Source organism: Pantoea sp., from assembly GCF_028283705.1.
Classification (GTDB): Bacteria; Pseudomonadota; Gammaproteobacteria; order Enterobacterales; family Enterobacteriaceae; genus Pantoea.
The window spans coordinates 1-57,297 of sequence record NZ_JAPWKD010000012.1 but is presented as its reverse complement, the minus strand read 5'-3'; the positions used below and the strand labels follow the sequence as shown (position 1 = coordinate 57,297).

The window sequence follows — 57,297 nt, the reverse complement described above, 5'->3', positions numbered from 1 at the left end:
GTGGCATCCGGAAGCGCATTTTGACTGGGTTCGTCCGGGTATCGTGCTGTATGGTGCCTCACCAAGTGGCAACTGGCAGGATATCGCCAGTACCGGGCTGCAACCGGTGATGACACTGACCAGTGAAATCATCGGTGTTCAGCAGTTGCAGGCGGGGGATGGTGTGGGATACGGCTATCGCTACCATGCGTCAGCTGCACAGCGTATTGGGGTAGTAGCCTGTGGCTATGCTGATGGCTATCCGCGTCATGCGCCAACCGGCACGCCGGTGTCGGTCGATGGCGTGAGAACCCGCACCCTCGGTGCCATCTCCATGGATATGATGATGATTGATTTGGAGCCCTGCCCGCAGGCTGGCATTGGTTCGAAAGTGGAGCTGTGGGGCGAGCAGGTGAAAATCGACGACGTGGCCAAAGCAGCCGGAACGGTGGGCTACGAGTTGATGTGTGCCCTGGCACCACGCGTTCCGGTGGAAATCATTTAACCGCAGTCAGAGAACCGTGCATTCCTTTACTGCAGCGCCAGGCGATCAGCGCCAGCGCTGCACCAATCAGCATCATTAATGCCAGCGCAGATTTTTCTGCCAGCGGGAAGGCAACCACCAGCAGGCTGCCACCCGCACCGCATGCCATCTGAATAAATCCCTGTAACGCAGAGGCGACACCAGCCTGCTGTTGATATGGTTCCAGCGCATAGCTGGTGGCTGGTCCAACGGTGAACGCCAGGCCAGCGACCGAGATCGCCACCGGGATCATGTACAGCGACCAGTGGGTTTGCCAGCTAGCCGGCAACAACACCATGCCTGCTGTCAGCAGCAGCGCGCCGACCAGCATCGCCACAAAACCCATCGCCAGGCAGAAAGGGCGTCCGGCTTTGCGAATGGTTTTGTTGACAAAAGCACTGACCAGCATGATCCAGAAACCATTGGCACCAAAGGCAAAGGAGAACTGGAGCGGCGTAAGTCCTCCTTCCGTCATCAGTACATGGGGTGCCAGCGAGACATAGGTCAGTACCATGCCGAGTGCTCCGGCATTGGCAAAGGCAAAAGCAAGAAAACGCGGTTCACGCGCGATGGCGAGATATTGTGCCAGCGGCAATCCGGCAACGCGCAAAGTATTTGCCGGACGAGTCTCAGGCAGCCACAGCAGCACGACCAACGTAAGCACAACAGCGTAAATGCACAGGAACCAGAAAGGCGCGCGCCAGCCAAAGGCATCCGCCAGCAATCCCCCCAGCAATGGGGCCAGCGCCGGGACAATATTCAGTGCGCCATTCAGGAAACCGTAAGCGCGTGCGGCGGCTTCACCGCTGAGGCGATCGCGCACACCGCTGAAAGCCACCACTGCCGTGCAACACACTGCACAGCCCTGAATTAATCGCGCCAGCATGAACATCGGCCAGACGGTCGCGGTCGCAGCGACCGCACTGCCGATGATGTACAGCGCCAGGCCAATCAGGGCGATAGGTTTACGGCCAAAGTTATCCACCAGCGGGCCGGTGATCAACTGACCCAACCCCATCACCAGCAGAAACAGCGGGATGGTGGTTTGAATCAGGCTGACCGGGCTGTCCAGCCCTTCAGCAATTTGCGGTAACGTCGGAAGATAAAGATCAATGCCGAGCGGTGCCAGTAGCACCAGGCTTAAGAGCAGTAGGGTAAATTTTTGCATTAGGAACCAGAAACGTCCTGTTAATTGAGCGGGAAGGGTAATGATTAAGCGGAAAAAAAGAAAGGGGTAAAAAGAGAAAAGGCGATGTCTGCCAGACTGCAACAGACATCGCGTCGAGGGTATTAGTATGCGCCGTCGCGACGCAGCACGACGCCTGCGGTTTTGAACAAAATGGCGATGTCCGTCCACAGCGCCCAGTTCTTCACGTACCAGGAGTCGAAATAGACGCGGGTGTCGTAATCGATATCGTTACGGCCACTGACCTGCCACAGCCCGGTCATACCTGGTTTAGCCATCAGGTAGTAATCCACATCCCCCGCATAGCGTTCCAGCTCAGCCTCAATCACCGGGCGTGGCCCCACCAGACTCATTTCACCGCGAATCACGTTCCACAACTGCGGCAGCTCATCAAGACTGGTTTTACGCAGGAAGCCACCAATTTTGGTGATGCGTGGATCATTCTTCAGTTTGAAATCCCGATCCCATTCAGCCCGGGCTTCCTCGCTGGTGGCGAGTAGGTTTTGCAGCACTTCCTGTGAGTTGGTCACCATCGATCGGAATTTCAGGCATTTAAACTTTTTGCCTTCAAAACCGACGCGCTCATGACCGTAGATGGCATTCCCGCCATCACGTTTCACCATCCAGCACAGCAGGCCGAAAACCGGGGCCAGGAACAGCAGCAGCAGCGAAGCCACCACGATATCAAAGGTCCGTTTCAGGAAGCGCGAAGATCGTTTAGCCAGATTGTTGCTGACGCGCAGAATCATCACTTCATGGCTGAAAATAAATGACATGTCGGTGCCATACAGCGGCACGCCGCGCAGCGTCGGAATGACGGATACCGAACGACACTGCATTTTTGACAGGAACTTCAGCCATTTATCACGCACCACCTGCTGCTCAAACTCGGTGGCGACGATAAATTGGGTGTTATCGCGGTCCATGGTTTGCCAGTTAATATCTTCCCAGGTGATGACCGGAACGCCATTGACACTTTCCGGGCGTTTATCATCCTCAAGTGCAATAAACGCCTGCACGTTGTAGCCAAGAATTTCTTCACTTTGCAGGGCCGCGTAGGCTTCCATGGCATTTTTACCGGAACCAATGATGATGGTCTCTTTTTGCCATTGCCCGGCGCGGTTGATGGCGCGTTTGACCCCGGCACGCATCAGTGGCAGCAGCAGCAGGGCATAGCTCCAGCTGAACACCCACACCATGCGGGAGAAGTCCCATTTCGAGAAGGCGATCAGCGCCAGGTCGAGCAATGAGAACACAAACAGCGTTTTGACGATCTCTTTCAACTCAAACCAGAAAGGCTTGCGATAAGTGTAATGACGTAAGCGCACCCAAAACCACAGCGTGCAAAGAAGTGACAGACCCAACTGGGCAATAAAACGATATTCAATCTGTTGTGGAGGAATAAAGCTGTCCAGTTCTCCCCAAATACCCTGGACGGTGGCGGCAGACAAAAAAAGTGCCAGATTTAATGCAATTAAATCAGAAATACTTAGGGCAACCTTCGCAATAAGATTTTTTCGCAAGCCGCTCCATGAGCGGGCTGCATTGTTCAATACCAATGTACTTGCCATAAAACCTGCTCTCTTTTCTTCAGTAAAAGATGGCCTGACCAGAATCAAGTACGCGTTCAGGTGTGAATCGCTGAATAGGGAAAGATATGATTTCTCAGCGAAATGTGAGTCGGTGCTGCCATTAGCGTTGCGCTTTAAAAGACCGCTAAAAACGTGATTATTGTCACAATATTCTGTAGCGGTGTTAAAGATTATGCAGGAGTTATCTGACGGAGTTAATATGGAAATAGTCTGAAAAGGAAAGAAATGCCTGGTGCGGAAGTGATATAACCTGATGAATGTATGTAATAAAATATAAAAATTATCCTATATAACGCCTTATTTTGAGACTGTTTTTAGGAATAACCGCCATTCGCAGCGGATGGCGGTAAATAAAATGACTCAGGCGGGTTTCTTTAGTACCCAGCGGTCTTGTTGCTTATCGTAGTGGCCAATTTCCAGATCGACGGGTTCGCCATCGATCCAGGCCGGCACACTGGTTTCATGATCCCAGCCGTCAAGCTGATAGCTCAGGCCGGGGTTAGTCAGGCAGGGGATACTGACGGTGTCGGGTTTCTCGGCGTTCAGTTCCGCATCAATGATTTCGTAACGACCAATCTTAACCACATGTCCCATAGGAATCTCCCGTTTGCACTGGGTGGAACTGTGATCATAGTCGTTCTGGCTCGGTTTACGAGTGGTCTGGACTCGGATTATTCCTTCTCTTCCGCCGGACGTACCCCAATCTTCAGAATGTGATTGTCTTCTTTCTCCGCCACCGTCCAGGTCAGCTGGTTCCATTCAACCTGGTCACCAACCACTGGCGTGCTGCCCAGCAGGGACATCACCAGCTGGCCGAGGGATTGCTGATCGTTAGTCTCTTCATCAAGATCCAGCCCGTAAATCTGCGCGACATCGCGCAGCCGTGCATCGGCATCCAGAATAAAGTCACCAAAGAAGCGCTGGTCGAGCGCCACCGGTGGCGACTGACTGAACATTTTGCCGAGGGCGGGCAGATCACGCTCGCGACCAATCACGCACAGCACATCTCCCTCTTTGAGCCGCGTACTGCCATTGGGATGCATCAGCACATTGTCACGAAACAGCGCGGCGATACGGGTTTCACGCGGCATCTGCAAATCACGTAGCGCGGCACCGATACACCATTTGTCGGCGCTGAGTTGATAGACAAATTGTTCCCACGGGTTTTCCGGATGAATATCCAGACCGACACGGCTAATCGGGGAGGCGGTCGGCGGGACCACCACTTTGGCTTTCCGCGCGGCAAAGCCCAGAGAGGTGCCCTGCAGCATCAGTGACACCAGCACCACAAAGAAGGCGATGTTGAAGTAAAGCGAGGAATTCTCCAGCCCGGCCATCATCGGAAATACCGCGAGGATGATGGGAACCGCGCCACGCAGCCCGACCCAACTGATAAAGATGCGTTCGCGGCCGGTAAAACCTTTAAACGGCAATAATCCCACCAGAATCGACAGCGGGCGTGCCACCAGAATCAGCCACAATGACAGCAGCATCGCCGGAATGGCGATATGCCAGAGATCCGAAGGGGTGACCAGCAGGCCCAACACGATAAACATGCCAATCTGGCTCAGCCACGCCATACCATCGAAAGTTTGCAGAATGCCATGCCGGTTGCGAATCGGGCTATTGCCCAGCAGGAAGCCACACAGGTAAACCGCCAGAATCCCACTGCCTTCCATCACCGTGGTCAGTGCGAACACAATGATCCCGCCACTCAGCGCCAGTAGCGGATACAGCCCCTGTGCCAGGTTGATGCGGTTGATCAGCTGTTGCAGCGCCCAGCCACCACCCAGTCCGAGCACAATTCCCAGACCAAACTGCTGCACCAGATGCACCACAAACATCCAACTCAGACCGCTTTGACCCTGCTGAATCATGTCGATCAGGGTGATGGTCAGAAACACCGCCATCGGGTCATTGCTGCCTGATTCAATCTCCAGTGTGGCGCTGACGCGTTCGTTCAGGCCCTTATCGCCCAGCAGGGAAAAGACCGCTGCGGCGTCGGTGGAGCCGATAATGGCACCTATCAGAAAGCCCTGCATCAAATCGAGATGGAATAGCCAGGCGGCGGCCAGTCCGGTCAGACCGGCGGTGATCATCACTCCTACCGTTGCCAGCGACAGCGCCGGACCCAGCGCGACCTTAAACGAGCTGGCTTTGGTACGCATTCCACCGTCGAGCAGGATGATCGCCAGCGCCAGGTTCGACACCAGATAAGCGACCGGATAGTTATCAAAAGCGATACCGCCGATACCATCAACCCCTGTCAGCATCCCCAGCGCGAGGAAGATCACCAGAATCGGGATACCAAGGCGTGATGAGAAGGAGCTAAGCAGAATACTTGCCGCTACCAGCACTGAACCAATAATGAACAAACTGTAAACCATGCTGGCATTCAACGGCATTCTCCTGCGGCGGGTGGCAAATCAGATGTAGTGTGTAAGTTTCACACGGATGAAGACAAAAGATAATGCCTTATCAATAGCTTGTCAGCGCAAAATTACACATTTTTTAATATCGGCAGGTGTTGGGGCATCTGTAGTTAAATTTGTCGGCAAAATCAGCATCGTCTGGCGGGAATGTAGCGGTTGCGGGAAAGAAAAAGCCGGTCAGCGACCGGCTATGCTTATCAGGCTTCTGCCACCTGCTTGTGGAAAAGTTCTCTAAATACCGGGTAAATATCTTCCGGCTCGCGGATGTGCTGAATCGCGAAGTTATCGAACATTGCCTGCAAATGCTCATACTCACGCCACAAGGTTTGATGGGCGCGGCGGGTGATCTCGATATAACTGTAATAACGCACCACCGGCAGAATGTTCTTCGCCAGAATCTCGTGGCACAACGGGGAGTCATCGGCCCAGTTATCGCCATCCGAGGCCTGCGCGGCATAGATATTCCATTGCGCCGGGTCGTAACGTTCTTTCACTACCTCGTCCATCAACTTCAGGGCGCTGGATACGATAGTACCGCCGGTCTCCTGCGAGTAGAAAAACTCCTGTTCATCCACTTCTTTTGCCTGGGTGTGATGGCGGATGTATACCACATCGACGTTTTTATAGGTTCGGCTCAGGAACAGATAGAGCAGAATGTAAAAACGCTTCGCCATGTCTTTGGTGGCCTGATCCATGGAGCCAGAAACGTCCATCAGACAAAACATGACCGCCTGGCTGGAAGGCTCAGGACGTTTCTCGAAATTTTTGTAACGCAGATCGAAGGTGTCAATAAACGGCACGCGTTCGATGCGCGCGCGTAACTCCGCGATCTCTTTGCGCAGTCGCTCCTCTTCCAGCAGCTGCGCAGGCTCGGTTTTTTCCACCTCGCTGAGTGTGGCTTCCAGTTCATGCAGCATTCGGCGTTTACCCGCCGTCATGGCAGTACGACGTGCCAGAGAATTCTGCAACGAACGCACCACGCTGATATTGGCCGGAACCCCATTGGAAGTGAAACCTGCCCGATGGGTTTTGTATTCGTTCAACTGGCGATGCTGATTTTTACGCAGGTTAGGTAGCGCAAGATCTTCAAACAGTAAGTCAAGATATTCATCTTTCGAAATCTGGAAGACGAACTCATCCTGGCCTTCACCATCCTGACTGGCATTGCCCTGACCGGCTCCGCCACCGCCACCGCCGCCCTGCGGGCGCTCGACGCGGTCATTCTGGACAAAATGATCGTTACCGGGATGGACGCGATGGCGGCTGCCGCCTCGGCCCTGATGGAAAATCGGTTCGTTGATGTCGTCAATTGGAATGGAGACGGACTCGCCGCTTTCCACGTCGGTAACCGAACGCTTGTTGATGGCCTCGGAGATCGACTGCTTGATTTGCGACTTGTAACGGCGCAGAAAGCGCTGCCGATTGACTGCGCTTTTATTCTTGCCGTTCAGACGCCGATCGATGAAATAGGCCATAAAGTTCCCCCAAACTACAGTGCAAGCCAGGTCGGGCGAACCCGACCTTCCTCTTCCGGCGCACCGGCGCCGTTTAGCTTACAGACCGAATTATGACGATTTACGCACACGCAAATACCATTCGCACAGCAGGCGCACCTGTTTGCGGGTATAGCCTTTCTCCATCATGCGATCGACAAAATCATCATGTTTTTTCTGTTCGTCCGTTGAGGTTTTCGTATTGAACGAAATCACCGGCAGCAACTCTTCGGTGTTCGAGAACATTTTCTTCTCGATAACCGTGCGCAGTTTTTCGTAGCTGGTCCAGTTTGGATTGCGTCCGCTGTTCTGCGCACGGGCGCGCAGCACAAAGTTGACAATCTCGTTACGGAAATCTTTCGGGTTGCTGATCCCGGCAGGTTTCTCGATTTTTTCCAGCTCGGCGTTCAGTGATTCACGATCAAACAATTGTCCGGTATCTGGATCGCGGTACTCCTGGTCCTGAATCCAGAAATCGGCGTAGGTGACATAGCGATCAAAAATGTTCTGACCATATTCCGAGTAAGATTCGAGGTAAGCTGTCTGAATCTCTTTGCCAATAAACTCGGCGTACTTCGGAATCAGGTAACCTTTCAGGTGCTCCAGATATTTCTCAGCCTGCTCTTGCGGGAACTGCTCGCGTTCAATTTGCTGTTCCAGCACATAGAACAGGTGCACCGGGTTAGCCGCCACTTCGGCATGGTCGAAGTTGAACACGCGAGACAGGATTTTAAAGGCGAAACGGGTAGAAAGACCGTTCATCCCTTCATCCACGCCAGCGTAGTCGTGGTACTCCTGCCATGACTTGGCTTTCGGGTCGGTATCTTTCAGTGTCTCACCATCGTAGACGCGCATTTTGGAGTAGATACTGGAATTTTCCGGATCTTTCAGGCGCGAAAGGATGGAGAAACGCGCTAAGGTTTCCAGTGTACCCGGCGCGCAAGGAGCGGTGGCCAGCTCACTGTGGTTCAGCAGTTTCTCGTAGATTTTAATCTCTTCGGAAACACGCAGGCAGTAAGGCACTTTGACAATGTACACACGGTCAAGGAACGCTTCATTGTTTTTGTTGTTACGGAAGGTGACCCATTCTGATTCGTTGGAGTGCGCCAGAATGATGCCGTTAAACGGCAGTGCGGAGATCCCTTCAGTACCGTTGTAGTTCCCTTCCTGCGTTGCAGTCAGCAGGGGGTGCAGCACTTTAATCGGTGCTTTGAACATCTCAACGAATTCCATGATGCCCTGGTTGGCACGGCACAGTGCACCGGAATAGCCGTAAGCATCGGGATCGTTCTGGGCGTGGTTCTCCAGTTTACGGATATCCACTTTACCCACCAGCGCGGAGATGTCCTGGTTGTTTTCATCGCCCGGTTCAGTTTTGGCAATCGCCAGCTGTTCCAGAATAGACGGCCAGACTTTGACCACCTTAAAGCGGGTGATATCGCCGCCGAAATCGTGCAGGCGTTTCGCTGCCCACGGAGACATGATGGTGCCGAGGTAACGCCGCGGTACGCCATACTCTTTTTCGAGGATGTTGGCGTCTTCCTGCGGGTTGAACAGGCACAGCGGATGATCATTCACCGGACTGCGTTCGCCATCGGCACTGAGCACGTAAATCGGTACGCGCTGCATCAGCGATTTAAGGCGTTCGGCCAGGGAAGATTTACCGCCACCCACAGGACCCAACAGGTAAAGGATCTGTTTCTTCTCCTCCAGCCCCTGCGCAGCATGTTTCAGGTAAGAGACGATCTGTTCAATCGCTTCTTCCATGCCGTAGAACTCTTCAAACGCAGGGTAGCGTCCCATGACGCGATTCGAGAATATTCTGGAAAGGCGTGGCTCCTGAGCAGTGTCAACCATCACTGGCTCACCAATGGCCATCAACAGTCGCTCTGCAGCGTTGGCGTATGCACTGCGATCCTGCTTACAGATTGCGAGGAATTCCTGCAGTGTGAACTCTTCGTCCTTGGCAGCTTCATAACGCTGACGATAGTGATCGAATATATTCATAGCGATGCCCGTCCTTTCGTTTTTAGCACAGGTAAAGGAGCGTAATAAGATGCTCTTGCAGCTCCCGGAAGATATTCTCTATTGAGTACAGCAACCCTTATGCCAACCTGACGTTTTTTTATCGGGATACACAATTCTTATGGTTACTCTGCTCGTACAAAAAGTCTCGTCTTACTTTTAACTGTAGAAGGCATTTAAGAAATTTCCTCCGTCTTTTCTCCTTATTTAGCGATATATCAATAACAAAGTCTCATAAGCTTTGGAAAGTCAGGCCCTCATTTCGGGCCGGTATCGTCGATTTGAGACAATTCTGCTGCGATTGAGAAGCACCCTCATTAAAAGTTAAACCATTGGCAGAATTTGGTTAGACTCTGTGTGTGATTGTTATATTAATAGACCGAATAAATTGTGAACCATTTCAAACTTAAAGTGCTTACTGTGCCGGGATCCTGATATTTTGCGGCTTGCAGCACCTGTGCAGTTCCCTTATCTCATGGTGCCTTTGTTATTTATGACGAATCATCTTATCGTGATGGGCAGGACCGTTTTTAGCCGGTGCTGCTGGGTGATGATGACAGGGTAAACGTTGCTCCTGGTTCATATCAGCAATGTGTGTTTCGTACGCGGGAACACCTTCTGTAACCTGACAGCCGCAGTGTCAGACCACGCTGCATGGCGCTATTTTTTGTTGGTTTTGAATCCGCGCACCGCAATGGTGCTCTTTTTCTGCATTGCACTATCTGTGGGCTCATTTATGGTGCATTTGGAGGTTTTGTGACCAGAACAATTCAGTTTCAGGGGGAATCACTGTTGCCGGCGATCGGCCAGGGGACCTGGTATATGGGGGAAAACCCGGCGACACACCAGCAGGAAGTAGCAGCGATCCAGGCCGGGCTGGACTGCGGACTTCGATTGATTGACACCGCTGAGATGTATGCTGAGGGTGGGGCGGAAATTGTCGTGGGTGAGGCATTAAAAGGACGACGCGATCAGGCCTGGCTGGTGTCAAAGGTCTATCCGTGGAACGCCGGTGCAGTCGATGCTATTGATGCCTGTGAGCGCAGTCTGCGCCGTTTGCAGACTGATTATCTCGACCTTTATTTGTTGCACTGGCGTGGCAACATCCCTCTGGAAGAGACCATCCTCGCGATGGAAACCCTGCAGCAGCAGGGGAAAATCCGGCACTGGGGAGTATCGAATTTCGATACTGACGATATGCAGGAGCTGTGGGGAGAAGACGGCGGTAGCGCCTGTCTGACCAATCAGGTGCTCTACCATCTTGCCTCGCGGGGTATTGAATATGATTTGCTGCCGGAATGTCAGCAGCGTGATGTCCCGATTATGGCTTACTGCCCGTTAGCCCAGGCGGGGCGGCTGCGGCAGTCACTGTTCAGTGATGCGCGCGTGCAACAGGTTGCACAACAGCAGGGCATTAGCGTAGCGCAATTACTGCTGGCATGGGTGATTCGTAAAGACGGGGTGATCGCCATTCCGAAAGCCAGCAGTGTGGCTCATGTGCGGGAAAATGTGGCAGCGCTTGACGTGGTGTTAAGCGGGGAAGAACTGGCGTTGCTGAACCAGGCTTTTCCACCGCCGCAGGATAAGCTGCCGCTGGATGTGGTTTAGCGGCGCATCAGCGCCGCTTGTATCAGGCTTTACTGCGCAACCGGAAGGTGGTGGCGAGGCGGGCAGGGGATTCACCAGCGCTCACTAACGGCTGATTAATGCGCGCGGTTTCCACGCATACCATGGTTTTATAACCGTCATTAGCCATATCAGCCATGCTGCATGACAATTCGGGTCCTGGGTTCCAGGTGACAACGTCACTTTGATAATGATGGTAAACCTCGATAAGCCGGTTGCCACCTTTATCATGGATCACGCTGCAATCATCCGGCGCGGTAAATACGCGATCAATTCGGCCAGGGTAAGTCTGGCGGCCATTTGATTCGCCGGACGCGCTGCTGTCCACTTTGTCGATAAACGCGTTGCCCAGGCCGCTCACCTCGGTTTGGGCGATATCGGCTATCTGGAAATAGCTGTGGAGCGCTGCGGTGGCTGAAAAATCACCATGTGCTTCCAGTTCGATCTCGCAATGGGATTCGATACGAAAGCGGGCAAACAGGGTGAAATCGTGTGGCCAGAGCTTTTTGGTTTGTGCGTTGCTTTCCAGCGCGAAGGTCAGAATGACGCCTTCTTCATTCTCATCATGGGCTGACAACGTCCAGGGCAGGTTACGGGCAAAGCCGTGTGCTGGTTCACCCGCCGGACCAAACCATGGCCAGCAAATCGGTACGCCGCCGCGAATAGCTTTACCGGCAGCAAACGGTGTTTTGTCACTCAGCCATAACACCGGCTGCTGGCCGCTCGGTTGCCAGGCAAGCAAATGAGCACCCTGCAAAGTAATGGCTGCGCGGACGCGGGGATGGTTGACGACGATGACGGGCAAATCACCAATCTGACGTTGTGACAGATATGGCGTGATCTGTGCCACCACGGGTAGCGAAAAAAGCGACTCTTGCATACAAAGACCTTCTCTTTAGCTAGCCAAAAAAAAGGGCGACCTAAGTCGCCCCTTGTCCATTTCACTGGTTATCTTACTTAGCAGCAACCAGAGCAATCAGGTCGAGAACCTTGTTGGAGTAACCAGTTTCGTTATCGTACCAGGAAACCAGTTTCACAAAGTTGTCATTCAGCGCGATACCGGCTTTAGCATCGAATACTGAAGTCAGCACTTCGCCGTTGAAGTCAGTTGAAACCACGTCGTCTTCAACATAACCCAGCACGTCTTTCATTTCGCCTTCAGCAGCGGCTTTGATGGCTGCACAAATTTCTTTGTACGAGGCTGATTTTTCCAGACGAACGGTCAGGTCAACAACAGAGACGTTCGGGGTCGGAACGCGGAACGCCATACCGGTCAGTTTGCCGTTCAGTTCTGGCAGAACTTTACCTACGGCTTTAGCCGCACCGGTAGAAGACGGGATGATGTTCTGAGAAGCACCACGGCCGCCGCGCCAGTCTTTGTGAGACGGGCCGTCAACGGTTTTCTGGGTCGCGGTGGTCGCGTGAACAGTGGTCATCAGGCCTTCAACGATACCGAATTTGTCGTTGATGACTTTTGCCAGCGGAGCCAGGCAGTTGGTGGTGCAGGATGCGTTAGAAACGATGTCCTGGCCAGCATATTTGTCGAAGTTAGCACCACGAACAAACATCGGGGTGTCATCTTTAGACGGGCCAGTCAGAACCACTTTCTTCGCGCCAGCTGCGATGTGTTTACGTGCAGTTTCGTCGGTCAGGAAGATACCGGTTGCTTCTGCAACCACGTCAACACCCACTTCGTCCCATTTCAGGTTAGCCGGGTCTTTCTCAGCGGTAACACGGATTTTTTTACCGTTAACAATCAGCGCGCCGTCTTTAACTTCTACGGTGCCGTCGAAACGACCATGCGTAGAGTCATACTTCAGCATATAAGCCATGTAATCGGCGTCCAGCAGGTCGTTGATCGCGACGATTTCGATGTCAGAACGCTGCTGCGCAGCACGGAAAACGATGCGACCGATACGGCCAAAACCGTTGATACCTACTTTGATAGTCATATATTCCACCAGCTATTTGTTAGTGAATAAAAGGTTGGCTGTAAAATTACAAAAACCTTACCAGGCGTCAAGCGGAATCGTGTCAATTGTTGCGACAGGTCAATTCCACAGACAGGAATTATTCGTTGCGCAATCGCTTGCGCAACGGCGATTATTCCAGAGCCAGATGTGCCGATCGCCGACTATAAAGGGATGTGTATTGTAAAGGGTGATCGGCATCACAAATTCGTGCTGTGCTCTGCGAGACGGATGCGTTCGCACGAAAAAAGACCCGGATGATGTTATTCGTTTGTTAGAATACTAGTCGATTTTTTCAGAATGACATCCCGGAATCCTAAAATGGCTAAAGACACCGCACCTGCGGAAAAAATCGCGCAGCTGTCCGAAATGCAGCGCTATGTAACCCAGCATCGCGGAACGGAACCTCCTTTTACCGGCGCCCTTTTGCATAATAAGCAGGAGGGCATCTACCACTGCCTGGTGTGTAACGCGCCGCTGTTCCTTTCCGAGAGCAAATATGATTCTGGCTGTGGCTGGCCAAGCTTCTACCAGCCCGTCAGCGATGACGCGATTCGTTACCTCGAAGATGATAGCCACGGCATGCACCGCGTCGAAATCCGCTGCGGAAACTGTGATGCGCATCTGGGGCATGTGTTCCCGGATGGACCACAGCCGACCGGTGAACGCTATTGCGTCAACTCCGCTTCGCTCAGCTTCACTGATGAGCAGGGCAAGCAACAGCAGGGGTAAGCATGAAACAGGAACTGGAAGCGATGCTGGCGGCGATGACGCCAGAAGTTTACCAGCGTCTTGCCACCGCGGTGGAGACGGGGAAGTGGCCAGATGGGGTAGCGCTGACCCCGGAGCAGCGTGAAAACTGCCTGCAACTGGTGATGTTGTGGCAGGCGCGTCACAACGATGCACCGCAGCATATGACCATTGGCAAAGATGGTGAGATGGTGATGAAGTCGAAGAAAGAGCTGAAAGAAGAGTTCGGCATCGAAACCGATGTGACCCGTATCAACCTGCACTGATTGCTGAAGGGCTGGCGACCACCAGCCCTGATTTTCAGATAATTACCGCACCCTGATTACGCATCTGCTCGATGGCAATGGCGCTATCGTCGGGGTTGAGGTTGACACCGCGGCAGCCTTCTTCCACCACTTCAACCTGATAACCCAGCTCCAGCGCATCCAGTACGCTGTATTTGACGCAGTAATCGGTTGCCAGCCCCAATACCACTAAATGGCTGATATCACGTTCGCGCAGCCAGCTGTCCAGCTCGGTTTTACGGCGATGGCCGTTGTCGAAAAAGGCGCTGTAGCTGTCGACATCCACATCTTGTCCTTTATGGAACACCGCATCAATCAGCGAACGATCCAGCTCCGGATGGAAATCGGCCCCTGCAGAACCCTGAATGCCGTGGTCTGGCCACCAGATCTGCGCGAGTCCGTTCAGTTCCCCTAAGGTATACACCGGCTCGCCGGATACAGAGGCAAAGCTGCCATGGTTTTTCGGGTGCCAGTCCTGCAATGCCACCACGCACTCGCCCCTGGCCCGAAATTCACGTGCGTAGCGATTGGCAACAGCGACCGTCAGGTCACCTTCACGCACTGCCATTGGGCCACCGGGGCAAAAATCGTTTTGTATATCGATGATTATCAATGCCCGCTTCATTACATCTCGCTCCGTATCAATCTTCTGTCAGTTCGCCACGTAAATTCTGCTGCATTCTGGCACGAATTTCTCCGCTGGTGAGGTTTTGACTCAGTAAAAAGTGAAGTTTTGTTAATGTTGCTTCAACAGTGAGATCAAAACCGCTGATCACGCCAGCATGCTCCAGCGCGTTACCGGTGGCGTATCCCCCCATATTCACTTTGCCAGACATGCACTGCGTCAGGTTGACCACCACAATGCCACGCTCACTCGCCTGTTGCAGCTCGGCCAGGAACTCCGCGTTTTGCGGCGCATTGCCTACGCCATAGGAGCGCAGAATCAGGGCTTTCACCGGCTGGCGTAGGAAATTACGGACCACTTCCGCAGATATTCCCGGGTAAATGGTCACCACACCAATCGGTTGTGGGGTGATCGGATGGACAATCAGTGCACCCTTGCCTGGCGGTGCCGGTGGGGTATTCAGGCGGCGAATATGAATACCCGCTTCCAGTAACGGTGGCAGGTTTGGCGAGGCAAACGCGTTGAAGCCATCAGCGTGCGCTTTGGTGGTGCGGTTACCCCGGAACAGGGTGTTATTAAAGAATAGCGTCACTTCGTTGATCGGATAGTTAGCCGCCACATACAACGAGTTAAGCAGGTTCTGTTGGCCGTCTGAGCGCAATTCTGCCAGTGGGATCTGTGATCCGGTGACGATCACCGGCTTGGCAAGGTTCTCCAGCATAAAGGAGAGTGCCGACGCGGTGAATGCCATGGTATCGGTACCATGCAGAATCACAAAGCCGTCGTACTGGTCGTAATTCTGTTTGATATCATTGGCGATAGCCTGCCAGTCCTCAGGCGTCATGTCGGAGGAATCCATCAGCGGGTGATATTCGTGAATGGTGAAATCTGGCATTTCCGGACGGTGGAACTCAGGCATATTGGCCAGCTGCTGTTGCAGGTGACCTGACACCGGAATGTAGCCCTGGGCGGAACGCTGCATACCAATGGTCCCGCCAGTGTAGGCGACGTAGATATTTTTCTTTTGCATGAATGAACTCAGACTTGCCGTAAAACGCGCAGTATAAGGGGATTACCGGGGAAAAGCAGCCCGGCCAGAGGCCGGACTGTAAAGATTATCTCACACCCGTCATACTTCACGCTGCAGGTGCGTTGGCTGCGCTCATTCACCCCAGTCACTTACCTGAGTAAGCTCCTGAGGATTCACTCGCTTGCCGCCCTCCTGCACCAAAAGTAGGCCCCTCCAGGGGACGCGAATTATTTAGGGTTTACGTTGCCGCAGTTGAGGCAGAAAGCGTAACGATTTTGCGGATCGTTGAGGTTATCGAACAGGCCAGGCTGTTGCTTCATGGCGCTCATTACATCCAGCATCGGTGCCGGCAGCCACACTTTCAGTGCCTGTGGCATGATGGCGCTAGCCGAAGCACTCATCTGATTCAGCAGCAGATCCAGCATGCCCGGAACATCCTGATACCAGCTCAACTGTGGTGTGGTGATTTTTGCCAGCTCGGCGGCTTTTTTGACGGCATCATCAAAGTCACCCAAGGCATCCACCAGCCCATTGGCTTTGGCATCGCTACCGGTCCAGACATGGCCCTGAGCAATATCATTGATCTGCTCTGGCGTTTTATGGCGCGACGCGGCAACCAAACCAACAAAGTTACGATAGCCGTTTTCAATGGTCAGCTGCATCAACTGCTGCACTTCAGGTGGCAGTGCTTTGGTGGTTGCGACATCTGCCAGCGGTGAAGTGGCAACGCCATCGGTGTGCACGCCAATGGTACTCAGGCTGTTTTCGACGGTATTAATCACACCAAAGATTCCGATGGAACCGGTCAGGGTGCTGGGGTTCGCCACAATATAATCAGCTGGCGTGGAGATCCAGTAACCGCCTGATGCCGCCATGCCACCCATCGATACTACTACCGGCTTGCCCGCTGCATGGGCAGCCGCCAGTTCTTCGCGGATCGCTTCTGAGGCGGTGACGCTGCCACCAGGGCTGTTCACGCGCAGGATGATCGCCTTAATTTTCGGATCGAGACGCGCATCGCGGATCTGCGCGGCTGTGGTGTCACCACCGACATTCCCGGCGGTCTCTTCACCGTCCATGATCGCACCACTTGCCATTACCACAGCGATATTGCCATCCTGCTGCGTCGGCGGTTGTTTAACGGTGTAATCGTAAATGCTGACGTTGCGATAATCGTTGTTTTGCTTATCCCAGCCAAAAGTCTTGATCATCTCCTGATCGGCAACAGCACGGCTCTCCAGTGCATCCACCAGCTTACTGTTCAACGCATATTTAGCGGTATCGCCCTGCACAGCCTGTAATCCGCTGATGATGCCTGCGGCGCCAGGGAACAGCTGTTCCGGCGTGATCTGACGGTTTGCCGAGACGGTGTTCAGGTAGTTCTGCCAAAGCTGACCAATCCAGCGGCTATCAGCATCGCGTGCTTCCGGCGACATATCGTCACGCAGGAAAGGTTCCACTGCCGATTTGTAAGTGCCAACGCGGAACACATGTGAATTAACTTTCAGCTTATCCAGCAGCGTTTTGTAGTACAGCCCGTTGGTGGCGAAACCATGTAAATCCACGGTGCCTTGCGGTGACAGGTAAATCTTGTTGGCATAGCTGGCGAGATAATATTGCGCCTGGCTGTAGTTATCGCCAATGGCATACACCGGTTTGCCGCTGTCACGGAACTCGCGCAACGCTTTCCCGACATATTGCAGCGAAGGCTGATCGCCACCGCCAAAATCACGCAGGTCGAGCACAATCCCGGTGATGTTTTTGTCACCTTTTGCCTGACGGATGGCATCGACGACATCAAACAGGGAATTTTCCTGCAAGCGGTCGCTGTTGCTGCCGAGCAATTGACGGCCAATACGGCTCAGACGATTGCTGACCGAAGGTTTGTCCACCAGTACACCGGTGAGGTCTACTTTCAGCGCACCTTGTTGCACCGGTTCGCTACTGCCGGAACCGCTCACCTGCAACCAGATCCCAACACCTGCAAGGATCAAAACAATAAGAAATAAATTAAGGATAAATTCCCGGATAAAATTCAGCACCCGCCAGCCCCAGCGGAACAGGCCTGCAATAATTCGCCACAGTGTGCGCATAGACTCTCCATATTCACGTAGCCGAAGACAGCCAGCACGCTGGCAGCCCCGATGTCGCCCTCATCCTAAAGAGCAGCGTGCTAAATGTCAGCAGGAAATCGCGCCAGACTGTTACAAAAGATCGTCGTATGCCAGGATTAGGCAACGCTTTTACACAAGGGAGAAGATAATGGATGCACTTGATTTGTTAGTTAATCGTCGCTCGGCTTCACGTCTGGCCGATCCTGCACCGGCGGGTGAGGTGCTGGAGAACATTCTGCGCGCGGGTATGCGCGCACCGGATCACGGCACATTACAGCCGTGGCGTTTCATTATTGTTGAGAAAGAAGGGCGCGACCGTCTGAGCCAGCTGCTGGAGCAGGCAGCCCGTGCCAGCGCGATGGATGATAAGGCGATAGAGAAAGCCAGTTCGTCACCGTTCCGCGCACCGATGATTATCACCGTGGTGGCACGATGCGAAGATCACCCGAAGGTGCCGCGCTGGGAACAACTGATTTCCGCTGGTTGTGCGGTGATGGCGATGCAAATGGCCGCCGCCGCGCAGGGCTTCAATGGCATCTGGCGCAGTGGACCCTGGACGGACCATCCTCAGGTACGCGAAGCCTTTGGTTGCCGTGAGCAGGATGCGATCGTCGGCTTCCTTTATCTGGGGACGCCACAGCTGAAATCCAGCACCACCGTACTCCCGCCCGACACGGCGGAATTTGTCAGTTATTTCTGACAGACAAATGGCGGGCTGGTGCGGCAGGCTGAGTGACGTTGCAGGGATTGCACATCGCGTGTGCGATTGATCGAACTGTAACCGCGTAACACTTACCACATGCTGGCAGCCAGGCTAACATAGCGCTATCTGCCAGTGCATAAGGAACCCGCCATGAGTGAACCTCTTCGCCTGACCCAGTACAGCCATGGTGCTGGCTGTGGCTGTAAAATATCACCCCAGGTGCTGGAAACCATCCTGCATAGCGAACTGACCGCCTTCCATGACCCCCATCTGCTGGTGGGGAATGAAACGCGTGATGATGCTGCGGTTTACGATTTAGGTAACGGCAGCGCGGTGGTCAGTACCACCGACTTTTTTATGCCGATCGTTGACGATCCCCACACCTTTGGCCGTATTGCCGCGACCAACGCCATCAGTGACATCTACGCCATGGGCGGTAAACCCATTATGGCTATCGCGATTCTGGGCTGGCCGGTCAATGTGCTCAGCCCGGAAGTGGCGCAGCAGGTGGTGGAGGGCGGTCGCGCGGCGTGTCAGGCGGCGGGTATTGCGCTGGCGGGCGGCCATTCCATTGACGCCCCCGAACCGATTTTCGGCCTTGCTGTGACCGGTATCGTCGATGTGGCGCGCGTGAAGAAAAACAGCGCGGCGCAGGCCGGGTGTCAACTGTTCCTGACCAAGCCGCTCGGCATTGGCATTCTGACTACGGCAGAAAAGAAAGGATTGCTGCGTCCTGAGCATCAGACGCTGGCGGCGGAAGTGATGTGCCAGCTGAATAAAGCCGGTGCAGAGTTTGCGCAACTGGCGGGGGTCACCGCCATGACCGATGTCACCGGATTTGGCTTGCTGGGCCATCTGAGTGAAATCTGTCAGGGATCGGGCTTGCGTGCTGAGGTGATTGTCGCGCAGGTGCCGCGTCTGTCCGGGGTCGATGCCTATATCGCTGCCGGTGCTGTCCCCGGTGGGACGGGCCGCAACTTTGCCAGCTATGGCCGACATGTGTCGCCGATGGATGATGCGACGCGCGCGTTGTTATGTGATCCGCAAACGTCTGGCGGCCTGCTGGTGGCGGTACAACCCTCGGCCATCGAGGAGTTTCAGCGTTGTGCCATGCTGGCGGGTGTCACTGCAACCGCCATTGGCGAGCTTTTTGCGGCAGAACCCCATCTGCCGCTGATTACCGTAGTTAACTGACGTTTAAGGAACGACGCCATTCATGCGTTTGTTTATTGCAGAAAAACCCAGTCTGGGACGCGCCATCGCTGACGTGTTGCCAAAACCGCACCGACGCGGCGATGGGTATATTGCCTGCGGCAATGACCAGGTGGTGACCTGGTGTGTCGGGCATTTGCTGGAGCAGGCTCAGCCAGACAGCTATGACAGTCGATACGCCCGCTGGAACCTTGCCGATCTGCCGATCATCCCCGAAAAGTGGCGGCTCCAGCCACGGCCATCGGTGGCAAAACAGCTGAAGGTTATTGAAGGATTGCTGGCGCAGGCCACCGAGGTGGTGCACGCGGGTGACCCGGACCGTGAAGGTCAGTTGCTGGTGGATGAGGTGATCGATTATCTCCAGCTGCCGCCGGAAAAACGTCAAAAGGTACAGCGTTGTTTAATTAACGATCTCAATCCGCAGGCGGTGGAGCGTGCGGTAGGTCGTTTACGTGAAAACCGTGAGTTTATTCCGCTGTGCGTCTCGGCGCTGGCGCGTGCGCGTGCGGATTGGTTGTATGGCATCAATATGACCCGTGCCTGGACGCTGCTGGGACGCAACGCTGGCTATGACGGCGTACTCTCGGTTGGTCGGGTGCAAACCCCGGTGCTTGGCCTGGTGGTCCGCCGCGATGAAGAAATCAAAAACTTTATTCCAAAGGACTATTTCGAAGTCAAAGCGCACATTGTGACGCCAAAAGACGAGCGCTTTGTCGCCAGCTGGGTGCCAAGTGACGCCTGTGAACCCTGGCAGGATGAAGAAGGTCGCTTACTAAACCGTTCGCTGGCAGATCATGTGCTGGAACGCATCAACGGCAAGCCCGCGTTGGTCACCGGGTATAATGATAAACGGGAATCAGAAATCGCTCCGTTGCCGTTCTCACTGTCGAGTCTGCAAATCGAAGCCGCAAGGCGCTTTGGCCTGAGTGCGCAAAATGTACTGGATTGCTGCCAGCGTCTGTATGAAACCCACAAACTGATTACCTATCCGCGCTCGGATTGTCGTTATCTACCCGAAGAGCATTTTGCGGGTCGGCATGCGGTACTGAACGCCATCCAGGCACACCAGCCGGATATGACGCCCCCGGCGGATTTCAATGCCGATCAGCGCAATCGTTGCTGGGACGATAAAAAAGTGGATGCGCACCACGCCATCATTCCAACCGCGCGCTCCAGCAAGGTTAACCTGAGCGAAAACGAAGCCAATATTTATGGGCTGATCGCACGCCAGTATCTGATGCAGTTCTGCCCTGATGCGGTGTTCCGCAAGTGCGTGATCGATCTCGACATTGCCGGTGGCAAATTTGTCGCGAAAGCCCGGTTTCTGGCTGAAGCGGGCTGGCGGGCATTACTGGGCAGTAAAGAGCGAGATGAAGAGAACGATGGCACCCCGTTGCCGGTGGTCAGCAAAGGGGATGAGCTGTTGTGCGAACGCGGGGAGGTACTGGCGAAACAGACTCAGCCTCCGCGTCCCTTCACCGATGCGACTTTACTCTCCGCGATGACCGGTATCGCGCGTTTTGTTCAGGATAAAGATCTAAAGAAAGTGCTGCGAGCGACCGATGGTTTAGGAACGGAAGCGACGCGCGCCGGAATTATTGAATTATTGTTCCGGCGAACATTCCTGGTGAAGAAGGGCCGTTATATTCACTCCACAGAAGCGGGCAGAGCATTGATTCACGCGCTACCCGAAATGGCGGCACGGCCTGATATGACGGCGCACTGGGAATCGACGCTTACCCGCATCAGTGAAAAAGCCTGTCGTTACGATGAGTTTATGCAGCCGCTGGTCAGCACCTTAATCGGTTTGATTGGTCAGGCGCGTCAGCAGCCGTCGTTGCAGGCATTTCGTGGCATTGCCGCGAGCGGCACAGCGAGTGAGAAAAAACGATCACGCAAACCCGCCCGGCGCAAAATGAAGGAGACCGAGTGATGCGTTATTTGATGGTGCTGCTGAGTGGCGTACTGCTGTTTAGCAGCGCTGCGCAGGCCAATCGCACCCCTGAGGTGGGACGCACCGGCAATACCGATGTGGTGGTTGATATGCCACCTGAAGTCTGGACGCAGGGACAAAATAACCAGCAAAGCAATTGCCTGCAGTGCTGCACCTATGAGAATCGCAGTTATTCTGAAGGGGCGGTGGTCAAAGCGGAAGGCGTGCTGCTGCAATGCTCACGCGATGAGAAAGTGATGGGTACCAATCCGTTAATCTGGAAGATCATCAAATAATCCGGGTGGCCTGTTGCAGGCCACCCGGCATCATCAAAAACCGAACGTTGACCACACTGGGGCGTGATCGGACGGTTTTTCCATACTGCGGATGTCATAGTCGATACCGCTTGCGATGCAGCGTGAGGCCAGTGGCTGGCTGGCAAGCAGCAGATCAATACGCAGGCCACGGTTATCATCAAAACCTTTGGAGCGGTAATCAAACCACGAGAAACGGTCTGCTGTTTCCGGGTATTTAGCACGCCAGGTATCCACCAGTCCCCAGTTCATCAGGCGATCCATCCACTCACGCTCCTCCGGCAGGAACGAGCATTTGCCGGTACGCAGCCAGCGCTTGCGGTTCTCTTCCCCGATGCCGATATCGAGATCGGTGCTGCTGATATTCATATCACCCATAATCAGCACCGGCTTATCGGCGGCCAGCTGATTTTGCAGGTAGTTTTGCAGATCCTGATAAAACTTCTCTTTCGCCGGAAACTTGATCGGATGGTCACGGCTTTCTCCCTGCGGGAAATAGCCATTGATAACTGTGATATCACCAATCGGGCTGGGAATTTCTGCCATGATCAGACGACGCTGGGCATCTTCACCATCATCCGGGAAACCACGATGGACCACCACCGGTTGTGCTTTTGTCAACAGAGCGACGCCGTAGTGGCCTTTTTGCCCATGATAAAATACGTTGTAACCGAGCTTGCTCACTTCCTCGAGTGGGAACATATCGTCATGGACCTTGGTTTCCTGCAGGCCAATCACGTCTGGCTGATGTTGCTCAACCAGCGCTTCGAGTTGATGAGGACGCGCCCGTAAGCCATTGATGTTAAATGAGACAAATTTCATGAGGCAGCCATTTTATCCGTGATAAGTATGGCGGGATGGTAGCGAGTTTTGTCATAAATGTCATGGGCAGAATCGACAGAAAAGGTAAGGCGTGAGGTTTACTTGCCGCCCGCGTGCTGCCGGGCGGCAGGTGGTAAATCAGTCCTTTCTGGCCTGGGCCAGTGCCGTTGCTAACTCCTGTCTGGTCATCCGCACGCAGTAGGAGGGCATTCCGCGCTCGAAACGCCAACCTTCAGCCAGTGGACCGGCATCAACGGTATCAAAGCCAAAAGCTTCGTAAAGCGCGGCAGCGACAGCTTTGCCCTCTTTATCGTCGCCTGCCAGCGGCAGTGCGCGGCGTCCGGCTGTTGCCGCCGGTAATCCATCACTCTCCAGCTGGGTCATGGGGATAGCGTTAAAGGCTTTAGTAATCTGGCTGTTGAGTAAGTAGCTTGCCAGCAGTTCACTGGTGGTGGTCTGTCGCGTTGTCAGCACATCGATGTTACCGTCGCGATCAGGATAGTAGTTAACGGCATCGAGAAGATGCTTTCCTCTCAGTTCATCTACCGGCAGTGCATCGATGGCGGTCAGTGGCACTGCAATAAGCACGATATCGCCAAATCTGGCGGCTTCGCTTGCCGTACCTATTTCACAACCGATCATCGGACGCAGACTGAACAACGTCTGAGGACTACGTGAATTGCTGAGCATGACCTGATGCCCGGCCTGAATTGCCAGTTTAGCGACCGCACGGCCCACGAATCCGGCACCAATAATTCCAATTTTCATTATTCCTCCACAGGGACTTGACCTGTGGTCTACTATGATTCTCTCATAAAAGAAGATAAATCGGTCTATTGTTGTTTTAAAAACAACTAAAAGGGGTTAATCATGGACAGGCTGGCGGGAATGAAAGTATTCGTTAAAGCCGCAGAACTGGGCTCTTTTGCAGCGGTGGCTGATGCACTGGAAATGTCACCACAGATGGTGGCGAAACACATCGCCGCGCTTGAATTACGCTTAGGTACGGCGCTTATCAACCGCACTACACGCCGTCAGCATCTGACCGATATCGGGCGCAGCTATTACGAACGCTGTCGGGTGGTGTTGTCGGAAGTGGAGGAGGCGGATGCCGTAGTGCTGAATATGCAGGCGACGCCTTCCGGCATCATTCGGGTGAATGCCCCAGTGACGTTTGGCTCTTACGCACTTGCTCCTTTTATCACCCGCTATCTGGCGACCTGGCCAGAGGTGCAGGTTGAACTGACGTTGAGTGACCGAGTCATCAATCCTGGCGAAGAAGAGGCCGAGGTGATTATCCGCATTGGCGAACTGGCCGACAGCTCGATGGTGGCATGGCCGCTGTCACCTTACCGGCTGATTGCCTGTGCTGCTCCCTCCTATATTCAACAGTATGGCTTACCGCTGACACCGTCAGATTTGCAGCACCATGCTTGTCTGGTGTATGGACTGTGGTCGGCCGCTATGCCCTGTCGCTGGGTGTTCCGCAAAGAGGGGAAAACGGAAGAAGTGAGACCTGAAGGGCGGTTAAGATCCAATGACTGGAAGGCGCTGATGCATGCGGCGCTGGAAGGCTATGGCGTTACGCTGGGACCAGAAGATGTGCTGAAAGAGGAAATCAACAAAGGACATCTGGTCAGGGTGCTGCCGGATTACGAAGGTCCGTCACGCCCAATGCATGTTCTGGTTCCCTCGGCACGTAAACAAACGGCAAAAATACGCTGCTTTGTCGAGGCACTCAGAAATGAGTTTGCAAATAACTGAGGGGGAATTTCTGGATGGTGGTGGGAGAAGGATTATTCGGCGCGTTGCGCCTCACCCTTCGGGCCGCGCTAAAGCGCGTTGTCTCGCATGGCTCGACCCGAAACTTCGGTCGAAGTTTCTCATCCTTCTCCATCAGCAATATGGATGTTCTGGAGTGGAATCAACACAGGAGATATCTGGATGGTGGTGGGAGAAGGATTCGAACCTTCGAAGTCTGTGACGGCAGATTTACAGTCTGCTCCCTTTGGCCGCTCGGGAATCCCACCAGGGATGATACATATTGTGGCTACAGGTTGCGGCGATTCAGATGGTGGTGGGAGAAGGATTCGAACCTTCGAAGTCTGTGACGGCAGATTTACAGTCTGCTCCCTTTGGCCGCTCGGGAATCCCACCACTGGCCTGAATCATTACGCCTGAAAGCGGGGCGCATAATACCAAATGCGCTCAGTCTGTAAAGCGCCTACGCTAAATTTATGAATCGATTGCCCACTTTTTGCCCGTGACGCTGAAGCCTTGCACAGTTCAGCGTCTGGGTGATTAAAGAATGATCGTACGATTGCCGTAAACAAACACACGCTGGCCCAGCACTTTGTACAGTGCACGGCTCAGTACATTCTTCTCAACGTCACGACCCGCGCGCATCATTTCTTCTGCGGTGTAGCTGTGATCCACGTTGATGACATCCTGCATAATGATCGGACCTTCATCGAGGTTGTCATTCACATAATGCGCGGTGGCACCAATGATTTTCACGCCACGCTCGTAGGCCTGATGATAAGGACGCGCGCCAATAAAGGCGGGCAGGAAGGAGTGATGAATATTGATGATCTGGTTCGGGTAGCGCTGCACAAACGCCGGAGTTAGTACGCGCATATATTTAGCCAGCACCACGTAATCCGGCTGATAACGATCAATCTCTTCGACCATGCGGTTATCGTGCTCTTCACGCGTCAATCCTTCATGGCTGACCAGCGCAAATGGAATATCGAAGCGTTCGACCAGCGAGCGCAACGTTTCGTGATTGCCGATAACCGCAGCAATTTCCATATCAAGACCACCAAACGCGCTTTTCATCAGCAGGTCGCCAAGGCAATGCGCTTCTTTGGTCACCAGAATCACCACACGACGGCGTCCGGCGCTGTTCAGCTCACGGACCGATCCAACCGGTAAGGCGCTGTCGAGATCCGCGAGCAGGGTGTTGTCGTTGAAAATGCCTTCCAGCTCTGTGCGCATAAAAAAGCGCCCGGTACGGTGATCGACAAATTCGTTGTTCTGCACGATGTTGAGTTCGTGCTTGTAACAAATATTGGTGATTTTGGCGATCAGACCTTTCGCATCGGGGCAAATGGTACGTAATACTTTTCGTTGCATGGTTTGCGCTTGCATCTCGATCAGAGTCCTGTCAAAGCGATGAATGGTAAAGCCGTTGGGTGAATGTCCAAATCAGCCACAACATTTTTTGTATTTTTTATCGGAGCCACAAGGACAGCGATCGTTACGCCCCAGTTCAGGCGTTGTTCCGTCAACATAGTACCAGCGTTGATCCTCACGAAGAAAGCGTGAACATTCATAGATGGCCGAAGTACGTCCTTTTTCGATGAATCGCGCAAAAAAAGTCACGAATGCTTCGTTCTCATGGCTTCCCTGATTACAACGGGTTACATTCAGGCCCAGCCATTCGGTGCCGGAAAAACTTTCAGATAATAACGTCTCAAGTTCGGCCACCCGCTGGCTGGGGTGCCAGGTGGCGACCAGCCAGGCAGCGTTTTTCTCCACGTAAGCGCAGTAGCGTGAGCGCATCAGTTGCTCAGCACTGGCGGGGGAACTCTGCCCAGTCAGAAAGGGTTGGCAACATAGGCTATACTGCTTTCCGCTGCAGCAGGGGCACTTTTCGTACACGTCATCTCCAGAGGGTGATTAAAGTTAAAGATTGCGCGCGCTATGGTAGCCGAGTGTCAGGCGCGATGCTACGTACCAGGCAAAACCCGAGGTAAGATGAGAAAGGTGAGGATCGGGCTGGCCCTGGGATCAGGTGCCGCCAAAGGCTGGTCACATATTGGCGTGATTAACGCGCTGGAGCGGGCCGGTATCGAGGTCGATGTAGTCGCCGGATGTTCCGTGGGCGCGCTGGTCGGTTCAGCTTACGTTAATGGCCGTCTGGGTATGATGGAACGCTGGGTGAGCGCCTTTCGTTACTGGGATGTGATTCGATTGATGGACCTGTCATGGCAGCGCGGTGGCCTGTTGCGGGGCGATCGGGTGTTCAGTCACGTCCGGCAACTTATCCCGAATGATTTTATTGAGCAATGCGACAAACCTTTTGGCGTGGTCGCCACCAATCTTAGTACCGGCCGTGAGTTGTGGTTAACCGAGGGTGACCTGCATCAGGCGGTACGTGCTTCCTGTAGTATGCCAGGCTTATTACCACCCGTTGGCTACAATGGTTACTGGCTGGTGGATGGTGCGGTGGTCAATCCGGTGCCGATTTCGCTCACCCGGGCGTTGGGCGCGGATATCGTTATTGCGGTTGATTTGCAGCATGATGCGCACCTGATGCAACAAGATTTGCTGTCGGTTACGCCGCAAAGTGGGGAAGAACAAGCGGCGGCAGAAGCACTTAGCTGGGGCAAGAAACTGCGCCAGCGGTTGCTGGGATTAGCCCAGCGCCGCGCTAATCAAACACCTGGTGCGATGGAAATTATGTCTACCTCCATCCAGGTACTGGAAAATCGCCTGAAGCGTAACCGTATGGCAGGCGATCCGCCGGATGTGCTGATTCAGCCATTCTGTCCACAAATTTCTACGCTGGACTTTCACCGTGCTGAAGAAGCCATTGCGGCAGGCAAGGCCGCCGTTGAGAAGAAAATGGATGAACTATTGCCACTGGTTCGTAGCAGATAGTCAGGTTGTTCATTCACAGATGTTGTTACTTCAGTTAATTCTGAAAGGCGCAACTGCGTTTTATGAACCACTATTGAAATATCTGGTACGCAGGGGGAGAGAATGGAAAAACCACTAATCGGCAAAAAGATACTCATTGTCGAAGATGAGGTCGTTTTCCGTTCGATGCTGGATAACTTATTAGTCAGTCTCGGCGCTCAGACGATGCAGGCGGGCGATGGCCTCGATGGCCTGACGTTACTCACCGCACAACCGGTTGATCTGGTGATTTGCGATTTGGAAATGCCGCGCATGGGAGGCATTCAGTTTGTCGAGCGAATTCGCAGTCGCGGCAACAGCGTGCCAATTCTGATCATCTCAGCAACACAAAATATGGCCGATATTGCCCATGTTTTACGCCTTGGTGTGCAGGATGTGCTGCTCAAGCCTTTGAAGAACCTCGAACGCTTTCGTGAAGCGGTGTATGAGTGCCTTTATCCTTCCATGTTTACCTCCAAGGTTGAGGAAGATGAACAGCTCTTCCAGGATTGGGATGCGTTGGTGCGTGATCCGCTGGCGGCTTCCAAGCTTCTGAAGCAACTGCAACCCCCGGTGCAGCAAACTATTGCTAACTGCCGGATTAATTATCGCCAGCTCACCATGGCAGAACAGCCGGGATTGGTACTGGATATTGCCGCATTATCCGATAAAGACCTGGCGTTTTATTGTCTTGATGTAACCCGTGCCGGGGATAATGGGGTGTTGGCCGCGTTGTTGTTGCGCGCGTTGTTTAACGGCTTGCTGCAGGAACAACTTTCCGGACAGAAACAGCGCCTGCCGGAGTTAAATGGCTTGCTGCGTCAGGTGAATATGTTGTTGCGTCAGGCAAACCTGAATGGGCAATTTCCATTGCTGGTCGGTTATTATCATCGGCAACTTAAAAATCTTATTTTGGTGTCGGCAGGTCTTAACGCCACACTGCACATTAACACCCATCAAATTCAACTCAGTAATGGGGTTCCGCTTGGCACTATGGGCAGTACCCACCTCAATCAAATTAGTCAGCGTGCAGAGTCCTGGCAGTGCCATGTCTGGGGCACTGGTGGCAGGTTGCGTCTGATGTTATCGGCTGAAGAATAAGCGATTAGATTTATATTTTCTGCGGGCTGGAGACAGGGCCAGGGGTAAGCTTTACACTTGGGTAATAGTCTTAAATTCCGCGGATTAACTCCATCCAGGATAAATCCGTCAGTGAGTAGCTGATATACTCATTTCGTTTTTTAAACCGACATATCAAGTATTAACTTGAGCGGCCTATAAGAGAGGTATCTTGATGTCTGCCTTTAAGTCTAAAGTAAAAAAAGCGGTAATCCCTGTTGCTGGTCTGGGTACGCGTATGCTCCCTGCCACGAAAGCGATTCCCAAAGAGATGCTACCGCTGGTCGATAAGCCGTTGATCCAGTATGTCGTGAATGAGTGTATTGCTGCTGGCATTAACGAAATTGTGCTGGTTACCCATTCGTCTAAAAACGCGATCGAAAACCATTTTGATACCAGTTTTGAGCTGGAATCAATGCTGGAAAAACGTGTTAAGCGTCAGCTGCTGGACGAAATCCAGTCAATTTGCCCGCCACACGTTACCATCATGCAGGTGCGTCAGGGCATCGCCAAAGGTCTGGGTCACGCTGTAATGTGTGCACACCCGCTGGTCGGTGATGAGCCGGTTGCTGTCATTCTGCCGGATGTGATCATCGATGAGTACGAATCTGACCCGACCAAAGACAACCTGGCAGAAATGCTGTCGCGTTACGAAGAAAGTGGCCGTAGCCAGATTATGGTTGAGCCGGTTGCCGATGTGACCGCATACGGTGTAGTGGACTGCAAAGGTGCGGATCTCAGCCCGGGCGAAAGTGCGCCGATGGTGGGTGTCGTTGAGAAACCGAAAGCGTCTGAGGCGCCATCAAACCTGGCAGTGGTTGGCCGTTATGTGCTGTCTGCGGATATTTGGCCGTTGCTGGCGAAAACCCCTCCGGGTGCTGGCGGTGAAGTACAGCTGACTGACTCCATTGCGATGCTGATGGAAAAAGAAACTGTTGAAGCTTATCACCTGAAGGGTGTGAGCCATGACTGCGGTAACAAGCTCGGTTATATGCAGGCTTTTGTTGAGTACGGTGTTCGCCACCCGGTCCTGGGCAAAGATTTTGCACAGTGGCTTGAAGGCGAAGTAGGAAATAAAAAGTAACTCATTAAGCACAGGATAATTCAATGAAAGTCACTGTATTTGGTATCGGCTATGTCGGTCTGGTTCAGGCTGCGGTGTTGGCCGAAGTCGGACATGACGTTCTCTGTATTGATGTCGACGCGAATAAAGTCGAAAACCTGAAAAAAGGCATCATCCCGATTTTTGAGCCGGGACTCACTCCTCTGGTGATGGCGAACTATGAGTCAGGGCGCCTGAAATTCAGTACCGATGCGGAAGAAGGCGTAAACCACGGTGTGATGCAGTTTATCGCAGTGGGTACACCGCCAGATGAAGACGGTTCAGCCGATCTGAAATATGTGACTGCAGTAGCTCGTACCATTGCGCAGCACATGAATGGTCACAAAGTGGTTATCGATAAATCAACAGTACCGGTTGGCACAGCAGATAAAGTGCGCTCGGTGATGACGGAAACCCTGAAAAACCGTGATGCCAATATCGCGTTCGATGTGGTTTCTAACCCGGAATTCCTCAAGGAAGGTGCAGCGGTAAGTGACTGCATGCGTCCTGAGCGTATCGTGGTCGGTACTGATAACGATGAAGTGGTTGAGCTGTTGCGCGAGCTTTATGAGCCGTTTAACCGCAACCATGATCGTATGATTTTAATGGATATCCGCAGCGCAGAGCTGACGAAGTACGCAGCAAACTGCATGCTGGCAACCAAAATCAGCTTTATGAATGAGATCTCCAACCTGGCTGAACGCCTTGGTGCGGACATTGAGAAAGTGCGTCAGGGTATCGGTTCTGATTCCCGTATTGGCTACCACTTTATCTATCCGGGTTGTGGTTATGGCGGTTCCTGCTTCCCGAAAGATGTTCAGGCGCTGATTCGTACTGCTGAGTCAATCGGTTATAAACCGCGTCTGCTGCAGGCGGTTGAAGATGTTAACGACTCACAGAAAAGCAAACTGCCCACCTTTATCAAACGTCACTTTGGCGATGATTTGCGTGGTAAGACCTTTGCGCTGTGGGGCCTGGCATTTAAACCGAACACCGACGATATGCGTGAAGCTTCCAGCCGCGTTTTGATGGAAACGCTGTGGCAAGCGGGTGCGACTATTCAGGCATTCGATCCGGAAGCGATGGATGAAGCGCAACGTATCTACGGACACCGTAGCGATCTGAAACTCATGGGCACCAAAGAAGCGGCGCTGCAGGGCGCAGATGGCCTGGTTATCTGTACCGAATGGCAGAATTTCCGCGCACCTGATTTTGATGTCATTAAAACGGCATTAAAACAACCCGTGATTTTTGATGGTCGTAACCTGTATGATCCGGAACGCATCAGCAAACGCGGCTTCGTTTATTATGCAATCGGCCGCGGAGCTTCTATTCAAATTGCGTAATAAATGAGGGATGTATGAAGTTTCTGGTTACCGGCGCGGCAGGTTTTATTGGATTTCATGTTTGTCAGCGTCTGCTGGCTGCCGGTCACCAGGTTGTCGGCATCGACAACCTGAATGATTATTATGATGTCAGCCTGAAGCAAGCCCGCCTTGATCAGATAGCCTCTCATCCCGCATTCAGTTTCAGTAAAATGGACCTGGCAGATCGCCAGGCCATTTCTTCTTTGTTTGAACATCATGGCTTTGATCGTGTCATTCATTTAGGGGCACAAGCCGGGGTGCGTTATTCTATCCAGAATCCGCATATCTACGCCGAATCCAATCTCATCGGCCATCTCAATATTCTTGAAGGTTGCCGACATCATAAGGTCGGCCATCTTCTTTATGCTTCCTCCAGTTCAGTCTATGGTCTGAACCGTAAAATGCCTTTTTCAACCGGCGACTCGGTTGATCATCCGGTTTCGCTGTACGCCGCGACCAAAAAAGCCAATGAGTTAATGGCCCATACGTATTCGCATCTCTATCAATTGCCCACCACCGGTTTACGTTTTTTCACCGTGTACGGTCCGTGGGGACGGCCCGATATGGCGCTGTTCAAGTTCACCCGCGCGATGCTGGCAGGGGAACCTATTGATGTGTACAACAATGGGCAGATGATGCGTGATTTCACCTACATTGATGATATTGCTGAGGCGATTGTGCGTTTACAGGATGTGATTCCGCAGCCAGACGATCAATGGACCGTAGAAACCGGATCGGCAGCCACCAGTTCTGCGCCGTATCACGTCTACAATATCGGCAACAGTCAGCCGGTGACATTGATGGCGTATATCGAAGCACTGGAAAGTGCATTGGGCATGGAAGCGAAGAAAAACATGATGCCGCTGCAGCCCGGTGATGTGCTGGAAACCAGCGCAGATACTGAAGCCCTGAAGAAAGCGATCAATTTCCGCCCGCAGACCAGCGTGCGAGAGGGCGTGCAGCAATTTGTTGACTGGTACCGTGAGTTTTACCAGCAATAATGATGCATAAAAAAGGAAGCCAGCGGCTTCCTTTTTCTTACCTGGTGAATTCACCAAACGGGTGTGTAGTCACAATCATTTCGAAGCACTGGGGGATTTACAGCAGAAAATCGTCCAGTTGTTTGCCTTGTTCTTCAATGGCTTTTTTAATCACGGCTGGTGTACGACCCTGACCTGTCCAGGTACGGTTTTCACCATTTTCATCAACGTATTGATATTTAGCTGGGCGAGCTGCGCGCTTGGTTTTAGCTGCAGTTTTGGTTTCAGATAACGCATTCAGTAACTCGTTGGGATCGATACCGTCAGCAATCAGCATTTCACGATATTGTGCCAGCTTGCGGTTACGCTCAGCATTTTCTGCCTCTGCATGCGACTCTTCTTCACGACGTTCATTCACCACAACCTCAAGTTTTTCCAGCATCTCTTCCAGTGTTTCAAGAGAGCATTCCCGAGCCTGTGCGCGCAATGTACGGATATTATTAAGAATTTTAAGTGCTTCGCTCATTGTCCTAATCTCAAAATATATTTAATGGGAGTTGTTCTGCACGCTCATAATAGTGGTGGGTAAAAATAACTGCAATAGTAAAATTATAAAGTAAAACGTAAATTAAAACTGATGAGACTTTTTTAGCAACCTCCAGACACTATTTAACTCTCTCTTTTGTATTCCTTAACCCTTAAATTTTGTGGTTTATAACCAGCGGTTGCAAGGTAACTACGCTGGCAGGAGAATAAGTGTGAATAAAAAACAAACATTGGAACTTTGTCATTTCGTGCTGTGTTGGTCCCTCCTGGCCAATAAACGAAGTGGTCTGGCGTAGGTAATTTGAGCAAATGATAAAAATTAAACCATCGCTACAGCCATGCTGTCTTTATGGTAGACTTGCGCGCAACTGATTCAGGCTCTGATGAGATTTTCCAATGGCGCAACTCTATTTTTATTACTCGGCGATGAATGCAGGCAAATCAACGGCCTTGCTACAATCCTCCTATAATTACCAGGAACGAGGCATGCGTACCCTGGTGTATACCGCCGAAATTGATGATCGCTTCGGTGCCGGTAAGGTTAGTTCGCGTATTGGTCTCTCTTCACCGGCGTTTTTATATAATGCGCAAACCCAACTGGATGCAGAAATAGCGGCTGAACATACCCGACAACCAGTACATTGCGTGCTGGTGGACGAAAGTCAGTTTCTGACCCGCGAACAGGTAAAAGCGTTGTCTGATGTGGTCGACAATATGGATATTCCGGTGCTGTGTTATGGACTACGCACCGACTTTCGCGGTGAGTTGTTTGTCGGCAGCCAATACTTACTGGCATGGGCGGATAAGTTAGTGGAACTGAAAACTATCTGCCATTGCGGGCGTAAAGCCAGCATGGTTTTACGTCTGGATGCTAACGGAAAACCCTTTAGTGAAGGTGAGCAGGTTGTGATCGGCGGTAATGAACGTTATATATCCGTTTGCCGTAAGCATTATAAACAGGCAATTGATGAAGGCTCATTAAAAGCCATTTATGGGTCGAATCAACCCCATCTGTAAAAACAGTTAATATAAAAAAACCCGCCGAAGCGGGTTTTTTTGTTATCAGGACTTACGCCTTTTTAGTTTTCTTCTCAGTCTTTACTGACTTTACCGGCTGCAGATCAACTGCGTCTGTCACTTCAGCGGTGGTTTCGACAAATTCGCGACCGTAGAAGGTATCCAGCATGATTTGTTTCAGTTCAGCAATCAGCGGATAGCGCGGGTTAGCACCGGTACACTGATCATCGAAGGCATCATCAGCCAGCTTATCCACTTTGGCGAGGAAGTCAGCTTCCTGTACCCCTGCTTCACGAATTGAAGTCGGGATGCCCAACTGGGTTTTCATCTCTTCCAGCCATGCCAGCAGTTTTTCAATTTTCTGCGCAGTACGGTCACCCTCAGCACTCAGGCCCAGATGGTCAGCCACTTCGGCATAACGGCGACGTGCCTGCGGACGGTCATACTGACTGAAAGCGGTCTGCTTAGTCGGGTTGTCATTGGCGTTGTAGCGAATGACGTTACAAATCAGCAGGGCGTTCGCCAGTCCATGGGGAATATGGAATTCTGAACCCAATTTATGTGCCATGGAGTGACATACCCCGAGGAAGGCGTTAGCAAACGCGATACCTGCGATGGTGGCGGCATTGTGCACACGCTCACGCGCTACCGGATTTTTCGCCCCTTCTTTATAACTGGCTGGCAGGTTTTCTTTCAGCAATTTCAATGCCTGCAAAGCCTGACCATCGGAGTATTCATTGGCGAGCACGGAAACGTAGGCTTCCAGTGAGTGGGTCACCGCATCCAGACCGCCAAATGCGCAGAGTGAACGCGGCATATCCATCACCAGGTTAGCATCGACAATCGCCATATCCGGGGTCAGTGCATAGTCAGCCAGCGGATATTTCTGACCCGTCGCGTCATCGGTGACGACGGCGAACGGTGTCACTTCAGAACCGGTACCGGAAGTGGTGGTGATAGCGATCATGCGCGCTTTCACACCCATTTTCGGGAATTTGTAGATACGTTTACGGATATCCATAAAGCGCAGCGCCAGTTCTTCAAAATGGGTTTCCGGATGTTCGTACATCACCCACATGATTTTGGCGGCATCCATCGGTGAACCACCACCGAGAGCGATAATGACGTCGGGTTTAAAGCTGTTCATCTGCTCTGCACCTTTACGTACGATGCTCAGCGTCGGGTCAGCTTCTACTTCGAAAAATACTTCAGTCTCGATACCGTGTGATTTCAGCACGCGGGTGACCTGGTCAGCATAGCCATTGTTGAACAGGAAACGGTCGGTGACGATGAAAGCACGTTTGGCCCCGTCAGTCGCCACTTCTTCAAGCGCAATTGGCAGAGAACCACGACGGAAGTAGATAGACTTCGGAAGTTTATGCCACAACATATTTTCAGCTCGCTTGGCCACGGTTTTCTTGTTGATGAGATGTTTCGGTCCCACGTTTTCAGAAATGGAGTTGCCGCCCCATGAACCACAACCCAGTGTCAGTGACGGAGCCAGTTTGAAGTTATACAGGTCACCGATACCACCCTGTGAAGCCGGGGTGTTAATCAGAATACGTGCGGTTTTCATCTTGTCGCCGAAGTAGTGCACGCGTTCATTCTGGTTATCCTGATCGGTGTAGAGGCAGGAGGTGTGACCGATACCGCCCATTGCCACCAGTTTTTCTGCTTTATCAACCGCGTCCTGGAAATCTTTGGCACGATACATCGCCAGTGTCGGCGATAATTTCTCATGAGCAAAAGGTTCTGACTCATCAACCAGCTTCACTTCGCCAATCAAAATCTTGGTGTTTGCCGGGACGGTAATACCGGCCATTTCTGCAATTTTCGGCGCGGGCTGACCGACAATCGCAGCGTTGAGTGCGCCATTTTTCAGGATGATATCCTGCACGGCTTTCAGCTCTTTGCCCTGCAGCATATAACCGCCGTGGGTGGCGAAACGTTCACGTACCGCGTCATAGGCGGAGTCGACGACAATAACGGACTGCTCAGAAGCACAAATCACGCCGTTATCGAAGGTTTTTGACATCAGAATTGAAGCCACAGCGCGTTTGATATCGGCCGTTTCATCCACCACTACTGGGGTATTACCGGCACCCACACCAATCGCTGGTTTACCGGAGCTGTAGGCGGCTTTCACCATGCCCGGGCCACCCGTCGCCAGGATCAGGTTGATATCCGGGTGATGCATTAACTGATTTGACAGTTCCACTGAAGGGGCATCAATCCAGCCGATAATATCTTTTGGTGCACCCGCGGCGATGGCAGCCTGCAGTACGATATCAGCGGCTTTGTTGGTCGCATCTTTGGCTCGCGGATGTGGCGAGAAGATAATGCCGTTACGGGTTTTCAGACTGATCAGAGCTTTAAAAATTGCAGTAGAAGTCGGGTTGGTGGTCGGTACGATACCGCAAATCAGGCCAATAGGTTCGGCAATAGTGATAGTGCCAAAGGTGTCATCTGTGTCGAGCACACCACAGGTTTTTTCATCTTTATAAGCGTTGTAGATATATTCGGAAGCAAAGTGGTTTTTGATCACTTTATCTTCGACGATGCCCATGCCGGATTCGGCAACGGCCATCTTAGCGAGCGGGATTCGTGCATCAGCGGCGGCGAGGGCAGCGGCGCGGAAGATGGCATCAACTTGTTCCTGACTAAAATTGGCGTATTCGCGCTGTGCCTTTTTAACACGTTCTACCAGTGCATTAAGTTCGGCGACATTAGTTACGGCCATGGTGCTCTCCTGAAGGAAGTTAAACTTTTTTAGTAAACAAGCCTGGATCCAGAAGTATAGTCGCGCTATAGAACGCTGTTTGGTCAGGAAGGCGAGTGAACTCGCGGTTGCTTACTAAAAAGGTTTACTGTTCTGGATGCTGGTGCCTCAGGATATTGTTTCGATGGGGTAAGGTTACCCCTGATGAGGTATAAGAATTATGACGCAGATCAATTTTGTCCTAAGCTGACACCATTCAGCACCCACTTTTGCAATTAAAGTAATCGCAGCCCGCCACACAATAAGGACCGAACAGTAGCAAAGCAGTAACCCAACGTTAACGGCAGATAAATGCACTGGTTTTTTGCCTCGGAAGCAGCATAGATTTCTGCTGAAAGCGCTGGTTTTTAGCCAGTGATTTGCACTACATTATGCGCGATTTTTACTGTGACCCATTGTGGAGCTGACTGTGACCCCCGTGCTACTTGATCTATCCGGCTATATTAAGTTTTTTGTCGGTTTGTTCGCCCTGGTGAACCCAGTCGGCATCATTCCGGTCTTTATCAGCATGACCAGCTATCAGGGGGCGGTAGAACGCAATAAAACCAACCTGACGGCAAATCTGGCTGTGGCCATTATATTGTGGACCTCGTTGTTCCTTGGCGACGCGATTCTGCACCTGTTCGGTATCTCCATTGATTCGTTCCGTATTGCCGGTGGCATCCTGGTGGTGACCATCGCCATGTCGATGATCAGCGGTAAGCTGGGGGAAGATAAGCAGAACAAACAGGAAAAATCAGAAACCGCGATCCGTGAAAGCATTGGCGTCGTGCCGCTGGCATTACCGCTGATGGCTGGCCCCGGTGCGATCAGTTCCACCATAGTCTGGAGTACGCGCTACCATAACTGGCAAAACCTGCTGGGATTCACCCTGGCGATTGCCATTTTTGCTTTCTGCTGCTGGTTGCTGTTCCGTGCAGCTCCGCTGATGGTCCGAGTGCTGGGGCAGACGGGAATTAACGTGATTACGCGTATTATGGGCTTACTGCTGATGGCGTTGGGTATTGAGTTTGTGGTCACCGGACTAAAAGCCATTTTCCCTGGTTTATTAAGTTAAAAATCGCCTTAATTTTCTGCATGTCATCTTTTCATGATCCAATATGGTGCGATAAAGGGTAATTACGCACCATATTGGTGCTGATATTCATCATGCTTAACATCACTGGTGGGTTATCAATTTTGCTACTGTATTAATCCGCGTTTAGCTATTCTCTGTATTTTACTGTGATAATTATCACAGCATCATATTCTGATTATCAGGGTAAGATATAAATAAATCTCGCTCATCCTGGTAATTTTCTATTCATATATCCCATTTTTATACTATTCAGTGACATAAAACACATTTTATCCATTCTGCATTTAACTCTGCACATAATGACAGAAAATTCATAGAAAAATAGATATAAATCAATAAGTTAATTGATAATTTTGGTTAAGAATTAACACTTTTCCTTAGCAATAAGACGTGATAAAAGAGAATTAGATAACATTTTTGTGGTTTAGCTTTGGCGCATGGGCATTTGTTCTGATAATTTTCGGAACATCGCAATTTTTTTATCTGATAGTCAAAAATGTGTACGGTTCTTGCTTACTCGCTATCAGGTTTATGTTGAAGGTTGATTTCTTTTGATGAAATGGATGGTAGCGAAGGCCCCGGCGTTTTCACCTCTTGCCCTCTGCCTGTGGGGTATTTTGAGCCAGAGTCAGGCGGCTGATATCCCGGCAGGGACACAATTATCTGCCACACAGCGTATTGTGATTAATAACGGCAGCGAAGTGGCGTCCCTTGATCCGCAGAAAATTGAGGGCGTACCGGAATCCAATGTGATTCAAAGCCTGCTCGATGGTCTGGTTAACACCGACAACAACGGGAAAATTGTCCCCGGTGTGGCTGAAAGCTGGCAAAACGATCAGGGGCGCGTCTGGACTTTTACCCTGCGAGAAAATGCCCGCTGGAGTAATGGTGAGCCTGTCACGGCAGCTGATTTTGTTTACAGCTGGCAACGCCTTGCCGATCCGAGAACGGCCTCTCCGTACGCCAGTTATTTGCAGGCGGCGCATGTTGCCAATGTTGATGCGATCATGGCGGGTAAAGCCAAACCTGCTGAGCTGGGTGTCAAAGCGCTGGACGCTCGTCATTTTCAGGTAACACTGACAGAACCCGTTCCTTATTTCCTCGCCATGGTGGCAAATACCGCAATGAAGCCGGTTTATCCTCCAGCGGTGGAGAAGTGGGGCGAGCAGTGGACGCAGCCTGAACATTACGTCAGCAATGGTCCCTACACGCTCAGCCAGTGGGTTGTGAATGAAAACATCGTGGTGAAGCGCAATCCGCTCTACTGGGACAATGCCCATACTGTGATTGAAGAGGGCGTCTATCTGCCGCTATCGTCGGAAAACAGCGATATTAACCGTTATCGCAGCGGTGGCACGGATATGACCAACAGCGTGGTACCGCCTGATATGTACCATAAATTGCGTCAGGATCTTGGCGACCAGGTCAAAGTCAGCCCGCTGCTGTGCACCTTCTATTATGAAATCAACAACAAAAAAGCGCCTTTTGATGATGTCCGGGTGCGTACTGCGCTGAAGCTGACACTGGACCGCGACATCATCGCGCAAAAAGTGATGGGGCAGGGACAAATTCCGGCCTACAGCCTGACCCCACCCTTTACTGACGGCGTGAAGCTTTCCCCACCCGCCTGGTTCAATCAAACCCAGGCAGAACGCAATGCCAGCGCGAAAAAACTGCTGGCTGAGGCCGGTTTTAACGACCAGCATCCGCTGCGCTTCTCGCTGCTGTACAACACCTCCGAGCAAAACAAAAAGCAGGCCATTGCCGCTGCCTCAATGTGGCAGAAAAACCTCGGCGCAGTGGTGACCCTGGAAAATCAGGAATGGAAAACGCTGCTGGAGACACGCCATCAGGCGCAATACGATGTGGTGCGCGCCACCTGGTGTGCAGACTACAACGAACCGTCCACCTTCCTGAATATTTTGCTGAGCGGCGCTTCCATCAATACCGCTTTCTACAGCAGCCCGGCATTCGATCGGCTGATGGCGCAAACGCTGACGGCACCGGACGAAGCGACACGCGCCGTGCTCTATCAACAGGCAGAAAATCAGCAGGATAAAGATTCAGCGATTATCCCGGTGTATTACCGCGTCAGCGTGCGCCTGGTGAAGCCCTGGGTGGGCGGTTTTACCGGGCAGGATCCGCAGGATCTGATTAATCTGAAATACTATTACATAAAGAAACATTGAGTAACGGGCTGATCCGGCGCTACAGTCGGGCGGCACGTTACCGTGGCAACCCTTGCAAGGGGGATTGCAATCTCTGACCAGACAGGGCGGAGATTCCCGGATACGGGGTACGCCGGGCGGCTCAGACCGACCCGGTGACGATAATAAAACTGGAGCGTAATAATGAACAACATCACGAAGAAAAGCCTGATCGCCTTAGGTGTAGTTGCGGCGATTGGCGCGCTGGCAGGGAATGCCGCGCTGGCAGCGACAGTGCCAGCAGGCGTTCAATTGGCAGCAAAGCAGGAGCTGGTGCGCGGCAATGGTGACGAAGTACAGTCACTGGATCCGCATAAAATCGAAGGCGTGCCTGAAGATAACGTGGCGCGTGACCTGTATGAAGGTCTGCTGGTGAGCGACAGCGATGGCAAACCGGTGCCGGGCGTGGCGGAAAGCTGGGAAAACAAAGACTACAAAGTCTGGACTTTCCATCTGCGTAAAAATGCCAAATGGTCGAATGGTGCGCCGGTAACGGCACAGGATTTCGTATATAGCTGGGAGCGTCTGGTTGACCCGAAAACGGCGTCCCCGTATGCCAGCTATCCGCAGTACGGTCATATTGCTAACGTCGATGACATCATCGCCGGTAAAAAACCCATCACCGATCTGGGCGTGAAAGCGCTGGACGATCACACGCTGGAAGTCACCCTGAGTGAGCCAGTGCCGTATTTCGACAAACTGCTGATTAACTCCGTGATGTCACCGGTTTACAAACCGGCGATTGAGAAATTTGGTGAGCAGTGGACTCAGCCGCAAAACTGGGTCGGTAACGGTGCCTTTAAACTGCAGGATCATGTGATCAACGAGCGTATTACGCTGGTGCGTAACCCGGAATATTGGGATAACGCCCACACGGTGCTGAACAAAGTCACCTTCCTGCCGATCAGCTCTGAAGTGAGCGATGTTAACCGTTACTTCTCTGAGAACGGCAGCGACATGACCTATAACAACATGCCGATTGAGCTGTTCAAGAAGCTACAGCGTGATAACGGCAAAGAGCTGCATGTTGACCCGTACCTGTGTACTTACTACTACGAAATCAACAACCAGAAAGCACCATTCACCGATCCGCGCGTACGTGCAGCGCTGAAACTGGGTCTGGATCGCGACATCATGGTGAACAAAGTGCTGGCACAGGGCCAGATGCCTGCCTACAGCTTCACCCCGCCGGCCACCGATGGCATGGAAATTCTGCCGCCGGACTGGTTCAAATGGTCACAGGAAAAACGTAACGCGGAAGCGAAGAAATTGCTGGCTGAAGCCGGTTATACCGCTGATAAACCGTTGACCTTCAACCTGCTTTACAACACTTCCGACCTGCATAAAAAGCTGGCCATCGCCGCTGCATCGATCTGGAAGAAAAACATTGGCGTGAACATCAAGCTGGAAAACCAGGAGTGGAAAACCTTCCTGGATACCCGTCATCAGGGCAACTTTGACGTTTCACGTGCGGCTTGGTGTGCGGACTACAACGAACCGACGTCGTTCCTGAACATCATGCTATCGGACAGCAGCAGTAACACCTCGCACTATAAGAGCGCTGAGTATGACCAGGTGATCAAAGATGCTATCAAAGCACCTGACGCCAAAGGTCGTGCCGCTGATTATCAAAAAGCAGAACAGATCCTCGATAAGGACAGCACCATCGTGCCGGTTTACTACTACGTGAATGCGCGTCTGGTGAAACCTTATGTCGGCGGTTACACCGGCAAAGATCCGCTGGATAAAACCCTCGATAAGAACTTTTATATAATTAAACACTAATAGCACACAGGCTATCGACAGTGGCGGTGCTGCGGCACCGCCAATTACTTTGTGAAGCAACAGCCTGGTAGGTACGGCAATGTTAAAATTCATCCTGCGACGGATTCTGGAAGCGATTCCGACGCTCTTCGTTTTGATTACCATCTCTTTCTTCATGATGCGACTGGCACCCGGTAGCCCGTTTACCGGCGAACGCACTTTATCACCCGAAGTGATGGCGAATATCGAAGCCAAATACCATCTCAACGATCCCATCGGCAAACAATATGTTGATTACCTGATTCAGCTGGCGCATGGCGATTTCGGCCCCTCCTTTAAGTACAAGGACTATAGCGTTAACTATCTGGTAGGGCATGCGTTCCCGGTGTCAGCCAAACTTGGTCTGGCGGCCTTTGTGCTGGCGATGGTGTTGGGGATTACCGCGGGCGTAATAGCCGCCCTGAAACAGAACAGTTTGTGGGATTATGCGGTGATGGGGGTTGCTATGACCGGCGTGGTGATACCGAGTTTTGTGGTCGCACCCTTGCTGGTCCTGGTGTTCGCCATCACTCTGCGCTGGCTGCCCGGTGGTGGCTGGAATGGCGGGCAAGTGCAATACATGCTGCTGCCGATGGTGGCGCTGTCTCTGGCGTATATCGCCAGCATCGCGCGTATTACGCGTGGTTCGATGATTGAAGTGATGCACTCCAACTTTATCCGTACCGCGCGGGCCAAAGGGCTGCCGCTGCGTCGTATCGTGCTGCGTCATGCGCTGAAACCGGCGCTGTTGCCGGTCATCTCCTACATGGGTCCGGCATTCGTCGGCATCATCACCGGTTCCATGGTTATCGAGTCAATCTATGGCCTGCCGGGCATTGGTCAGCTGTTCGTTAATGGCGCGCTTAACCGCGACTACTCGCTGGTAATGAGCCTGACCATCCTGGTCGGTGTACTGACCATTGTGTTTAACGCGGTCGTTGACGTGCTGTATGCCGTGATCGATCCGAAGATTCGTTACTGATGCTGGAGTTCGCCCATGATGTTAAGTAAGAAAAACAGCGAAGCTCTGGATGTCTTCAGTGAAAAGCTGGAAGTTGAGGGCCGCAGCCTGTGGCAGGATGCGCGTCGTCGCTTTATCCATAACCGTGCTGCGCTACTGAGTTTGCTGGTGCTGGTGCTGATCGCGCTGTTCGTGGTGTTCGCCCCGATGCTGTCGCAGTTCCGCTATGACGACACCGACTGGGGCATGATGTCCGCGCCGCCGGATACCACCTCCGGACACTGGTTCGGCACGGACTCCTCAGGCCGCGATCTGCTGGTGCGCGTGGCCATCGGTGGCCGTATCTCACTGATGGTGGGGATTGCCTCTGCGTTGATTGCCGTGCTGGTGGGTACCTTGTATGGCTCAGCTGCCGGTTATCTCGGCGGTAAAACCGACTCGGTGATGATGCGTATCCTGGAAATCCTCAACTCCTTCCCGTTTATGTTCTTCGTCATTCTGCTGGTGACCTTCTTTGGCCGTAACATCCTGCTGATTTTTGTCGCCATCGGCATGGTGTCGTGGCTGGATATGGCGCGTATCGTGCGTGGCCAGACGCTGGGCCTGAAACGCAAAGAGTTTATTGAAGCGGCCCAGGTCGGTGGGGTATCCACCACCAATATCGTGCTGCGTCATATCGTGCCTAACGTGTTGGGTGTGGTCGTGGTGTATGCCTCGCTGCTGGTACCCAGCATGATCCTGTTTGAATCCTTCCTGAGTTTCCTCGGACTGGGTACCCAGGAGCCGCTGAGTAGCTGGGGCGCGCTGCTGAGCGATGGTGCCAACTCCATGGAAGTTTCACCCTGGCTGCTGCTGTTTCCAGCAGGATTCCTGGTGGTCACGCTGTTCTGTTTTAACTTTATCGGCGATGGCCTGCGTGATGCCCTCGACCCGAAAGATCGTTGAGGAGTTTCCCGATGACCATTCATGAATTTCAGCCAGCAATGGCGGCCCGTGCGGGAAACAACCTGTTGTTAGACGTTAAAGATCTGCGTGTGACCTTTGGCACGCACGATGGTGACGTCACCGCCGTCAACGACCTCAACTTTTCCCTGCGTGCCGGTGAAACCCTCGGGATCGTAGGGGAGTCCGGTTCGGGTAAATCGCAGACGGCCTTTGCCCTGATGGGGCTGCTGGCAAAAAACGGTCGTATTGGTGGTTCGGCAAAGTTTAACGGCCAGGAGATTCTCAACCTGCCGGAAAATCAACTGAATAAGCTGCGCGCCGAGCAGATCGCGATGATTTTCCAGGATCCGATGACCTCGCTGAACCCGTATATGCGCGTCGGTGAACAGCTGATGGAAGTGCTGAAGCTGCACAAAGGGATGAACAGCGCGCAGGCGTTTGAAGAGTCGGTGCGCATGCTGGATGCGGTAAAAATGCCGGAAGCACGCAAACGCATGAAAATGTTCCCGCACGAATTCTCCGGCGGGATGCGTCAGCGCGTGATGATTGCTATGGCATTGCTATGCCGTCCTAAATTACTGATCGCCGATGAGCCAACCACCGCGCTGGACGTGACAGTGCAGGCGCAGATCATGACGTTGCTGAACGAACTCAAACGCGAGTTCAACACCGCGATCATTATGATTACCCACGATCTGGGCGTGGTAGCGGGAATCTGTGACAAGGTACTGGTGATGTATGCCGGACGTACCATGGAATATGGCCGGGCGCGCGATGTGTTCTATCAACCGGCGCATCCTTACTCCATTGGTTTGCTGAGCGCGGTGCCGCGTCTGGATGCTGAAGGCGAGTCGCTGATGACCATTCCGGGTAATCCACCTAACCTGTTGCGTCTGCCACAGGGTTGTCCATTCCTGCCTCGCTGCCCGCATGCGATGGATATCTGTGCCACAGCCCCGGCGCTGGAACCTTTTGGTGAAGGACGCCTGCGTGCCTGCTTTAAGCCGGTGGAGGAATTAGTATGAACACCGTAGCGGAAAAGAAAGTGTTACTGGAAATCGCCGATCTGAAGGTGCATTTCGATATCAAAGATGGCAAGCAGTGGTTCTGGCAGCCAGCCAAAACCCTGAAAGCGGTCGATGGCGTCAGCCTGCGCTTATATGAAGGGGAGACCCTCGGCGTGGTGGGAGAGTCCGGCTGTGGTAAATCGACGCTGGCGCGTGCCATTATCGGGCTGGTGAAGGCGACAGAAGGGCGTGTTGCCTGGTTGGGGCGGGATCTGCTGGGACAGAGTCAGGAAGAGTGGCGCAAAGCGCGCAGCGATATCCAGATGATCTTCCAGGACCCGTTAGCGTCGCTCAACCCGCGTATGACCATCGGCGATATTATCGCGGAGCCGCTGCGTACCTATCATCCCAGGATGTCACGTCAGGAAGTGAAGGATAAGGTTAAAAGCATGATGATGAAGGTTGGCCTGCTGCCGAACCTTATCAACCGTTATCCTCACGAGTTCTCCGGTGGTCAGTGCCAGCGTATTGGGATCGCCCGTGCGTTGATTCTGGAACCGAAACTGATCATTTGTGATGAGCCAGTATCGGCACTTGATGTGTCAATTCAGGCGCAGGTGGTGAACCTGTTGCAGCAGCTGCAACGTGAGATGGGGTTATCGCTGATCTTCATTGCTCACGATTTGGCCGTGGTGAAGCACATCTCCGACCGCGTGCTGGTGATGTACCTGGGCCATGCGGTGGAACTGGGGACGTATGATGCGGTGTACAACAACCCGCAGCATCCTTACACCCGTGCGCTGATGTCGGCGGTGCCGATTCCCGATCCGGATCTGGAAAAGAATAAACAGATCCAGTTGCTGGAAGGAGAACTGCCGTCGCCGATCAATCCACCATCAGGTTGCGTCTTCCGTACCCGCTGCCCGATTGCCGGGCCAGAGTGCGCGAAAACACGACCATTACTCGAAGGCAGCTTCCGCCATGCGGTGTCCTGCCTCAAGGTGGACCCGATGTAAAACAAAACGCCGGGCGATTGCCCGGCGTTCTTTTGTGACCCTATTCGCGCCAGAGAATATGGCACAGTTTGTGGTCTTTCTCGCGACACAGCAGAATGCGCGCAAAGACATCGGTAATCGGCTCACCGTCCGCTTCACCGAGTCCAATCACCACTTCAGAGAAAAAGTCAGGATTCAGGTCAAAATCGACATGTTCCTGCCAGTCTTCCGAAGGATCGAACAGCTCAGCGCCACCACGTTCCTCAAACTGCAGATTGAACAGAATGATATCGGCCGGATCGAGGTTGTCACCTGCCAGTTCCAGAAAAATATCGTAAGCCTGCTCCAGCGTTTCATCTTCAGTCAGGCGGTTATTTAAATCCATGGTCATTTGCGTGCCCTGCGGCGGTAAATATTTCCGCTCGTTTTACAGTAAAGGACTGAAGAAGTAAAACAGTCGTTCGACGATGCGCTGCCACCAGGCACGTTTTGCCCAGCGGGTGCCATCCAGCAGGCGTGAGCGGGCGATATAGTCATCCTGGACACAAGCAAGATCGCTGCCAAACCCGGCATCATCCACCACCAGGGTAATCTCAAAATTGAGCCACAGGCTGCGCATATCCAGATTCACGGTGCCCACCAGGCTGAGCTGACCATCGACCAGCACGCTCTTGGTATGTAACAGCCCATCCTCGAACTGATAAATCTTCACCCCGGCTTCCAGCAGCTCGGTGAAGAAGGCGCGGCTGGCCCAGCCCACCAGCAGGGAATCGTTATGACGTGGCACAATAATGCTGACTTCCACCCCGCGCAGCGCCGCAGTACAAATGGCATGCAGCAAATCATCGCTGGGCACGAAGTAGGGGGTCGTCATAATCAACTGGTGACGTGCGGAATAGACTGCCGTTAACAACGCCTGATGGATCATGTCCTCCGGGAAGCCGGGACCGGAAGCAATCACCTGAATGGTGTGACCACTCTCCTGTTCGAACGGCATGATATTGGCATCAGGGGCGGGCGGCAGGATGCGCTTGCCGGTTTCAATCTCCCAGTCGCATGAGTAGACAATGCCCATGGTGGTGGCGACCGGGCCTTCCATACGGGCCATCATATCAATCCATTGACCCACACCTGCGTCCTGCTTGAAGAAGCGTGGATCAACCAGATTCATGCTGCCGGTGTAGGCAATGTAGTTATCAATCAGCACCACCTTGCGATGCTGGCGCAAATCCATACGGCGCAGGAACACACGCAGCAGGCTGACCTGTAACGCCTCTACCACATCGATACCGGCATTACGCATCATGCCGGGCCACGGACTGCGGAAAAAGGCCACGCTGCCGGCGGAGTCGAGCATCAGGCGGCAGTGCACACCACGCCGTGATGCCGCCATCAGCGATTCAGCCACTTCGTCTGCCAGCCCGCCGGGTTGCCAGATATAGAACACCATCTCGATATTGTGGCGAGCCAGCTGAATATCGCGGATTAAGGCATGCATCACATCATCGGAGTTGGTCAGCAACTGGAGCTGGTTGCCTTTTACTCCGGCAATACCCTGACGATGGTGGCACAGCTGAAACAACGATAGCGCCACGTCGCTGTGCTCAGTGGCGAAGATATGGCGGCATTGTTTCAGGTCGTTGAGCCATTTGGCCGTTGACGGCCACATGGTGCGCGCACGCTCCGCACGGCGTTTGCCCAGATGCAGTTCACCAAATGACAAATACGCAATAATACCCACCAGCGGCAGAATATAGATGATGAGCAACCAGGCCATGGCAGAAGTTACAGCACGGCGTTTCATCAGAATTCGCAGTGTCACACCCGCAATGAGTAACCAGTAGCCAAACAGTAGCAACCAACTGATCAGGGTATAAAATGTGGTCATTAAGTGGACGTCCCGTTCGCGCTTTGATGAGCAAAGTTTACGTGCTGATGAACGGTAGCGAAACCTTTAATCATAACGGGTTATCGATAAGCGATTCGAATTGGCATTTTATGGCAGATCACTATAATGCGTGCCGGTGATTAGCCAGTCAGAGAGGATGTGATGAGACGAAGCAGAAATGAAGTGGCTCGCTGGAGAATGTTACGTCAGGTACAGCGCCGTCGTGCGCGCTGGCTGGAAGGGCAATCCCGGCGCTATAAACGTATTCACGCCATTCGTCACCAGGTTGCGCAGCAACACCGTCGCTCTATCCTGTTCATCACCCAAAATACCTGATGGGAAAGCGCGGCGTTAAACGCCGCGTAACACTAAGGTCAGGTTTACCATCTGTAGCGCGGCAGCCAGCACAATCAACATCACGATGTGCTGACGGGCGCTGCGAAAGCCCTGCCGACGCCATATCCAGAGTGCTCTGCCAAGCAATGCGAAGACAATGATCAGCAGAACAAGTGCGCGCCACATCTAGAAAACACGTTTAAATGGCTTGACCGCAACCTGCTTATACACCCCGGCTGCAATATAGGGGTCATCATTGGCCCAGGATTGTGCCGCTTCCAGCGATGGGAACTCGGCAATCACGGTTGAACCGGTAAAACCGGCGGCACCGGGATCATTGCTATCAACCGCAGGCATCGGACCTGCCACAATCAGACGACCTTCATCCTGCAATAGTTGCAGACGCGCCAGGTGGGCAGGGCGTACAGAAGTACGTTTTTCCAGTGAATCAGCATTGTCTTCCGCATAAATGACATAAAGCACGATTGGGAACTCCCGTTAAACTGGTCAGATTTGCGAAACACGTTAAGTGATCGGTAAACAGAGTGCAAACGAAAGATATTTCCTGCGCCATTCTGCGCAAATGGGGCTAAAAAAGGCATTTACTGGTACGCACTTAACACTGCTTATTGAAACTGATTGCTATTTGCATTTAAAATCTTCGCTTCACTCAATGAACATGACTGTTATGACGACGCTGACTACGCCTTTCCCAAAACGTACCCCCGTTTCTCTGCTGTTGTCCGTGGTACTTCACGGCACAGTAATTGCTGGCATTCTCTATGCATCGTTTCATCAGGTCATTGAGGTTCCTAAAGCATCACAACCGATTAGCGTAAGCATGGTGGCACCGGAAGTGCAGCCAGAACCTGCGCCGACAGTGCAGACGCCACCGCCACCGCCGGAACCCGAACCTACACCGGAGCCGGTTCCTGAAGTTGCCCCGGAACCCCCTAAAGCTGAGCCGGTCCCGATTCCGATTCCAAAACCTGAGCCTAAGCCAAAACCTAAGCCGAAGGTAGAGAAAAAGCACGAACCGAAACGTGAGGTAAAACCGCGTGAGGAAACGAAGCCACAGGCTCCGGTAAAAACCGACGCGCCGACCACGCAGACACGGCCGACAACGGCACCGAAAACCAATCCGACCTCAACGCCATCAGTTTCAGACGGTCCGAAAGCGATGAACGTCAGCAAACCCGCTTATCCGGCACGCGCGTTTGCGCTGCGTGTGGAAGGTCGGGTGCGGGTGCAGTTTGATGTTGATAGTGATGGTCGCGTTGATAATATTCAGATTCTCTCGGCTGAACCACGCAACATGTTTGAACGCGAAGTGAAGCAAGCGATGAAAAAATGGCGCTATCAGCCAGGACGTCCGGGCACTAACCTGACGATGAATATTGTGTTCCGTATCAACGGTGGCGCGAATATCGAATAAGATGAGAAAGCGGTCAGAGGACCGCTTTTTTTATCGCGGTTAATCACTGAGGTTGGCTTTACCCGGTGGCAACGGGCGTGACTTACCTGTGTTGTCGATGGCGACATAGATAAATACCGCCTCGGTGGCACAGTAGGTCTGGCCAATCGGCTCTGAAGACACTTTTTTGATCCACACTTCGACATTGATGGTCATGGAGCTGTTGCCAGTACGGATACAGCGGCAATAGCAGCTCACCACATCACCCACCGCAACGGGTTTGAGGAAACTCATACCATCCACGCGCACGGTTGCCACGCGACCTTCGGCAATCTCTTTCGCCAGAATCGCACCGCCCATATCCATCTGCGACATCAGCCAGCCGCCAAAGATATCACCATTGGCGTTGGTATCGGCTGGCATTGCCAGCGTGCGCAGCACCATTTCGCCTTGCGGCAATTTGTGTTTTTCGTCCATTGCTTCAGTTCTTATGCAGGTGATGGCGGCAGGCGCCAAAAAACCCGGCAATTGCCGGGCATCATTCATTATTTTTCTTCTTGTTGCGGCATGTGTCGCCAGATATACACGCCACTTAACAGGGTAAACAGCAGGGTAAGACCGGTCAGACCAAACACTTTAAAGTTAACCCAAAATTCCTGTGATAACCAAAATGCAACATAAATATTTGCCAGACCGCAGGCGAGGAAGAAAATGGCCCAGGCCACATTCAGACGTCGCCAGACACCATCCGGTAACTGCAACTCTTTCCCCAGCATGCTCTGAATCAGCGGTTGTTTCATAAACCATTGGCTGTAGAGCAATGCCAGCGCAAACAGGGAATAGATCACCGTCACTTTCCACTTGATGAATTCATCGTTGTGGAACACCAACGTCAGAGTGCCGAACACTGCCACCAGCACGAAAGTGAAGATGGTCATTTTCTCCAGCTTGCGGTACAGCACCCAGCTGACGATCAGCGCAATGCCGGTGGCAACCACCAGTGCGCCGGAGGCGACAAAAATGTCGTAGAGCTTGTAGAAAATGAAGAACACGACCAGTGGAAGAAAATCGAGTAACTGCTTCATAGGATATCCAGTCAGGGGCGGCAATTAAGGCGCTCAATGAGCGCCATAATCCTTAACGTAACAGCATATAGAGCCGGTACAAATAGATAATCAGAATGGCGGAAACCAGGTTCCCCAGTGCATTCAGTACCACAGAAGCCACATTGGCGGGCAGCACCGTCAGCGAAGAAAAGAAGAACATCAGCGCGATTTTAGCCAGCAACCAGACAATGATGGCCGGGGCGATCAGTTTGACGTTTTTCCAGGCCATACGCATGCTGGCGCGCATGGCGCGCATCACACCCATCTTTTCACTGACCAGCATCACCGGTGCCAGCGAGAACAGGATCGCCAAAAGAACGCCAGGCACCATCAGCACCATAAAGCCAAGCTGAACCAGTAAAGTGATTAAAAAGGTTTGCAGCAGCAATTTCGGCAGCAATGGTGCGGAAGCACCAATAGCACGCAGGGCGCTGACACGTAGACCCGCCGAGACCATCGGGATCAGGCATAGCATGCCGCCCAGCAGCAGGGTGTTGCCCACCAGCGCCGCAAAGGTACCGGCAGCGGAAGCGCGCAGCAAAATGCGTTGTTGATCCGGCGACATATTCTGTACCAGCTCAAACAGCGAGGATGCGCTGTCATCACTCTGACTCAGCAGTGACAACTGGTCGGCACCGGGGGTCAGGGCATGGCCGATAATCACGGTAATAAACGAGGTAAGCAACGCCATCAGCACAACAGTAATCAGCTGATGGCGCAGAAAATTTCCTGTGTCACGGTATAACGAGCTTGCCGTGATAGACATGTACACTCCTTGAAGGAACCGGGTTAATTAACCCGGCGATTGTACATGTTCTGCGGGCATGCTGGCACCCGCATTAGGATAACTTTCTGTCATGTCTGGTAAAGATGGGCAAAAAAGCGCGGGCAAACCATAGCGCGCCCTGGCCCGATCGCAGGCTTCGTTCAGTACACCGTGCTCGCCTGACATCGCAAACTCACGACAGGGTGACGGGCGCTGTTGATAGATGCCACATGAGACACAACCACCAATTTCGCCCTGCAACGCCACACAGCGCGGCGTACGCGCGTTCGTGCCACGCATATTGCGCATCAGCAGACTTAAAGGCTCAGTTAATTCCACCGGTACCGCACCGCCAGCATCGTCAGCTTCGGCCCAATAGAAAGACACTCGGAAATGGGCGCAGCAGGCGCCACAGGTCATACAAGGGTTGGATGAATCGCTCATTTGATCGCCCGCTTCTCCTAAGCATCGAACCAAAATCAACGGCAGAGTTCAGCAAAGTAATCACGGCGCGAAATTTTCGCAAGCAGATTTTTATTTCCTGCTGTAACGCCAAAATTGATCTGAATCAATTCATTGTTTTATAAGTGATTTATCTGAAATGATTCAGATGCAATTTGTCAAGAAACGCGATAGATCTCTTGCCACAAACTTCGTCACTACATCAATAACAAATGGGCAAAGGAGTGAATATGAAACTGGCAAAATGCGCGCTGCTGGTGGCACTGGCAATTCCACAACTGGCACTGGCTCACGAAGCAGGTGATTTCTTTATGCGTGTGGGTACCGCAACGGTACGTCCCACAGAAAGCTCGCAAAATGTGTTGGGATTGGGGGGATTTAACGTCAGCAATGACACCCAGATGGGTCTGACCTTCACCTACATGGCAACCGATAACATTGGTATTGAATTGCTGGCGGCTACGCCTTTCAGACACAAAGTCGGCCTGAATGCGACCGGTAATATTGCCACCGTCCATCAGCTACCGCCAACGCTGATGGCGCAATACTATTTCTTAGACAGTAACAGTAAATTCCGGCCTTATGTGGGTGCGGGTATTAACTACACGATGTTCTTTGATAAAAGTTTCAACCAAACCGGGCAAGATGCCGGGCTGAGCGATCTCAAAATGAAAAATTCATGGGGGGTGGCGGGACAGGTTGGTGTTGATTATCAAATCAACCGGGACTGGATGCTGAACGCATCACTGTGGTACATGGATATTGATACCAATGTGAAATTTAAAGCGGCTGGTGAACAGCAGAATATCCATACCAATATTAATCCCTTTGTTTTCTTCTTTGGTGTTGGTTACCGTTTCTGATCGGGACAAAAAACTCGGGCGACCTGTTGGCCGCCCGATTGCTTATTTGATTTGCATATTATTAACCACGGATTTCACACCTGCGACGCTGCGCGTAACGGCCACCGCACGGTTCGCCATCTGGGGTGAACTGACAAAACCACTTAACTGCACCCGACCTTTGAAGGTTTCTACATTGATCTCGGTTGATTTCAGCGAGTCATCCTTCAGCAATTCAGTTTTCACTTTCGTCGTGATCACGGTGTCATCGATATAACCACCGGTCCCTTCCTGTGTCGATGTAGGTGCACAAGCGCTGAGCGTCAGCGCCATCACCGCAGCCATCAGCAATCCCGCAACGATTTTGAACAGTTTCATCGGTTATCTCCCTGTCATACATGATGTTTCACCGCGATGTGACGGTGCGCTTAAAGTGTGGTGTGGCAACGGGAAATGGTCAAATCAGCACAGCGAAAAAACGCGAAATGATCATAATGACGGGAGAAAGGAAAACCACCTTACCCGCAGCGTGAGCGGATAAGGCGGGCAGGGCATTAACGGGTGGCGGCTTTCAGATTGCTGACAAAGGTTTGCAGCTCGTTCAGCATCACATCAGGTTGGTTAAGGTTACGTTCGATGATCTTCACAATCGCCGATCCCGAAATCGCACCGGCCGCACCGGCCGCTACCGCTTCTTTCACCTGACCGGGTTCTGAGATACCGAACCCCTGCAATGGCGGCGCAGCATGGTATTCATGCAGTTTGTCGATCAGATGCTGCAGCGGCACGTGAGCGCGGTTTTCTGAACCGGTTACCCCGGCGCGTGACAGAAAATAAGTGTAGCCACGGCCATGTGAAGCGATCTCGCGCAGCAGGTCATCATCGGCATTCGGCGGGCAGATAAAGATTGGTGCGACGTTGTGACGCATCGCTGCCTGGCGGAACGGGGCTGATTCTTCCACCGGGACATCTGCCACCAGCACGGAATCCACACCCACAGCTTCACATTGCGCGTAAAAATTATCGATCCCTTTACTGAACACCAGGTTCGCGTACATCAGCAGACCAATCGGCAGGTCGGGGTATTTCTGGCGCACGCTGGCGAGAATTTCGAAGCATTGCGCGGTGGTGGTACCGGCAGCAAAAGCTCGCAGCGTGGCGTTCTGGATAGTCGGGCCATCCGCAAGTGGATCGGAAAAGGGAATGCCTAACTCCAGTGCATCGGCACCACCGGCAACCAATGCATCAATAATTTTCAGCGACATCTCCGGCGAGGGATCGCCGAGGGTAACGAAAGGAACGAACGCACCTTCTTTGTTCGCCGACAGACGTTTAAATAGCTGATTATAACGTTCCATCAGATCTCTCCCTTCGCTTTCAGAATATCGTGAACGGTGAAAATATCTTTATCACCGCGGCCGGACAGGTTAACCACCAGCAATTGCTCTTTTTCCGGATTCTCGCGGATCATCTTCAGCGCATGGGCCAGCGCATGAGATGACTCCAGTGCCGGGATAATACCTTCTGAACGCGACAGCTGCTTAAAGGCATCCAGCGCTTCGTCATCGGTAATCGACACATATTCAGCACGACCGATGCTGTTGAGATGGGCATGTTGCGGTCCGACAGACGGGAAGTCGAGACCGGCAGAGATGGAGTAGGATTCTTCAATCTGTCCCTCTTCAGTCTGCATCATCGGCGCTTTCATACCGAAGTAGATACCTACGCGGCCGTGTTTTAGCGGCGCACCGTGTTCGCCGGTTTCGATACCGTGACCTGCCGGTTCCACGCCGATCAGGCCAACGCTGGTTTCATCGATAAAATCAGCAAACATACCGATAGCGTTCGAGCCACCACCGACACAAGCCAGCACCGCATCCGGCAGGCGTCCTTCTTTTTCCAGAATCTGCGCTTTGGTCTCTTCGCCGATCATACGCTGGAATTCGCGAACGATGGTTGGGAACGGGTGTGGACCAGCAGCGGTACCGAGCATGTAGTGGGCCGTTTCATAGCTGCCAGACCAGTCGCGCAGGGCCTCGTTACAGGCGTCTTTCAGCGTCGCCGAGCCACTGTGTACCGGAATAACTTCGGCCCCCATCAGACGCATACGGAACACGTTTGGTGACTGACGTTCGACGTCCTTCGCACCCATATAAATGCGGCACTTCATCCCGAGTAACGCACATGCCAGCGCCGAGGCAACGCCGTGCTGACCGGCTCCGGTTTCTGCGATGATTTCGTTTTTACCCATGCGCTTTGCCAGTAATGCCTGGCCCAGCACCTGGTTGGTTTTATGCGCGCCACCGTGCAGCAGGTCTTCCCGCTTCAGATACAGGCGGGTTTTACTGCCTTTAGTCAGGTTGCGGCACAATGTCAGTGCGGTAGGGCGACCCGCATAGTTCTTCAGCAGGTCAGTAAATTCCGCCTGAAATTCCGGATCGCGCTGAGCCTCGACAAACGCGGCCTCCAGCTGACGCAAAGCCGGCATCAGGATTTGCGGCACATACTGGCCGCCAAATTCGCCAAAATAGGGATTCAGTAACGTCATCTTCTCATCTTCCTTATCCAACCCGCTCCCGGCGGGCAAGAGAAATTAATAGGCGCGTAACGTGCGGAATACTGCGGCGATCTTGCTGGCATCTTTAATACCAGGGGCCGATTCCACACCAGAGTTGAAATCCAGACCCGCACAACCGAGCTGTGCGGCTTCGACGCAGTTGTCGGCGCTTAATCCACCGGCTAGCAGCACGTTGTCCAGCTTCTGGCCTTGCAACAGTGACCAGTCAAAACGCTGGCCGGTACCGCCCTGGCCATTATCAAAGACATAACGATCGACGTGCGGCCAGTCGCGTGCGGGTAACGCGTCTTTGATGCTCAGCGCTTTCCAGATCTGCACATTAGCAGGCAGAGTCTGGCGTAATTCGGCAACAAACGTCGGGTCTTCATCGCCGTGCAGCTGAACCGCAAACAGGTTGAGTGCCGTCGCCTGCGTGACAACGTCACTGATACTGTTGTTACGGAACACGCCGACGTATTTCAACGGTGCCGCGGCAATCACCGCCTGGGCCTGTTCAGTGCTGACCTGGCGCGGTGAACCCGCCGCAAAAATCACGCCGCCGTAGATAGCACCGGCTTCATGCGCGACGCGGGCATCTTCCGCTCGAGTCAGGCCACATACTTTATTCGCACCCATCAGCACGCGACGTACCGCAGCATTGAGATCGTCTTCTTCCATCAGAGCGGAACCGATCAGGAAACCGTTAGCGAAATGGCTCAGCTCACGTACCTGAGCATAGTTATGAATGCCGGACTCGCTAATCACCGTCACGCCATGGCCGAGACGGGGGGCCAGCTGGCGCGTACGATTCAGGTCAATCGACAGATCGCGCAGATCGCGGTTATTGATGCCGACCACCTTCGCTTCCAGTGCAATGGCGCGCTCCAGCTCTTCTTCATTGCTGACTTCAGTCAGAATGCCCATTTTCAGGCTATGGGCCACGGCAGCCAGCTGGCGATACTGATCATCATCCAGCACTGACAGCATCAGCAGGATGGCATCGGCCTGATAATGACGTGCCAGGTAAATCTGGTAAGGGTCGATGATAAAATCTTTGCACAGTACCGGCTGGGTAATCGCTGCACTGACGATGGGCAGAAATTCGAAGTTGCCCTGGAAGTATTTCTCATCGGTCAGCACTGATACCGCAGAAGCATAATGACGATAGACGCCAGCGATGGTGGCGGGATCAAAGTCGTCGCGAATCAAACCCTTCGACGGGGACGCTTTCTTACATTCCAGAATAAAAGCGGTACGCGTGCCGCGCAGCGCATCGTAAAAATGGCGTTCGGCCGGTTGCAGGCTGTTCTGGAAGGTCGTCAGTGGTTGCTGTGTTTTGCGCGCTTCCACCCATACGGCTTTATCCAGCACAATTTTTTCTAACACGGTTCCCTTAATGCTCATCTCATCCTCTCGCTGCCAGGGCGACAACGCGTTCGTATGCCTGGCCGCTGCGAATCGCGGTAAGGGCACGCTGCGCATTGTCACGCAAATCTTCATTACCAAATACTTTCAGCAACATCGCCACGTTGACCGCCACGGCTTCCTCGTGGGCTTGCTGGCCTTTACCCTGGAGTAAACGCGTCAGAATGTCACGGTTTTCTTCCGGAGTGCCGCCCGCCAGGGCTTCTTTGTCGTGATAACGGAAACCAAAGTCTTCCGGGGTTAGCTGATAACCGGTGATTTCACCGTCACGCAGTTCCGCTACCTGGGTCGGACTGTGCAGCGCAACCTCATCCATACCGCCGCCATGCACCACAGCTGCACGCTGATAGCCAAGCACTTTCAGCGTCTGGGCGATGGGCAGCACCAGCTCCGGACTGTAGACACCGATCACCGCCAGCGGTGGACGCGCCGGATTGATCAATGGGCCGAGCACGTTAAACAGCGTGCGGGTTTTTAGCTGCTGACGCACCGGCATCGCATGGCGGAAACCGCTGTGATACTGCGGGGCAAACAGGAAACACACATTCAAATCATCCAGCGCACGCCGCGCCTGTTCTGCGGGCATATCCAGATTGATGCCGAACGCTGCCAGCAGGTCGGACGAACCGGACTTGCTCGACACGCTGCGGTTGCCATGTTTCGCCACTTTCAGCCCACAGGTGGCCGCGACAAAAGCACTGGCAGTGGAAATATTGATACTGTTGCTGCCATCGCCACCGGTGCCGACGATATCGGCAAAGGTGTAATCCGGACGCGGGAAGGGTTTGGCATCTTCCAGCAGCGCGGAGGCGGCACCGGCGATCTCTTCCGGGCGCTCGCCACGTACTTTCATGGCGATTAGCGCGGCTGCCAGTTGGGTCGGTTCCAGCTGGCCGGTAATAATGGCGCTAAACAGCTGATGGCTCTCGGCCTGGGTCAGTGTCTGGGCCTGATAAAGTTTTTCCAGAATAGCTTGCATCATTATCTCCCTATTACTTCGCCAGCGCCCAGGCCAGCGTTTGTTCTAACAAACGTGCGCCCTGGGTGGTCAGAATAGATTCAGGATGGAACTGGAAACCGCACACGCGGTCGGCATCGTGGCGCACAGCCATCACCATGCCGTTATAGCTGGCATTTACCGTCAGTTCAGCGGGGGTATTGCTGCCAACCAGCGAGTGATAACGCGCGACCGGCAGCGGATTGCTCAGGCCGGCAAACATGCCGATGCCATCATGGGTAATTGACGAGACTTTCCCGTGCAGAATCTCACCCGCCTGGCCGACATGACCGCCGTAGGCC

General features: G+C 52.9%; 54 protein-coding genes, 2 tRNA genes, 1 other RNA gene and 1 pseudogene (1 of these 58 only partly in view). 25 read left to right on the top strand and 33 right to left on the bottom strand.

Annotated features, from left to right (window positions below):
* A protein-coding gene (dadX, locus tag PW844_RS10760; RefSeq protein WP_299451258.1) for a catabolic alanine racemase DadX crosses the window boundary here: on the top strand, positions 1–484 show its final stretch. 587 nt of this gene lie to the left of the window's left edge; the window shows 484 of its 1,071 coding nt (coding positions 588–1,071); the start codon falls outside the window, past its left edge; it ends in the stop codon at positions 482–484.
* Here dadX and PW844_RS10755 read toward each other — a convergent pair.
* The 6 genes from PW844_RS10755 to yeaG form a co-directional block, all read right to left on the bottom strand.
* Positions 477–1,670: a multidrug effflux MFS transporter gene (locus tag PW844_RS10755; protein ID WP_299451255.1), complete on the bottom strand. Its 1,194-nt coding sequence runs from the start codon at positions 1,668–1,670 to the stop codon at positions 477–479. The two genes, dadX and PW844_RS10755, sit on opposite strands and share 8 nt — an antisense overlap.
* 122 nt (positions 1,671–1,792) lie before the next feature.
* Positions 1,793–3,259: an undecaprenyl-phosphate galactose phosphotransferase WbaP gene (gene wbaP, locus PW844_RS10750; protein WP_299451252.1), complete on the bottom strand. Its 1,467-nt coding sequence runs from the start codon at positions 3,257–3,259 to the stop codon at positions 1,793–1,795.
* Positions 3,260–3,640: 381 nt separating this feature from the next.
* Complete coding sequence (locus PW844_RS10745; protein ID WP_299451249.1) at positions 3,641–3,874, bottom strand: DUF1480 family protein; 234 nt, start codon at positions 3,872–3,874, stop codon at positions 3,641–3,643.
* Positions 3,875–3,951: 77 nt separating this feature from the next.
* Positions 3,952–5,679 carry a potassium/proton antiporter gene (locus tag PW844_RS10740; RefSeq protein ID WP_299451247.1) on the bottom strand — a complete coding sequence of 576 codons (1,728 nt, stop codon included), beginning with the start codon at positions 5,677–5,679 and terminating at the stop codon, positions 3,952–3,954.
* 230 nt (positions 5,680–5,909) lie between these two features.
* Entirely contained in the window at positions 5,910–7,187 is a 1,278-nt protein-coding gene (locus PW844_RS10735) for a YeaH/YhbH family protein (protein WP_299451245.1), read from the bottom strand.
* Between the two features lie 90 nt (positions 7,188–7,277).
* Complete coding sequence (yeaG, locus tag PW844_RS10730; protein WP_084875236.1) at positions 7,278–9,212, bottom strand: protein kinase YeaG; 1,935 nt, start codon at positions 9,210–9,212, stop codon at positions 7,278–7,280.
* 774 nt (positions 9,213–9,986) lie between these two features.
* On the opposite strand from yeaG, the gene PW844_RS10725 reads away from it, so the two are divergent.
* Complete coding sequence (locus PW844_RS10725; RefSeq protein ID WP_299451238.1) at positions 9,987–10,838, top strand: aldo/keto reductase; 852 nt, start codon at positions 9,987–9,989, stop codon at positions 10,836–10,838.
* Positions 10,839–10,860: 22 nt separating this feature from the next.
* Here the strand turns inward: PW844_RS10725 and PW844_RS10720 are convergent, their stop codons facing one another.
* Both PW844_RS10720 and gapA read right to left on the bottom strand, forming a co-directional pair.
* A complete protein-coding gene (locus tag PW844_RS10720) occupies positions 10,861–11,736 on the bottom strand; it encodes a D-hexose-6-phosphate mutarotase (protein WP_299451236.1) in 876 nt (291 codons plus the stop codon).
* Positions 11,737–11,809: 73 nt separating this feature from the next.
* A complete protein-coding gene (gene gapA, locus PW844_RS10715; RefSeq protein WP_084875228.1) occupies positions 11,810–12,808 on the bottom strand; it encodes a glyceraldehyde-3-phosphate dehydrogenase in 999 nt (332 codons plus the stop codon).
* Positions 12,809–13,147: 339 nt separating this feature from the next.
* Here gapA and msrB point away from each other — a divergent pair, with 339 nt between their 5' ends.
* Together msrB and PW844_RS10705 are read left to right on the top strand one after the other, a co-directional pair.
* Positions 13,148–13,558: a peptide-methionine (R)-S-oxide reductase MsrB gene (gene msrB, locus PW844_RS10710; protein WP_299451234.1), complete on the top strand. Its 411-nt coding sequence runs from the start codon at positions 13,148–13,150 to the stop codon at positions 13,556–13,558.
* A gap of 2 nt (positions 13,559–13,560) precedes the next feature.
* Entirely contained in the window at positions 13,561–13,842 is a 282-nt protein-coding gene (locus tag PW844_RS10705; protein ID WP_084875222.1) for a DUF1315 family protein, read from the top strand.
* A gap of 34 nt (positions 13,843–13,876) precedes the next feature.
* Here the strand turns inward: PW844_RS10705 and pncA are convergent, their stop codons facing one another.
* The 3 genes from pncA to sppA all read right to left on the bottom strand — a co-directional run bounded on the left by pncA (position 13,877) and on the right by sppA (position 17,608).
* Positions 13,877–14,485, bottom strand: a complete 609-nt coding sequence (gene pncA, locus PW844_RS10700; RefSeq protein ID WP_084875219.1) for a bifunctional nicotinamidase/pyrazinamidase — start codon at positions 14,483–14,485, stop codon at positions 13,877–13,879.
* Positions 14,486–14,501: 16 nt separating this feature from the next.
* Positions 14,502–15,515, bottom strand: a complete 1,014-nt coding sequence (ansA, locus tag PW844_RS10695; protein ID WP_299451230.1) for an asparaginase — start codon at positions 15,513–15,515, stop codon at positions 14,502–14,504.
* Positions 15,516–15,742: 227 nt separating this feature from the next.
* The gene (gene sppA / locus PW844_RS10690) at positions 15,743–17,608 is read right to left on the bottom strand and encodes a signal peptide peptidase SppA (RefSeq protein ID WP_299451228.1); all 1,866 of its coding nucleotides are present in this window, start codon (positions 17,606–17,608) and stop codon (positions 15,743–15,745) included.
* A 169-nt stretch (positions 17,609–17,777) separates the two neighbouring features.
* Between sppA and PW844_RS10685 the strand changes: the two genes are divergently transcribed.
* The 4 genes from PW844_RS10685 to PW844_RS10670 all read left to right on the top strand — a co-directional run bounded on the left by PW844_RS10685 (position 17,778) and on the right by PW844_RS10670 (position 21,773).
* Positions 17,778–18,329 (top strand): NAD(P)H nitroreductase, encoded by a 552-nt coding sequence (locus tag PW844_RS10685; protein ID WP_299451227.1) that lies wholly within the window; start codon positions 17,778–17,780, stop codon positions 18,327–18,329.
* Positions 18,330–18,482: 153 nt separating this feature from the next.
* Positions 18,483–19,526 carry a selenide, water dikinase SelD gene (gene selD / locus PW844_RS10680; RefSeq protein ID WP_299451225.1) on the top strand — a complete coding sequence of 348 codons (1,044 nt, stop codon included), beginning with the start codon at positions 18,483–18,485 and terminating at the stop codon, positions 19,524–19,526.
* 22 nt (positions 19,527–19,548) lie between these two features.
* Positions 19,549–21,477 carry a DNA topoisomerase III gene (locus PW844_RS10675; protein ID WP_299451224.1) on the top strand — a complete coding sequence of 643 codons (1,929 nt, stop codon included), beginning with the start codon at positions 19,549–19,551 and terminating at the stop codon, positions 21,475–21,477.
* On the top strand, positions 21,477–21,773 hold the full coding sequence (locus PW844_RS10670) for a YnjH family protein (protein WP_299451222.1): 297 nt from the start codon (positions 21,477–21,479) through the stop codon (positions 21,771–21,773). Before PW844_RS10675 ends, PW844_RS10670 begins: the two co-directional genes overlap by 1 nt.
* Before the next feature lie 33 nt (positions 21,774–21,806).
* Here the strand turns inward: PW844_RS10670 and xthA are convergent, their stop codons facing one another.
* Entirely contained in the window at positions 21,807–22,613 is an 807-nt protein-coding gene (xthA, locus tag PW844_RS10665) for an exodeoxyribonuclease III (RefSeq protein ID WP_299451220.1), read from the bottom strand.
* Between the two features lie 138 nt (positions 22,614–22,751).
* Positions 22,752–23,381, bottom strand: coding sequence for an NAD(P)-binding domain-containing protein (locus PW844_RS10660; protein ID WP_299451219.1), 630 nt, complete (start codon positions 23,379–23,381; stop codon positions 22,752–22,754).
* Between the two features lie 102 nt (positions 23,382–23,483).
* Between PW844_RS10660 and PW844_RS10655 the strand changes: the two genes are divergently transcribed.
* Positions 23,484–24,377, top strand: a complete 894-nt coding sequence (locus PW844_RS10655; protein ID WP_299451218.1) for a LysR family transcriptional regulator — start codon at positions 23,484–23,486, stop codon at positions 24,375–24,377.
* A 15-nt stretch (positions 24,378–24,392) separates the two neighbouring features.
* On the opposite strand, the gene PW844_RS10650 is transcribed toward PW844_RS10655, so the two are convergent.
* The 5 genes from PW844_RS10650 to PW844_RS10630 all read right to left on the bottom strand — a co-directional run bounded on the left by PW844_RS10650 (position 24,393) and on the right by PW844_RS10630 (position 26,276).
* Positions 24,393–24,521: non-coding RNA, RtT sRNA (locus PW844_RS10650), on the bottom strand.
* 37 nt (positions 24,522–24,558) lie between these two features.
* A tRNA-Tyr gene (locus tag PW844_RS10645) sits at positions 24,559–24,643 on the bottom strand.
* 42 nt (positions 24,644–24,685) lie between these two features.
* Positions 24,686–24,770: transfer RNA gene (locus PW844_RS10640), tRNA-Tyr, on the bottom strand.
* Positions 24,771–24,914: 144 nt separating this feature from the next.
* Complete coding sequence (gene purU / locus PW844_RS10635) at positions 24,915–25,763, bottom strand: formyltetrahydrofolate deformylase (RefSeq protein WP_084875197.1); 849 nt, start codon at positions 25,761–25,763, stop codon at positions 24,915–24,917.
* 57 nt (positions 25,764–25,820) lie between these two features.
* The gene (locus PW844_RS10630; protein WP_299451215.1) at positions 25,821–26,276 is read right to left on the bottom strand and encodes a YchJ family protein; all 456 of its coding nucleotides are present in this window, start codon (positions 26,274–26,276) and stop codon (positions 25,821–25,823) included.
* Positions 26,277–26,372: 96 nt separating this feature from the next.
* On the opposite strand from PW844_RS10630, the gene rssA reads away from it, so the two are divergent.
* The 5 genes from rssA to PW844_RS10605 all read left to right on the top strand — a co-directional run bounded on the left by rssA (position 26,373) and on the right by PW844_RS10605 (position 31,885).
* Entirely contained in the window at positions 26,373–27,278 is a 906-nt protein-coding gene (gene rssA, locus PW844_RS10625; protein WP_084875193.1) for a patatin-like phospholipase RssA, read from the top strand.
* A gap of 102 nt (positions 27,279–27,380) precedes the next feature.
* Complete coding sequence (gene rssB, locus PW844_RS10620; RefSeq protein ID WP_299451212.1) at positions 27,381–28,397, top strand: two-component system response regulator RssB; 1,017 nt, start codon at positions 27,381–27,383, stop codon at positions 28,395–28,397.
* A 193-nt stretch (positions 28,398–28,590) separates the two neighbouring features.
* The gene (gene galU, locus PW844_RS10615) at positions 28,591–29,499 is read left to right on the top strand and encodes a UTP--glucose-1-phosphate uridylyltransferase GalU (protein ID WP_299451211.1); all 909 of its coding nucleotides are present in this window, start codon (positions 28,591–28,593) and stop codon (positions 29,497–29,499) included.
* Between the two features lie 23 nt (positions 29,500–29,522).
* Positions 29,523–30,863, top strand: coding sequence for a UDP-glucose/GDP-mannose dehydrogenase family protein (locus PW844_RS10610; protein ID WP_299451210.1), 1,341 nt, complete (start codon positions 29,523–29,525; stop codon positions 30,861–30,863).
* 14 nt (positions 30,864–30,877) lie between these two features.
* The gene (locus tag PW844_RS10605) at positions 30,878–31,885 is read left to right on the top strand and encodes an NAD-dependent epimerase (protein ID WP_299451208.1); all 1,008 of its coding nucleotides are present in this window, start codon (positions 30,878–30,880) and stop codon (positions 31,883–31,885) included.
* A gap of 97 nt (positions 31,886–31,982) precedes the next feature.
* Here the strand turns inward: PW844_RS10605 and hns are convergent, their stop codons facing one another.
* Entirely contained in the window at positions 31,983–32,390 is a 408-nt protein-coding gene (gene hns, locus PW844_RS10600; RefSeq protein ID WP_299451207.1) for a histone-like nucleoid-structuring protein H-NS, read from the bottom strand.
* Between the two features lie 416 nt (positions 32,391–32,806).
* Here hns and tdk point away from each other — a divergent pair, with 416 nt between their 5' ends.
* The gene (tdk, locus tag PW844_RS10595; protein ID WP_299451204.1) at positions 32,807–33,427 is read left to right on the top strand and encodes a thymidine kinase; all 621 of its coding nucleotides are present in this window, start codon (positions 32,807–32,809) and stop codon (positions 33,425–33,427) included.
* Positions 33,428–33,479: 52 nt separating this feature from the next.
* Here the strand turns inward: tdk and adhE are convergent, their stop codons facing one another.
* On the bottom strand, positions 33,480–36,167 hold the full coding sequence (gene adhE, locus PW844_RS10590; protein ID WP_299451202.1) for a bifunctional acetaldehyde-CoA/alcohol dehydrogenase: 2,688 nt from the start codon (positions 36,165–36,167) through the stop codon (positions 33,480–33,482).
* A gap of 448 nt (positions 36,168–36,615) precedes the next feature.
* Between adhE and PW844_RS10585 the strand changes: the two genes are divergently transcribed.
* From PW844_RS10585 to oppF, 7 genes are all read left to right on the top strand, one after another.
* Positions 36,616–37,263 (top strand): YchE family NAAT transporter, encoded by a 648-nt coding sequence (locus tag PW844_RS10585; RefSeq protein ID WP_084875175.1) that lies wholly within the window; start codon positions 36,616–36,618, stop codon positions 37,261–37,263.
* Between the two features lie 575 nt (positions 37,264–37,838).
* Positions 37,839–39,473, top strand: a complete 1,635-nt coding sequence (locus PW844_RS10580) for an ABC transporter substrate-binding protein (RefSeq protein WP_299451200.1) — start codon at positions 37,839–37,841, stop codon at positions 39,471–39,473.
* A 162-nt stretch (positions 39,474–39,635) separates the two neighbouring features.
* The gene (oppA, locus tag PW844_RS10575) at positions 39,636–41,276 is read left to right on the top strand and encodes an oligopeptide ABC transporter substrate-binding protein OppA (RefSeq protein ID WP_299451198.1); all 1,641 of its coding nucleotides are present in this window, start codon (positions 39,636–39,638) and stop codon (positions 41,274–41,276) included.
* A gap of 79 nt (positions 41,277–41,355) precedes the next feature.
* Positions 41,356–42,276, top strand: a complete 921-nt coding sequence (gene oppB, locus PW844_RS10570) for an oligopeptide ABC transporter permease OppB (RefSeq protein WP_084875169.1) — start codon at positions 41,356–41,358, stop codon at positions 42,274–42,276.
* 15 nt (positions 42,277–42,291) lie between these two features.
* Positions 42,292–43,200, top strand: coding sequence for an oligopeptide ABC transporter permease OppC (oppC, locus tag PW844_RS10565; protein WP_299451195.1), 909 nt, complete (start codon positions 42,292–42,294; stop codon positions 43,198–43,200).
* 11 nt (positions 43,201–43,211) lie between these two features.
* Complete coding sequence (locus tag PW844_RS10560; protein ID WP_299451193.1) at positions 43,212–44,225, top strand: ABC transporter ATP-binding protein; 1,014 nt, start codon at positions 43,212–43,214, stop codon at positions 44,223–44,225.
* On the top strand, positions 44,222–45,223 hold the full coding sequence (gene oppF, locus PW844_RS10555) for a murein tripeptide/oligopeptide ABC transporter ATP binding protein OppF (RefSeq protein ID WP_299451191.1): 1,002 nt from the start codon (positions 44,222–44,224) through the stop codon (positions 45,221–45,223). Before PW844_RS10560 ends, oppF begins: the two co-directional genes overlap by 4 nt.
* A 40-nt stretch (positions 45,224–45,263) precedes the next feature.
* Here oppF and PW844_RS10550 read toward each other — a convergent pair whose 3' ends face one another.
* Entirely contained in the window at positions 45,264–45,593 is a 330-nt protein-coding gene (locus PW844_RS10550) for an HI1450 family dsDNA-mimic protein (protein WP_013509338.1), read from the bottom strand.
* 36 nt (positions 45,594–45,629) lie between these two features.
* Positions 45,630–47,090: a cardiolipin synthase gene (gene cls / locus PW844_RS10545; RefSeq protein ID WP_299451186.1), complete on the bottom strand. Its 1,461-nt coding sequence runs from the start codon at positions 47,088–47,090 to the stop codon at positions 45,630–45,632.
* Between the two features lie 162 nt (positions 47,091–47,252).
* Here cls and PW844_RS10540 point away from each other — a divergent pair, with 162 nt between their 5' ends.
* Positions 47,253–47,426, top strand: a complete 174-nt coding sequence (locus PW844_RS10540; protein WP_013509336.1) for a YciY family protein — start codon at positions 47,253–47,255, stop codon at positions 47,424–47,426.
* Positions 47,427–47,441: 15 nt separating this feature from the next.
* Here PW844_RS10540 and PW844_RS10535 read toward each other — a convergent pair whose 3' ends face one another.
* Together PW844_RS10535 and PW844_RS10530 are read right to left on the bottom strand one after the other, a co-directional pair.
* Positions 47,442–47,612 carry a hypothetical protein gene (locus PW844_RS10535; RefSeq protein ID WP_299451178.1) on the bottom strand — a complete coding sequence of 57 codons (171 nt, stop codon included), beginning with the start codon at positions 47,610–47,612 and terminating at the stop codon, positions 47,442–47,444.
* Entirely contained in the window at positions 47,613–47,909 is a 297-nt protein-coding gene (locus PW844_RS10530; RefSeq protein WP_208715290.1) for a YciI family protein, read from the bottom strand.
* 205 nt (positions 47,910–48,114) lie between these two features.
* Here PW844_RS10530 and tonB point away from each other — a divergent pair, with 205 nt between their 5' ends.
* Positions 48,115–48,861 carry a TonB system transport protein TonB gene (gene tonB, locus PW844_RS10525; protein WP_299451173.1) on the top strand — a complete coding sequence of 249 codons (747 nt, stop codon included), beginning with the start codon at positions 48,115–48,117 and terminating at the stop codon, positions 48,859–48,861.
* A gap of 39 nt (positions 48,862–48,900) precedes the next feature.
* Here tonB and yciA read toward each other — a convergent pair whose 3' ends face one another.
* The 4 genes from yciA to PW844_RS10505 all read right to left on the bottom strand — a co-directional run bounded on the left by yciA (position 48,901) and on the right by PW844_RS10505 (position 51,156).
* Positions 48,901–49,317 (bottom strand): acyl-CoA thioester hydrolase YciA, encoded by a 417-nt coding sequence (gene yciA, locus PW844_RS10520; RefSeq protein ID WP_041525794.1) that lies wholly within the window; start codon positions 49,315–49,317, stop codon positions 48,901–48,903.
* A 68-nt stretch (positions 49,318–49,385) separates the two neighbouring features.
* On the bottom strand, positions 49,386–49,925 hold the full coding sequence (locus PW844_RS10515; protein ID WP_299451169.1) for a septation protein A: 540 nt from the start codon (positions 49,923–49,925) through the stop codon (positions 49,386–49,388).
* Positions 49,926–49,977: 52 nt separating this feature from the next.
* On the bottom strand, positions 49,978–50,712 hold the full coding sequence (locus PW844_RS10510) for a YciC family protein (RefSeq protein ID WP_299451167.1): 735 nt from the start codon (positions 50,710–50,712) through the stop codon (positions 49,978–49,980).
* A gap of 27 nt (positions 50,713–50,739) precedes the next feature.
* The gene (locus PW844_RS10505) at positions 50,740–51,156 is read right to left on the bottom strand and encodes a YkgJ family cysteine cluster protein (protein WP_299451165.1); all 417 of its coding nucleotides are present in this window, start codon (positions 51,154–51,156) and stop codon (positions 50,740–50,742) included.
* Positions 51,157–51,404: 248 nt separating this feature from the next.
* Here PW844_RS10505 and ompW point away from each other — a divergent pair, with 248 nt between their 5' ends.
* The gene (gene ompW, locus PW844_RS10500; RefSeq protein WP_299451164.1) at positions 51,405–52,037 is read left to right on the top strand and encodes an outer membrane protein OmpW; all 633 of its coding nucleotides are present in this window, start codon (positions 51,405–51,407) and stop codon (positions 52,035–52,037) included.
* A 42-nt stretch (positions 52,038–52,079) separates the two neighbouring features.
* Here ompW and PW844_RS10495 read toward each other — a convergent pair whose 3' ends face one another.
* From PW844_RS10495 to trpD, 5 genes and pseudogenes are all read right to left on the bottom strand, one after another.
* A complete protein-coding gene (locus tag PW844_RS10495) occupies positions 52,080–52,394 on the bottom strand; it encodes a BON domain-containing protein (RefSeq protein ID WP_299451163.1) in 315 nt (104 codons plus the stop codon).
* 176 nt (positions 52,395–52,570) lie between these two features.
* Positions 52,571–53,374 carry a tryptophan synthase subunit alpha gene (gene trpA, locus PW844_RS10490; protein ID WP_299451162.1) on the bottom strand — a complete coding sequence of 268 codons (804 nt, stop codon included), beginning with the start codon at positions 53,372–53,374 and terminating at the stop codon, positions 52,571–52,573.
* A complete protein-coding gene (gene trpB / locus PW844_RS10485; protein WP_084875136.1) occupies positions 53,374–54,564 on the bottom strand; it encodes a tryptophan synthase subunit beta in 1,191 nt (396 codons plus the stop codon). The genes trpA and trpB overlap by 1 nt, the downstream gene beginning before the upstream one ends.
* Positions 54,565–54,609: 45 nt before the next feature.
* Positions 54,610–55,977, bottom strand: coding sequence for a bifunctional indole-3-glycerol-phosphate synthase TrpC/phosphoribosylanthranilate isomerase TrpF (gene trpCF, locus PW844_RS10480; RefSeq protein WP_299451161.1), 1,368 nt, complete (start codon positions 55,975–55,977; stop codon positions 54,610–54,612).
* A 1-nt stretch (position 55,978) separates the two neighbouring features.
* Positions 55,979–57,297: pseudogene (trpD, locus tag PW844_RS10475) on the bottom strand (bifunctional anthranilate synthase glutamate amidotransferase component TrpG/anthranilate phosphoribosyltransferase TrpD); the annotation flags it as partial.

What these genes read in the sequence shown, in the direction of transcription:
- PW844_RS10755 (WP_299451255.1), bottom strand. Translation starts at nt 1,670, where the DNA reads ATGCAAAAATTTACCCTACTGCTCTTAAGCCTGGTGCTACTGGCACCG.
- wbaP (WP_299451252.1), bottom strand. Translation starts at nt 3,259, where the DNA reads ATGGCAAGTACATTGGTATTGAACAATGCAGCCCGCTCATGGAGCGGC.
- PW844_RS10745 (WP_299451249.1), bottom strand. Translation starts at nt 3,874, where the DNA reads ATGGGACATGTGGTTAAGATTGGTCGTTACGAAATCATTGATGCGGAA.
- PW844_RS10735 (WP_299451245.1), bottom strand. Translation starts at nt 7,187, where the DNA reads ATGGCCTATTTCATCGATCGGCGTCTGAACGGCAAGAATAAAAGCGCA.
- yeaG (WP_084875236.1), bottom strand. Translation starts at nt 9,212, where the DNA reads ATGAATATATTCGATCACTATCGTCAGCGTTATGAAGCTGCCAAGGAC.
- PW844_RS10720 (WP_299451236.1), bottom strand. Translation starts at nt 11,736, where the DNA reads ATGCAAGAGTCGCTTTTTTCGCTACCCGTGGTGGCACAGATCACGCCA.
- gapA (WP_084875228.1), bottom strand. Translation starts at nt 12,808, where the DNA reads ATGACTATCAAAGTAGGTATCAACGGTTTTGGCCGTATCGGTCGCATC.
- msrB (WP_299451234.1), top strand. Translation starts at nt 13,148, where the DNA reads ATGGCTAAAGACACCGCACCTGCGGAAAAAATCGCGCAGCTGTCCGAA.
- PW844_RS10705 (WP_084875222.1), top strand. Translation starts at nt 13,561, where the DNA reads ATGAAACAGGAACTGGAAGCGATGCTGGCGGCGATGACGCCAGAAGTT.
- pncA (WP_084875219.1), bottom strand. Translation starts at nt 14,485, where the DNA reads ATGAAGCGGGCATTGATAATCATCGATATACAAAACGATTTTTGCCCC.
- ansA (WP_299451230.1), bottom strand. Translation starts at nt 15,515, where the DNA reads ATGCAAAAGAAAAATATCTACGTCGCCTACACTGGCGGGACCATTGGT.
- sppA (WP_299451228.1), bottom strand. Translation starts at nt 17,608, where the DNA reads ATGCGCACACTGTGGCGAATTATTGCAGGCCTGTTCCGCTGGGGCTGG.
- PW844_RS10685 (WP_299451227.1), top strand. Translation starts at nt 17,778, where the DNA reads ATGGATGCACTTGATTTGTTAGTTAATCGTCGCTCGGCTTCACGTCTG.
- selD (WP_299451225.1), top strand. Translation starts at nt 18,483, where the DNA reads ATGAGTGAACCTCTTCGCCTGACCCAGTACAGCCATGGTGCTGGCTGT.
- PW844_RS10675 (WP_299451224.1), top strand. Translation starts at nt 19,549, where the DNA reads ATGCGTTTGTTTATTGCAGAAAAACCCAGTCTGGGACGCGCCATCGCT.
- PW844_RS10670 (WP_299451222.1), top strand. Translation starts at nt 21,477, where the DNA reads ATGCGTTATTTGATGGTGCTGCTGAGTGGCGTACTGCTGTTTAGCAGC.
- xthA (WP_299451220.1), bottom strand. Translation starts at nt 22,613, where the DNA reads ATGAAATTTGTCTCATTTAACATCAATGGCTTACGGGCGCGTCCTCAT.
- PW844_RS10660 (WP_299451219.1), bottom strand. Translation starts at nt 23,381, where the DNA reads ATGAAAATTGGAATTATTGGTGCCGGATTCGTGGGCCGTGCGGTCGCT.
- PW844_RS10655 (WP_299451218.1), top strand. Translation starts at nt 23,484, where the DNA reads ATGGACAGGCTGGCGGGAATGAAAGTATTCGTTAAAGCCGCAGAACTG.
- purU (WP_084875197.1), bottom strand. Translation starts at nt 25,763, where the DNA reads ATGCAAGCGCAAACCATGCAACGAAAAGTATTACGTACCATTTGCCCC.
- rssA (WP_084875193.1), top strand. Translation starts at nt 26,373, where the DNA reads ATGAGAAAGGTGAGGATCGGGCTGGCCCTGGGATCAGGTGCCGCCAAA.
- rssB (WP_299451212.1), top strand. Translation starts at nt 27,381, where the DNA reads ATGGAAAAACCACTAATCGGCAAAAAGATACTCATTGTCGAAGATGAG.
- galU (WP_299451211.1), top strand. Translation starts at nt 28,591, where the DNA reads ATGTCTGCCTTTAAGTCTAAAGTAAAAAAAGCGGTAATCCCTGTTGCT.
- PW844_RS10610 (WP_299451210.1), top strand. Translation starts at nt 29,523, where the DNA reads ATGAAAGTCACTGTATTTGGTATCGGCTATGTCGGTCTGGTTCAGGCT.
- PW844_RS10605 (WP_299451208.1), top strand. Translation starts at nt 30,878, where the DNA reads ATGAAGTTTCTGGTTACCGGCGCGGCAGGTTTTATTGGATTTCATGTT.
- hns (WP_299451207.1), bottom strand. Translation starts at nt 32,390, where the DNA reads ATGAGCGAAGCACTTAAAATTCTTAATAATATCCGTACATTGCGCGCA.
- tdk (WP_299451204.1), top strand. Translation starts at nt 32,807, where the DNA reads ATGGCGCAACTCTATTTTTATTACTCGGCGATGAATGCAGGCAAATCA.
- adhE (WP_299451202.1), bottom strand. Translation starts at nt 36,167, where the DNA reads ATGGCCGTAACTAATGTCGCCGAACTTAATGCACTGGTAGAACGTGTT.
- PW844_RS10580 (WP_299451200.1), top strand. Translation starts at nt 37,839, where the DNA reads ATGAAATGGATGGTAGCGAAGGCCCCGGCGTTTTCACCTCTTGCCCTC.
- oppA (WP_299451198.1), top strand. Translation starts at nt 39,636, where the DNA reads ATGAACAACATCACGAAGAAAAGCCTGATCGCCTTAGGTGTAGTTGCG.
- oppB (WP_084875169.1), top strand. Translation starts at nt 41,356, where the DNA reads ATGTTAAAATTCATCCTGCGACGGATTCTGGAAGCGATTCCGACGCTC.
- oppC (WP_299451195.1), top strand. Translation starts at nt 42,292, where the DNA reads ATGATGTTAAGTAAGAAAAACAGCGAAGCTCTGGATGTCTTCAGTGAA.
- PW844_RS10560 (WP_299451193.1), top strand. Translation starts at nt 43,212, where the DNA reads ATGACCATTCATGAATTTCAGCCAGCAATGGCGGCCCGTGCGGGAAAC.
- oppF (WP_299451191.1), top strand. Translation starts at nt 44,222, where the DNA reads ATGAACACCGTAGCGGAAAAGAAAGTGTTACTGGAAATCGCCGATCTG.
- PW844_RS10550 (WP_013509338.1), bottom strand. Translation starts at nt 45,593, where the DNA reads ATGACCATGGATTTAAATAACCGCCTGACTGAAGATGAAACGCTGGAG.
- cls (WP_299451186.1), bottom strand. Translation starts at nt 47,090, where the DNA reads ATGACCACATTTTATACCCTGATCAGTTGGTTGCTACTGTTTGGCTAC.
- PW844_RS10540 (WP_013509336.1), top strand. Translation starts at nt 47,253, where the DNA reads ATGAGACGAAGCAGAAATGAAGTGGCTCGCTGGAGAATGTTACGTCAG.
- PW844_RS10535 (WP_299451178.1), bottom strand. Translation starts at nt 47,612, where the DNA reads ATGTGGCGCGCACTTGTTCTGCTGATCATTGTCTTCGCATTGCTTGGC.
- tonB (WP_299451173.1), top strand. Translation starts at nt 48,115, where the DNA reads ATGACGACGCTGACTACGCCTTTCCCAAAACGTACCCCCGTTTCTCTG.
- yciA (WP_041525794.1), bottom strand. Translation starts at nt 49,317, where the DNA reads ATGGACGAAAAACACAAATTGCCGCAAGGCGAAATGGTGCTGCGCACG.
- PW844_RS10515 (WP_299451169.1), bottom strand. Translation starts at nt 49,925, where the DNA reads ATGAAGCAGTTACTCGATTTTCTTCCACTGGTCGTGTTCTTCATTTTC.
- PW844_RS10510 (WP_299451167.1), bottom strand. Translation starts at nt 50,712, where the DNA reads ATGTCTATCACGGCAAGCTCGTTATACCGTGACACAGGAAATTTTCTG.
- PW844_RS10505 (WP_299451165.1), bottom strand. Translation starts at nt 51,156, where the DNA reads ATGAGCGATTCATCCAACCCTTGTATGACCTGTGGCGCCTGCTGCGCC.
- ompW (WP_299451164.1), top strand. Translation starts at nt 51,405, where the DNA reads ATGAAACTGGCAAAATGCGCGCTGCTGGTGGCACTGGCAATTCCACAA.
- PW844_RS10495 (WP_299451163.1), bottom strand. Translation starts at nt 52,394, where the DNA reads ATGAAACTGTTCAAAATCGTTGCGGGATTGCTGATGGCTGCGGTGATG.
- trpA (WP_299451162.1), bottom strand. Translation starts at nt 53,374, where the DNA reads ATGGAACGTTATAATCAGCTATTTAAACGTCTGTCGGCGAACAAAGAA.
- trpB (WP_084875136.1), bottom strand. Translation starts at nt 54,564, where the DNA reads ATGACGTTACTGAATCCCTATTTTGGCGAATTTGGCGGCCAGTATGTG.
- trpCF (WP_299451161.1), bottom strand. Translation starts at nt 55,977, where the DNA reads ATGAGCATTAAGGGAACCGTGTTAGAAAAAATTGTGCTGGATAAAGCC.